Source organism: Plantactinospora veratri (assembly GCF_036421995.1).
Taxonomy (GTDB): domain Bacteria; phylum Actinomycetota; class Actinomycetes; order Mycobacteriales; family Micromonosporaceae; genus Plantactinospora; species Plantactinospora veratri.
The window spans coordinates 229,500-286,902 of the sequence record NZ_JAZGQL010000005.1 but is presented as its reverse complement, the minus strand read 5'-3'; the positions used below and the strand labels follow the sequence as shown (position 1 = coordinate 286,902).

Genomic DNA, 57,403 nt, shown 5'->3' with positions numbered 1-57,403 from the left:
TGCTGGGGCGACTGGGCGAGGGCGGCATGGGCACCGTCTACCTCGGACGGGACCGGGACGGGCGCAGGGTGGCCATCAAGCTGGTCCGGCCCGAGTTCTCGTACGACGCCGAGTTCCGTGGCCGGTTCCGCAGCGAGGTCAACCGGGCGCGCCAGGTGCCGCCGTTCTCCACCGCCGAGGTCCTCGACGCCGATCCGGACCACGACCCGCCCTACCTCGTCGTCGAGTACGTCGACGGCCCCAACCTCGCCGCCGTCGTCAAGGAGCAGGGGCCGCTGTCCCCGTCCGCGCTGCACGGCGTGGCCGTCGGCATCGCCACCGCGCTCTCCGCCATCCACGGAGCCGGGGTGATCCACCGCGATCTCAAGCCGGCCAACGTGCTGTTCGCCATGGGCGGCATCAAAGTGATCGACTTCGGCATCGCCCGCGCCTTCGAGGCGACCAGCCAGCACACCCGTACCGACCAGATAGTCGGCACGGTCGGCTACATGGCACCGGAACGCTTCGAGCCGGGCAACGGTCGGCAGGTGACCTCCGCCGCGGACATCTTCGCCTGGGGCGTGGTCGTGGCGTATGCGGCGACCGGGCGTACCCCGTTCGCCGCCGACTCCGCACCGGGCACCGCCATGCGCATCATGACGCAGCCGCCCGACCTCTCCGGGCTGACCGGACCCCTCCGTGAGCTTGTGGATCGGGCCCTCGTCAAGGATCCCGACGAGCGCCCCACGGCGCGCGCGCTGCTCGACGCGCTGCTCGACGGCAGGAGCTCGCCGGCAGATACCAGCACCGTGGCCACCTCGGCGGTGCTGAAGGCCCGCGACAGCATCCCGGTGGCGGGCGGCGGTCCCGGTCAGGCGCAGGGCGCGGCCGGACCCGCGAAGAGGCGCCGTAGCCGGCTGCTGGGTGTCGGGGCGGCCGCCGCAACCCTCGTCGTGCTACTCGGCGCGGGTGTCGCCATTCTCCACACTCCCGAATTCGGCGGCGGTGACACCGACGGCTCTCCGGTGACGCCCGCGCCGACCGGTCCGAGCCCGACGAGTGCCCCGCCTACGCCGGTGGCCTCGGACCCGGACACCCCGATCCTCCAGGGGACCCGGCGCACGCTGATCCATATCGCGGAGATCGACCGCGATCTGGCGCTGGACCTGCACTATTCCGAGGTCGAGGCGTCCGACGGTACCGGGACGAAGTCGCAGTTCGTCCTGGTGCCGATGGGGGTGGACTATCTGATCAAGTCGCTGCGCGGCGAAGGGCGGGCAGACGACTCGGAGACCTGCCTCGGCGTCAAGATCACGTTGGATGGGCCGTCGTCACTGGTCGCCGCCGCATGCCACCCGACGCAGGCGACGCTCTTCTCCCTCGACCGCACCGGCGCCAGGGACGACAAGAACAGGCCGACCTACCACATCTACAACGAGACGCACGGCTTCGTGCAGTGGAGCACCGAACGCAAGGCGGTGATCGTCGAGATGGTCGGCGACGCCACCCCCAGCTCGACCTTCAGCCTGGTCGACCGCGGCGCACTCTGACCCGGAGATCCGCAGGACGTCCATGGGATAGGTTGTGGCCCGTGAGCGACGAGCGTGAACCCGGGAAGAACGCGTCGACCGAGCCGCTGCGGGTCGGCGTACTGGGCGGCCGGGGCCGGATGGGAGTCGAGGTGTGCCGGGCGGTGGACGCCGCTGAGGACCTCGAGTTGGTGGCGACGGTCGACGAGGACGACAGCCTCGCCACGGCCTCCGACGCCGGTGCCGAGGTGGTGGTCGACTTCACCAACCCCGACGTCGTGATGGACAACCTGCGGTGGTGCGTCGAGCAGGGCATCCACGTGGTCGTCGGCACCAGCGGCTTCACGGAGCAGCGCCTCGACCAGGTGCGTGGCTGGTTGTCCGACAAGCCCGGGGTGGGCGTGGTGATCGCGCCGAACTTCGGCATCGGGGCGGTGCTGATGATGCAGTTCGCGGCCCGGGCGGCCCGCTACTTCGAGTCGGTGGAGATCATCGAGCAGCACCATCCGAAGAAGCTCGACGCGCCCAGCGGCACCGCCACGCACACCGCGCGGCTGGTCGCGCAGGCCCGGGCCGAGGCCGGTCTCGGCGCCGTGCCGGACGCCACCAAGGACGAGGTGCCGGGTGCGCGCGGTGCCGACGTCGACGGGGTACGCGTGCACGCGGTCCGGGCCACCGGCCTGGTAGCGCACCAGGAGGTGCTGTTCGGTACGGCCGGTGAGACGCTGACGATCCGGCACGACTCGTACGACCGGGCCTCCTTCATGCCCGGCGTGTTGCTGGCCGTGCGGGCGGTGCCGCACCGCCCCGGGCTGACCGTGGGCATCGACGCGCTGCTGGACTGAGGTCGGCCCGGGGGCGGGTGGGCGTGGCGGCAGTGTCCTGCCGCCGGGGCGGCGACGCGGGACGCAGCGGGGCAGGTCAGCCCTGCTCCGGCTCGGCGGCGAGCGAGACGTGCAGCCGGAGCTGCGGGACGAGCAGGTCGTCGACGTCCAGCGCCCGGGCCGCCCCGTCCGGCTCCCAGCCGGCGGCGCCGAGGAACTTCCGGGTCGCGGCGTCGCCGTCGAAGGCCCAGGCCACCGCCGTGTCGAAGCCGTCGGTACGCCACAGGTCGACGCTGGCGGCGAGCAGCCGGCTGCCGTGCCCGCGCCGGCCCCACCTCGGCTCGACCAGCAGGTCCGTCACGGCGACGACGCCGGGGCCGAGCGCCTCGGCCGGTTCCTCCGGGGCCAGCGCCTGCTCGTCGGGGGGGCCGGATGCGGCAAATCCGACCAGATACGATTGTTCGGCCTGCTCGACGGCGACCAGGACGCGGTGCCGTTCGGAGGGGGGCGCCTCGACCGCCGCACTCCACCGGCGACCGAGCCACTCCTCGTCCAGGTTGTCGAGCACGTGCTTGGGCAGCATCCTCCGGTAGGCGACCCGCCAGGTCGCGAGTTGGATGCGTGCGATCTCGCCGGCGTCTGACGGACGCGCCGGGCGGACGTACCCGAGAGCCATGAGTGGGAAGCCTACGCAGGGCAAGGGGGGCGGTAATGGCGCAGGGTGCCGGTTGGCGTACCCGGTACCAGGTGCTATTCGTGATCGCGTTGGCGGTGCTGGTCGCCGGGTTCCTCTCGGTGGCGGCGGCCCGGCACGGTTTCTTCGACCTGCGGGTCTACTACGGCGCGCTGCACCACTGGGTACGCGCCGACGGCGAGATCTACGACTGGCTCAAGCCGGACAGCAAGTACGGCTTCACCTATCCGCCCTTCGCGGCGCTGACGATGCTGCCGCTGGCGTACCTGAGCTGGCCGGCGGCGATGGTGATCAGCGTCACCCTGACCGTACTGGCCAGCGCGCTGCTGATCTGGTGGCTCGTCGACCCGATCGCCCGCCGGACGGGCTGGACCCGCTGGTTCACCCTCGCCGTGGCGCTCTGCCTGGCGGCGGCCTTCGAGCCGATGCGCGAGACGGTCAACTTCGGCCAGGTGAACATGCTGCTGCTCTTCCTGGTCGGTGCCGACCTGCTCTGGCTGGTCGCCCCGGTGACCCCGTTCGGGCGCCGGCTGCCGCAGCGCTACCGTCGCTTCGCCGGGGTGGGGGTCGGGCTGGCCACCGCGATCAAGCTGACCCCGGGCATCTTCATCGTCTATCTGCTGGTCACCGGGAGGTGGCGGGCGGCGCTGGTGGCCAGCGGCACCGCCGCCGCGGTCACCCTGCTCGCCGCCGGGGTCGCCCCGGACGCGTCCCGGGAGTTCTGGACCACGGCGCTCTGGGACACCGACCGGGTCGGGTCGCTGTCGTTCATCTCGAACCAGTCGTGGCAGGGCGTGGTGGCCCGGCTCGACCCGGACCATCCGAGCACGCTGCTCTGGCTGCTGCTGGTCGCGGCGACGGTGGGGGTGTGGATCTGGCGGGCCCGGGCGTCGGCGGCGGTCGGCGACGAGGCGACCGGGCTGGCCCTGACCGGTGTGGTGCAGAGCCTGGTCAGCCCGGTCACCTGGGTGCATCACCTGGTCTGGCTGATCCCGGCGCTGATCCTGCTGGTCGACAACGCGTACGCCGCCGCGGCCGGCAGTACGCGCCGACGCTGGCTGCTGGGGTTCGCGGTCTTCGCGTACCTGGTGCTGATCAGCCGGCTGGTCTGGATCTGGGAACGTCGATTCGACGGCCTGCTCGGCTTCCTCGGCAGCAACGTCTATGTCTGGATCAGCGTCGCGCTGCTCTTCGCGCTACCGGTCCGGGGACCGGGCCAGCTCGCCGAGTCGGGCGGCGTAGCGGAGTTCGACCAGCCCAAGCGGCGGCCGTCCCCCCGACCGTTGCAGTTCGTAGGTCGACCGCTCACCATCCGCGACTAGTCCGGCCCGTTCGTAGAACCGGCGGGCCCGCCGGTTGTCGGCGAGGACCCAGAGCCGCAGCTCGGTCCAGCCGAGCGCGGTCAGCTCGCCGACCGAGGCGGCGAGCAGTTGCCGGCCCACCCCGGTGCCCCAGTGCCCGGGCCGGACGTAGAGGCCGAGAATCTCGGCGTACCGGTGGTCGAGGCGGTCCGGGTCCTGGTCGGTGCGGTACGGCCCGACGGTGGCGAAGCCGAGCACCGTCTCGTCGTCGGCCCGGGCCACCAGGGTCCGGAACGGGTGGTCGGGTTCGGCGGTGCCGAGGTCGCGGCGGCGCTGCGCCCAGGCGGCGACGTTCAGCCGGGCCAGCACCTCGGGCGGCATGATCTCTGCGTACCCCGCCTGCCAGCTCCGGACGTGCACCTCGGCGATGGCCGGGGCGTCGTCGGGGCCCTCGGGGCTGACGGCTAGCATCAGCACTGTTTTATCCCGTTTTGCGGGCCAGGTCCAGGTCCGGCGCGTCGTGTCGGACCCGTCGGCTAGGGTCCGGGGCGATGGCCGTACCTGAATCGTTGTCGCTCTCCCAGGCCCGGCGGATCGCGCTGGCCGCCCAGGGCTTCGCCGATCCGGCGCCCGGAGCCGTGCCGACCCGTCGGCACCTGCGCCGGGTGCTCGACCGGCTCGGCCTGCTCCAGATGGACTCGGTCAACGTCCTGCAACGGGCGCACTACCTGCCGCTCTACAGCCGGCTCGGGCCCTATCCGGCCGAGCTGCTCGACCGGGCCGCCTACCGGCGTCCCCGGGACCTCTTCGAATACTGGGGGCACGAGGCCTCGCTGGTCCGGGTCGACCTGCAACCGGCGCTGCGCTGGCGGATGGCCGCCGCGCACACCGACGCCTGGGGCGGGATGCGCCGGATCGCCGTCGAGCAGCCGGCGCTGGTCGCCCGGGTCCTCGACGAGGTGCGGGCCGGCGGCCCGATGACCGCCGCCGAGATCGAGCACGACGCGCCCCGGGAGACCGGCAACTGGGGCTGGAACTGGTCGGCCGTCAAGCGGGCCTGCGAGTTCCTGTTCTGGGCCGGCGAGCTGACGGCCGCCTCCCGGAACAGCTCCTTCGCCCGGGTCTACGACGTACCCGAACGGGTGCTGCCGGCGGAGGTGCTGGCTGCGCCGACCCCGGAGCCGGCGGAGGCACACCGCAAGCTGGTCGGGATCGCCGCCCGGGCGCTCGGGGTGGCGGCCGAGCCGGAGCTGCGGGACTATTTCCGGCTGCCGGTCGCGGGCGCCCGCACCGCGCTCGCCGAGCTGGTCGAGGCGGGCGAGCTGCGGCCGGTCACGGTGCAGGGCTGGCGGCTGCCCGCCTATCTGCACCGGGAGGCCCGACTGCCCCGGTGGATCCGGGCCAGCACCCTGGTCAGCCCCTTCGACCCGCTGATCTGGGAACGGTCCCGCACCGAGCGCCTCTTCGGGTTCAGCTACCGGATCGAGATCTACGTCCCCGCGCCGCAGCGGGTGCACGGCTACTACGTGCTGCCGTTCCTGCTCGGCGACCGGTTCGTCGCCCGGGTCGACCTGAAGGCCGACCGCAAGACCGGCACGCTGCTGGTGCCGGCGGCCTGGGCCGAGCCCGGCACCGATCCCGCCGAGACCGCCGGGGCGCTCGCCGCCGAACTGCACCGGCTGGCCGGCTGGCTCGGCCTGGGCGCGGTGGCCGCCCCCGCCGGGGGAGACCTCGCCGGGCCGCTCGGCGCCGCCCTCGCCGGCATGCTCGCGGTACGGTGAGACGAGCCGGCCGGCGACCGCCGGACCGGCCGGGCGACGCGCCGTGCGTGGCGGCGAGCGACGCGACGCCCTGGCGGACGCGATTCGGCGACGGGTAGGGCGGAATGACGAGCGTTGACGAGAACCGGTCCGGCGGATCCGGCCCGAACCCGGCCGACGCCGCGACCGGCTACCCGGACTACTCGGGCTACCCGGGCTATCCGGCGCCGCCGTACCCGGCTCCCGAGCCCGACCGGCTGACCCGGTTCGTCAACCGGATCCAGGCCCGGGCACCCCGCTGGCTCGCCCCGGTGGCGGCGCTCGGCTGCCTGGCCGGCGCGGTCGGCTACACGCTCATCGCCGACCCGACCCGCAGCGCCCCCGACGCGGCACCGTCCTGCATCGCCAAGCTGCTCACCGGGCTGGACTGCCCGGGCTGCGGCGGCACCCGCGCGCTCTGGTACGTCCTGCACGGCGACCTGCCGGCGGCGGCCCGGCACCACCTGCTCTTCGTCTTCGCCCTGCCGTTCCTGCTCTACCTCTACGTCGCCTGGGCCGGTCGGCAGATCTTCGGCTGGCGACTGCCGCGTTTGGAGATCACCCCGAAGACGATCGGCATCTTCCTCGCCGCCTGGGGAGTCTTCTCGGTGCTCCGCAACCTGCCCTGGGCACCGTTCGACATCTTCTACGTCTGAGGGGCCGGCCGGTTCTACGTCTGAGGGGCCGGCCGGCTACGCCTGCGGGGCACGGGCCCGGCTCGGGGAGCCGACCCGGTGCAGCGTGCCGTCCGGGTCGACGAAGGCGAACTCGCGCAGGCCGTAGGGGGTCTCCCGCACCTCGCCCAGCCGCCCCTCGACGCCCGACTCGGCCCAGCTCGCCCGCAGCGCGTCGGCGTCGGAGACGTAGAGGTAGACGGTCGACGCCGTCCGGGCCGGGTCGTGCTCGGCCCACTCCGTGAGGTGCAGGGAGACCGGACCGCGCTCGACGAAGCCGTACCGCTCACCGCCGTCGTACGCCCGCACGGCGAAGCCCAGCCGTCGGTAGCGGTCCAGCGCGGTGTCCAGGTCCCGCACGGGCAGCACCGGGGCGACCCGGTCGAAGGTGACTTCCTCGGCCATCCGATCCTCCACGTCGTCGACTCGGATCCGTGCTGCGCTGACGGGTGTGCCGACTCGGACCGTACCGCGCCGGGCTGACACCTCCCGCCAGTCGACCGGGACCGGCGACAGCGGTCGGCGGAGACCGGCGCGGCACCCGGCAGGCCGACGGGTGCGGTGACCGGTGGACTCCCGTCGGTCACCGCACCCGTATCCGGGCTAGCCGATCCGGTACGCCCGGATCACGGTCTGGGTCACCGTGTTCCCGGCGGTGTCGGTGGCGCTGGCCCGCAGCGAGACGTACCCCGGTTCGGCCGGGTGCCGCAGCACCGCCTGCCCCGCCGTCACCTCCGCCGGAGCCCAGCTGACCCCGTCGTCGTACGACACCTCCACGGTCAGGCTCTCGTTGGCGCCGGCTCCCGACTCGGGCTGCGCCGTCACGGTCACCGGGATGGTGCCGGTCTGCCCGGCCGGCGTGCTGTTGTCGTTGTCGACCCGGGGGGAGAAGCGCACCGTGGAGATCGGCAGCCGGGCCGGCGTCTCCCCGTCGACGTGTCCGGAGCGGAACGTCCAGGTGACGCTGACCCGGGTGGAGAGCGTCGCCGGTCCGCCCCGTTCCGCCGTCATCGTCAGCCGGTAGTCGCCGGTCTCGGGCGGCAGCTCGATCGTCCCGTTCAGACCGTCGAACCCGGCCAGTTCCTTGCCGTCGCGTTCCAGGGTGATCCGGCCGGTGGCGATCGACGAGAAGCCGGCCCGGCCGACGCCGTCGCCGTAGAGCGGGGCCTGCACGGTGAGGGTGTCGCCGAGCCGGGTCACCCACTGGTGCTCGTACGGCGGTGCCGCCACCGTCGGCCCGAAGACACCGCGACTCCACTGCTCCTGGTACGACTGCCCGGCCCGGTACGTCATCGGTGGCGCCACCAGGCTGGTCAGGTACGCCTGCTCCGTCCCGGAGCCGGTCGTCTCGTCGACCGACCGGAACCACTGGGTCCGCCCGTCGGTGTTGTAGTACTCGATCCGGGTCGAGGGCAGCGGGAACGTCATCGCGTGCGCGAACCCGCCCATCACCGACTCCGGCAGCACCGCCCAGGCCAGTTTCCGGCCACTGCTGTTCGAGGACTCGTGACCGTGGTCGGCCCGGACGGTGGCCAGGTCGGCGGCGGTCACCTGTCGGCTGAAGCCGCTGCCCATCCGCCCCTCGTCGAGCCAGCAGAGCAGGTACGCGTACGAGTGGTCCGCCGCGTCCGCCGGGGCGAAGGTGGCGGTGGTCCGGGAGACGAAGCCGGCGACCGCCTGGTCCGGCCCGACCCGGCCGCTGCGCAGCCGCTCGAAGGTGGCGCCGAGGGTGCCGACCTCGACGGTGCGTCCGGCGGCCAGCACGCTGGTGGCGAGTTCGGAGAAGACCTGCCGGGCGCCGGTGTTCGGCACGGTGACCGAGAGCGGTCGACCGAGCCGGGCGTCCAGCACGATGCTCCGGTCGCCGCTGACGTCCAGCTCGGGCTGGGCGAGGACGCTGGTCAGATAGACGCCGTCGAGCGGGCTGGTGATCGCGGTGAGCGCCGAGTAGCGCCCCTTCGGCACCCGGAGGGTGGCGGTGCCGTCGCCGGTGACCGGCATCGAGATCGCGTGGGCGTTGTCCAGCCCGGCCAGCATGGTCAGGTAGCCGGTGGTCGGTTCGCCGGCCTGACCGAGGTGCGAGACCTTGACCTCGTAGCTCTCCACCTCGCGGTCGACCGCCAGCGGGGTGGGGACGCTCCCGCCACCGCTCACGGTCGCGGTGAGGTGGCCGGTGAGCTGCCCGAGCGGGCCGCCGCTGCCGGCCGTGTCGGCGGTGACGGTCGCCTCGGCGGTGCCGCCGGCCGGCACGGTGACGCTGGTCGGGGTCACCGCGAACATTCCGGTCGGCACGGCGGTGCCGTCCGGCGCGACCGCCCGTACCCCGAGTTGCAGGGTCACCGGCGCGGTGCCCGCGTTGTGGTAGCTGACCGTACGCCGGACCGGGGTGTCGTCGTCGTGCGGCCAGGCCTGCCGGCCGAAGCTCAGGCTCGGCGGGTCGGCGGTGACCCGCTGGTCGAGCGCCCGGGCGACGTCCAGCCGGCCGGCGCCCTGGGCGAAGACGCTGAGTTCGGGGTTGGGGCGGGCGGCGGCCATCAGCGCGGCCTTCACGTTGCCCGCCGGCAGGGTCGGCTGGCGCTGCACCAGGATCGCGGCGGCGCCGGCGACGTGCGGGGCGGCCATCGAGGTGCCGGACATGCTGATCCCGCTTCCCTCGGGCACGTCCGGTCCCGAGTCGCGGCTGCGGGCGGCGACGATGTCGAGGCCGGGCGCGGTCAGGTCGGGCTTGATGGCGCCGTCGCCGAGCCGGGGGCCCTGACTGGAGAAGCCGGCCAGGTCGTCGGACTTGCTGACCGCGCCGACCGCCAGCGCCGCGTCGGCGGTGGCCGGCGAGCCGATCGTACTGGTGCCCGGGATGTTGCCGGCCGCGACCACGAAGAGGGTGTCGTGCGCCTCGGTCAACTCCCCGAGGGCCTGCTCGATCGGGTCCACCACCGGGCTGTCCATGCCGGTCAGGCTCATGTTGACCACTCGGGCGCCCGACTCGGCCGCCCATTCCATCCCGGCGATGATCGCCGACTCGGGGCAGCCGCCGAGCGCGCAGACCTTGCCGTCCAGCAACCGGGCGCCGGGGGCGACACCCTTGAACCGGGCCGCACCGGTACCGGCCACCGTGGAGGCGACGTGCGTGCCGTGTCCGGCGACGTCCCGGTCGTCCTCGGCGCCGTCGGTGAAGTTGCGCTGCCCGGTCACCTGTCCGGCGAGGTCCGGGTGGGTTTCGTCGATCCCGGTGTCCAGCACCGCGACGGTCACCCCGCTGCCGTCGAAGCCGGCGGCCCAGGCGGCCGGCGCGCCGACCTGCGGGACGCTCTCGGCGAGGGCGGGCCGGCGCAGACCGTCGAGCCAGACGGTACGCACGGTCGCGGCGATGCCGCGCCGGGTCGGGTCCGTCCCGGTCAGGTCGGTCCAGAAGCGGGCCAGTTCGGCCCGGTCCACCGCGACGGCCTGCCCGGCGACGGGTGGCAGGTCGCGGACCAGTCGCGCGCCGGCCCCGATCAGCGCGCGCTGTCCCTGCACCCGGGCGTCGGCACCGGCGTACGTCACCAGCAGCGGGAGGTCTCCGCGACGGTCGTAGCCGAACTCCAGCAGGGCGGTGACGTCGAAGAGCCGTTCGTCCAGCCGGCCGCTGCGGACCAGGGCGAGGGCGTCGGTCGGAATCACGTGCAGCCGGTCGGCGACCCTGCGGGTCAGGAACTCGATGCCGACCCGGCCGGGTCCCGGCTCGACGCTCGCCTTGAAGTCGGTGGTGACGGTGACCCGGTCACCGGTGACCAGGCTCACCGTCCGGGCACCGGTACCCGCCGCAGGGTCGGATCCGGGCGCGTCCGGCGGGGCCGGTACGGCATATCCGGCGAGGCCCGGCGGTCCCGCCATCGCGGCCGTTCCCGACGGCGGTCCCGGTACGGCGAACGTGAGCAGCAGGGCGAGACCCGTTACTCCCCACGTAAGCCTTTTAACTGGATTCATGGTGTGCCTCCCCTGGATACCGGTCATACCGGCACTCCTGTGCACCGACCGAATCACATCGCCGGAGAGGCGGCAACATAGACGTCCATAGATTGAGATGGTCGTCGGGCGACTGGGACCGTCCAGAGTGGATTCCCCGGCCGTCGCCGCCCGGACCCACCCGGACCACAGGGCGGGCGGGTCCGGGCCGCCGGACCGGGCGGTCAGTCGGCGGCGAGCGCCGTGCGGAACCGGTGCAGCACCGGAGACGGGTCGTCGGCCCGCCAGGCGACTCCGGAGCTGACCTGCGGCACCGACTGGCGGATCGGCAGGTAGGCGATCCCGTCGTCACGCAGGAGCCGGGCCGACTCCTGCACCAGGGCGACGCCGACCCCGGCGGCCACCAGGGTCAACTGGGTGCCGACGCCGCCGGCCTCGTGCACCGGCCGGGGAGTGAAGCCGCCCTGCCGGCAGACCTCCAGCACCATGTCGTACCAGTGCGGGCAGAGGTCGCGGGCCAGGAAGGCGAAGGACTCCGCCGCCAGGTCGGTGAGGTCGATCTCCGGCTTGCCGGCCAGCCGGTGATCGGCCGGAACCGCCGCCAGGAACTCCTCCCGGGAGAGTTGCCGCAGCGTGATGTCCTGGCCCAGCCAGGCGCAGTCGAACGCGCCGAGGGTCACCACGAAGGCGACGTCGACGACGTCCTCGCGCAGCGGCTCGGCGATCGAGCCGATCGGCAGTTCCGTGAGGCTCAGGTCGACCTCGGGGGCTTCCCGCTGGAACCCGCCGAGGATCCGTAGGAACTGCTGGGACGAGGCGGTGGGGGTGTAGCCGATCCGCAGCCGGCCCAACTCGCCGCGCTGGGCCCGCTCGGCCACCGTCTGCGCCACCCGGGCCTGGTGCAGGGTCCGGCGGGCCTCGACCAGGAAGAGCCGGCCTGCCTCGCTGAGCGTCGTCCGGCGGCGCTGCCGGACCAGCAGGTCCGCCCCGAGGGCGGCCTCCAGCCGGAGGATCTGCTGGGAGAGCGCGGGCTGCGCGATGTGCAGTCGGGCGGCGGCCCGGCCGAAGTGCAGCTCCTCGGCGACCGCGACGAACGCCGCCAGCTGGCGCAGCTCGAAGTTCATGCACTGACGTTATCAACTCATGCCAACTGAGTCTTTGACCGTGATGAAGGTGGCTCCTAGCGTCGAGGCATGAGTGATCGCGAACTGAGCGGCAGGGTGGCGCTGGTGACCGGGGGCACCGGTGGGATCGGCGCGGCCATCGCGCGGGTACTCGCCGCGGCGGGTGCCGCCGTGACGGTGGTCGGCCGCCGCACCGACCTGGGTACGGCGGTGGCGGCGGAACTGGACGACGGGCTCTTCGTACCGGCCGACCTGAGCCGACGGCGCAGCCACGACGAGGTGCTCCGGGCCACGGTCGGGCGGTTCGGCGGGTTGGACATCCTGGTGAACAACGCCGCCGCGTACACGGCCGGCCCGACCCACGAGAGCACCGAGGAGGAGTTCGACCGGGTGGTCGGGCTCAACTACAAGTCGACGTACTTCCTGACCCAGGCCGCGCTGCCGCACCTGCTGCGCGGAGGCGCCGGCCGGATCGTCAACATCAGTTCCATCGGTACGACGAGGAGCTGGGCCGGTTCCTCGATCTACAACTCCTCGAAGGCGGCCCTGGACAACCTCACCCGCACCTGGGCGATCGAGTACGGCCCGCAGGGGCTCCGGGTCAACGGCGTCAACCCGGGCATCGTGCGGGACGGGCCGATGTCGTTCCCGGTGCAGGCGGCGGTGGACGTCGAGGCACACATCCTGCCGACGATCCCGGCCCGGCGGCTCGGCACCGCGGCCGACGTGGCGGCGGCGACGCTCTTCCTGGCCGGTCCCGGCGCCGACTACCTCAACGGGGTGACCATCGCGCTGGACGGCGGACTCACGGCGTGACGACCGGCAGCGGTGCGCCGACCGGCGGTGGCGGCGTGTCGACGGGCGGCGGTGGGATCCCGACGGTCAGCGGCGGCGCGCCGGGCGCTCGGGCGCGGCACGGGGGCGCGCTCGCGCTGCTCTGCTCGGTGCAGTTCATGGTCGTCCTGGACAGCACCGTCACCACCGTCGCACTCGACTCGATCCGGCGGGACCTGGCGCTCTCCGAGAGCACCCTCCAGTACGTCCTCTCGCTCTACGCGGTCACCTTCGGCGGGCTGCTCGTGCTCGGCGGCCGTACCGGTGACCAGCTCGGCCGCCGACGGGTCTTCGTCGCCGGCACCGGCCTGTTCGGACTGGCCTCGCTGGGCTGCGGCCTGGCCGGGTCCGCGGCGGTGCTGCTCGGCGCGCGGGCGGTGCAGGGGGTCGGGGCGGCACTGGTTTCCGCGACCGGCTTCGCGCTGCTGCTGGGACTGTTTCCGAACGGCCCCACCCGGAACCGGGCGCTCGGGGTCTGGAGCGCGCTCGGCGCGTCCGGCGCCGCCGTCGGGCTCGTCCTCGGCGGCGTGCTGACCGAGCTGGCCGGTTGGGAACTGGTCTTCCTGGTCAACGTGCCGGTCTGCGCCCTGGCGCTGCCGCTGGCCGGCCGGCTGCTGCCGGACGACCGCCCGGCTACGGGCCGGCACCGGGATCCGGGAAGCGCTGGTTCGTCGTACGGGCCGGCGGCGATTCGCCCGGGCCGGTCGGCCGGGCTCGACCTGCCGGGGGCGGTCGCGGTGACCGTCGGCCTGGGACTGCTGATCCACGGCGTGACGCTCGGCCAACGCACCGGCTTCGACACACCGGGCACGCTCGGCACCCTGGCCGGCGCGGTGGCGCTGCTCGGCGCCTTCCTGCTGGTCGAGCGCCGCGCCGCCGCCCCGCTGGTGCCCCTGCGGTTTCTCGGGGTCGGCCCGGTCGCTTCCGCGAACGTGGCGATCCTCTGCCTGATGGCGGTGGTCGGCAGCCAGGGGTTCTTCCTGGTGCTCTATCTGCAACGGGTACTCGGGCACGACCCGGTCCCCACCGGGCTGGCGATGGCCCCGGCCGCGCTGGCCGCGTTCGTCGGCAGCGCCCTGGCCGTCCGGCTGGCCGGAAGGTGGTCGGCCCGGGTACTGGTGGCCGCCGGGTTGGCGCTGGTGGCGGTCGGGCAGGTGGCGCTCTCCCGGATTCCGGTCGACGGTTCCTACCTGCGGGACCTGCTCGTCGGGCTGCTCCTCTTCGGACTCGGGCTGGGTAGCGCGTTCGTCGCGGCGACGGTGCTGGCCACCAGCGGTGTGCCGGCGGCGGATCGGGGGATCGTCGCCGGGTTGGTCAACACCGCGCAGCAGGTCGGGCTGGCCGTCGGGGTGGCCGTGCTGGTCGCGGTGGCCGTCGCGGTGACCACCGGTCAACCGGTACCGGCGGGCGCCCCGGCGTTGGTGGCGGGTTACCGGCGCGGTCTGTTGCTCGGCGCGTTCGTCGCGATCGCGGGTGCCGCGGCCGTGCTCGCCAGCGCCGGACAGCGGTCGACCGCCTCCGGCAGCGGACGCCGCCGCCCGGCGGTGCCGGCTGAGAACGGCAGCGGCTGAGAACGGCTGTGGTTCAGGACGGCAGCGGCTGAGAACCGCAGCGGCTGAGAACGGCTGTGGTTCAGGACGGCAGCGGCTGGGACGGCAGCGGCTGAGAACGGCTGTGGTTCCGGGCCGGGGTCGACGCGGTTGGGTTGCCAGGCGCCGCGCGGGCGGTCGGCAGGGACCGGGCAGCCGTCGGTCGCCGAGGCGCTCGCGGCTACCGACGGTTCTCCGGCGCCGCACGGTGCAGGCCCCGGGCATGCGCGGCGAGTTGCCGGAGAACCACGGTGTCCACGCCGAGCACGGCACCCAGATCGCGCAACTCGGCCTCGGTGGGCATCCGCCGGGCGGCGAGGGTCTCGGCGACGACGGCGGCGGTCAGCCCGGTCCGGATGGCCAGCTCGGTGACGCTGCTGCGACCGAGTTCGGCGTACGCGCAGAGATAGCCGGCCAGCGCGCGGTGCGCCAGTGCCGCGCTCGGGTCGATGTGCCGGGAGAGCTGCCCCAGCGGACTGCGTTGCCGCCGCTCCAGGGCCGCCGAGAGTTCGGCGGTCCACTCCGGATGGCTGCCGTGCTCCCGGATCAGCAGCACCTGCACCGTCAGCCGGGCGCAGTCGGCCCGCAGGTCCGCGATGTCGACCGCGATGTCCTGCCCGGGCCAGCCCCGGCCGGCACCGCGCCCGTACTGCCCCCGGGGCTGGTTGCCGTCCGGCCGGGACTCGGCGACCGGTGCGCTGTTCGGGCTGCGCCCGTGCTGGGGCGTGTTGCGTCGGACGGGCCCCGGGGCGTTCGGTCGGCGTACCGGCCGAGGGCCTGCCGGATCCCGGCGCGGGCGACGGTCGACGGAGTTGTCCGGACCGGTGCGGCTGTCCGGACTCGGGATGTCGGAATGGCTGCGATCCGGAGCCGCCCCTTGGACAGCCTGTCGGACGCTCGTTTGTCGGACAGCGGCCTGTCCGGTGGTGACCCGCCCGGCGGTGGCCTGTCCGGCGGCGGCCGCTCTGGCGGCGGCCCGGTGCAGGGCGGCGGCCTCGGCCCGGATGCGGTCCCGGGGCGTGTGCTCCGGCAGGCATCGAATGATCATTTCGGTGGTGCTCCACGGTGGCCCGTGCCGGTACCGCCCGGAGAGGTGCTCGGAGAGCGTCTGCCGGCTGAAACGGACCGGCAGGAGGCCACGGGCGGCGGCGGTACGCAGGACTTCCGCCTGCCCACCGGCCAGCACCGCCCCGCCGACCAGTCGCCGGACGTAGAGCGTGTACGCCGCCGCCTCGGGACTGGCGCAGCGGGCGCGGATCGTGTCGTCGTCGATGCCGGGAGGTCCGGGGGGCATGTCGGTCGTCCTTGCCGGATGGGCGTTACCCGACAGCCGCGGTGCCTGTCGGAAACACGGGGGTAGGGCGGCGGTGCTCTTTTCCGACAGTCGACGGTCCGGCGAGAGTACCTGCGGTTCCTCGCCGGCCCGCCCGGCTGGCGGGTGGACCGCGGTCCTCCGTACCGGCCGGTCGGCAAGCCCGGATCGGTGCGGGGGACCACCAGTCAGGAAGATCACTGATCGTGGAAGGTCGATGACAGAATGCCTCATCGAGCCCGACTGTGGGGGACCGGGTTGCTGGTCCTCGGTACCGCCCTGCTGACCGCGACCGCCCGGGCCTGGCTCCGCCGACGGCATCCGCGAGCCGGCCAACCATCCTGGCCGAGCCCTCCGACCCGGGGCGGACGGTCCGGCCGGCCATCGCCGCGGCACCGCCGTCGACCCGGCGTACCCCGGCCAGGCGTGCCCCGGCCCGGTGACCGGTGATCCGGTCGCCGGGCCGGCGGTGGTGCGGCTGGCCCCTCAGGCCGCCCGGCGTACCTCGATGTCGCCGCTCACCGTGCGTACCTCCAGGCTCAGCCCGGGGTCGCCCGCCGAGCTGGGCGCGGTCCCCGGGTCGAGGCGGTTGCGGGTGGTGCCGGAGACGGTGCTGAGGTCGAGCCAGACCCCGGTGCCGGGACGTACCCCGACACCCACGTCACCGGAGGCGGTCCCGATCCGGATCCGGCCCCGCCGGGTCGCTCCGACGCGTACGGCACCGGAGGCGGTCTTGATCTCGACGGCGTCGCCGGCCTCGGCGACGTCGACGTCCCCGGAGGCGAGCCGGGCCCGCAGCGCTCCGCCGACCTGTCGGGCGACGAGCGCGCCGGAGGCTCCCTTGACCTCCAGCCGGCCGTCCACCCGGGACACCTCGATGTCGCCGCTTGCCGTGTCGACGTCGGCGTCACCGGTGACGTGCTCGATCTCGACGTCACCGGAGGCCGAGCCGACGGTCAGTTCGGCGTAGCGGCCCCGGCAGCGGACGTCGGCCGAGGCGACCTTGATCCGGCCGGAGCTGTCGATTGGTACCCGGACCAGCACGCGTACGCTGCCGGCGCGGAGCCGGAACAGCCCGCCGGCCCGGTCGGGTACCACCACCGACAGCACGTCGCCGTCCAGCCCGACCTGGGTGCGTTCGGCCTGCTCGCGGGATTCGGCGCTGCCGTCGTACGGGTGTACCTCGACGACGGCCGACTCGCGCTCCTCGGCGAGCATCTCGAACGCGCCGGACGGCACATCGGCGACGACGGTTACCGGTGCGGTTCGGGGAAATTCGGGCATGACTCCTCCACGGTGGGTCCTGGGTGGGTGGCTGATCCGGGCCGGGGTGCCGTGGGCACCGCCCGGAGTGGTCGGGGGTGGTCAGGCCTGTGCCCAGCCGGTGATCCGGCGGCTGGACCCCCGACCGGTCCGGCCGGTCGGCGGCGGTGCGGCTCCCGGTACGGCGGCGGTGACCGCCCGCACCAGCCAGGCGTTCACCGAGATGCCCTCGGCGGTGGCCGCCCGCTCCACGGCGTCCTTCAGGGGCTCCGGCAGCCGGAGCGTGATCCGGGTGACGTCACCGGGTGGTTCGGTCGGCGGGGGCGGCGGGCCGGGCGGGGCGGCCGCCGGCTGCTGCTCCGGCGCCTCCCGGTGCACCACCAGATCCGCCTCCCGGGCGCGCAGCCGCACCTCGACCGTCGGTCCGTCGAGCTTGGCGGTGATCTCGGCGGTCGCGTCGGCGAGCACCTCCAGCAGGCAGAGCCGGGCCGAGATGTCGAGCGAGCCGGCGAGCAGTTCGGCCGCCCGGCTGATCTCCGGGCCGCCGGGTGCGGCGGCGGCGGTGAGATCGCGGCGCAGCGCGGCCAGATAGGGAGCCAGATCCATGACGTCACTATGACACCACCTGACGTCACAAACAAGTGGCACTATGACGTCACCTTGACGACGGATGCCGTCAGCGATGCACCCGACCGGGATCCGCCGGGCTTCCACGACCGCGATCCGCCGGGTTTCCGAGCCGAGGTTCCGGAGCTGCCGGACCGGCATCCGGGCTCGGGCATCGACCCGGGCGGGGGGTCGTCGGGACCACGCCGGAGGCGACTAGAGTCCGAGGAATGCCGGAGATGGTGGTCCCCCAGGTCAAGGTCATCGCGTGGACGCACTTCGAGCCACCGGAGGACGTACCGTGGTCGACCGACGCCGACGGCGGCCAGGCGCTGGCCGAGTTCGCCGGCCGGGCCTGCTACCAGTCGTGGCGCAAGCCCAACCCGGCCACCGCGACCAACGCGGGCTACCTCGCGCACATCCTGGAGAGCCAGCACCTCTCGGTGCTCGAGCACGGCACCGTGACCTTCTACTTCACCGGCGTCTCCCGCTCGTTCACCCACGAGCTGGTGCGGCACCGGCACTTCTCCTACTCCCAGCTCTCCCAGCGGTACGTGCCCGAGCGCGAGGCCGCGATGGTGGAACCCTCGGTGATCGCCGAGGACGCGGAGCTGCACAAGCGGTTCGTGGAGGCGAGCGAGGCGAGCCTGCGGGCCTACAACGACCTGCTGGAGGGGCTGGAGCGGCGCTTCGCCGACGTCGAGAACCCCACCCTGCGCCGCAAGCAGGCCCGACAGGCCGCCCGGGCGATCCTGCCGAACGCCACCGAGACCCGGATCGTGGTCACCGGCAACTACCGCGCCTGGCGGCACTTCGTGGCGATGCGGGCCACCGAGGGCGCCGACGTCGAGATCCGTGAGCTGGCGGTCGAATGCCTGCGGCAGCTCCAGCGCGTCGCACCGAACGTATTCGGCGACTTCACCATCAGCGCGCTGCCGGACGGCACCGAGATCGCCACCAGCCCGTACGCCCAGCTGTCCTGAACCCTTCCCCGCCGATCGGGCGGCGGCATTCCGATAGGTTGTTCGCATGACCCACCACCACCCTGCCAACGCCGAACGGGCGGCACCCCGCCCGTTCGGGCGCCTGCTCACCGCGATGGTGAGCCCGTTCACCGCGGACGGCTCGCTGGATCTCGACGGCGCGGCCCGGCTCGCGGCCTACCTGGTGGACGAGCAGGGCAACGACGCGCTGGTAGTGAACGGGACCACCGGCGAGTCGCCGACCACCACGGACGCGGAGAAGGAGCGGCTGGTCCGCGCGGTGGTCGAGGCGGTGGGCGACCGGGCGCAGGTCGTCGCCGGGGTCGGCACCAACGACACCCGGCACACCATCGAGCTGGCCGGTGCCGCCGAGAAGGCCGGGGCGCACGGGTTGCTGGTGGTCACCCCCTACTACAACAAGCCGCCGCAGGCCGGGCTGGTCCGGCACTTCACCGAGGTGGCCGACGCCACCACGCTGCCGGTGATGCTCTACGACATCCCGCACCGCAGCGGGGTGGCGATCGCCACCGACACCATGCTGCGACTCGCCGAGCACGATCGGATCGTCGCGGTGAAGGACGCCAAGGGCGACCTGATCGCCAGCGCGGCGGTGACCGGCCGGACCGATCTGGCCTACTACTCCGGCGAGGACGCGTTGACGCTGCCCGCCCTGGCGATCGGCGCGGTCGGCCTGGTCGGCACCTCGACCCACCTGACCGGGGCGCTCGCCAAGCAGATGATCGAGGCGTACGACCGGGGCGACACCGCCGGGGCGCTGGCCCTGCACCGGCGACTGCTGCCGCTGTTCACCGGGATCTTCCGTACCCAGGGCACCATCCTGGTCAAGGCCGCGCTGGCGACCCGGGGGCTGCCCGCCGGGCCGGTACGCCCACCGCTGGTCGAGGTCACCTCCGACGAGATGGTCCAGTTGCGGGCCGACTGCGCCGCCGCCGGGCTGGAGCTGCCATGACGGGAGTCGGGAACACCGGTGGGAAACGGGTTCGGGGCGACGGACGGGGATGCGGAGTGCGGGCATGAGCCAGCCGGGAATTGAGCTGGAGCTGCCGCCGCCGCTGCCCGAGGGCGGGCTGCGGATCGTGCCGCTGGGCGGCCTCGGTGCCATCGGGCGGAACATGACCGTCTTCGAGTACGACGGCAAGCTGCTGATCGTCGACTGCGGGGTGCTCTTCCCCGACGTCGAGCAGCCCGGTGTCGACCTGATCCTGCCGGACTTCGCGCCGATCCTGGACCGGCTCGCCGACGTACAGGCGATCGTGCTCACGCACGGGCACGAGGACCACATCGGCGCGGTGCCGTACCTGCTCGCCCACAAGCCGGACATCCCGCTGGTCGGTTCGCAGTTCACCCTCGCGCTGGTCGAGGCGAAGCTGGCCGAGCGGCGGATCGAGCCGTACACGCTGACGGTGCGGGAGGGCGGCCGGGAGCGGCTCGGCCCGTTCGAGTGCGAGTTCTTCGCGGTCAACCACTCGATCCCGGACGCGCTCGCGGTGGCGATCCGCACCCCGGCCGGGCTGGTGCTGCATACCGGCGACTTCAAGATGGACCAGCTCCCGCTGGACGGCCGGATCACCGACCTGGCCGGCTTCGCCCGGCTCGGTGCCGAAGGCGTCGACCTGCTCCTCTCCGACTCGACCAACGCCGAGATCCCCGGCTTCGTCAGCTCGGAGCGGGAGATCGGGCCGGTACTCGACTCGATCTTCGCCAAGGCGCGCGGCCGGATCATCGTGGCCTCGTTCGCCTCGCACGTGCACCGGGTCCAGCAGGTGCTGGACTCCGCCGCCGAGCACGGCCGGAAGATCGCCTTCATCGGCCGGTCGATGGTCCGCAACATGGGCATCGCCCGCGATCTCGGGCTGCTGCGCATCGAGCCCGGCCTGGTCGTCGGGCTGGACGAGGCGGCCGCGCTGCCGCCGGACCAGATCGTGCTGATGTCGACCGGTTCGCAGGGCGAGCCGATGAGCGCGCTGGGCCGGATGGCCACCGGCGACCACCGGCACATCACCGTCGCCCCGGGCGACACGGTGGTGCTGGCCAGCTCGCTGGTGCCGGGCAACGAGACCTCGGTCTACCGGGTGATCAACCGGCTCTGCCGGGCCGGCGCCACCGTCATCCACAAGGACGTGGCGAAGGTGCACGTCTCCGGGCACGCCCCGGCCGGCGAACTGCTCTACCTGCTCAACGTGGTCCGGCCGAGCAACCTGATGCCGGTGCACGGCGAGTGGCGGCACCTGCGCGCGCACGCCCGGCTCGGCATCGAGTCCGGGGTCGCCGCCGACCGGGTGGTGCTCTGCGAGGACGGCGACGTCGTGGACCTGGTCGAGGGGCACGCCCGGGTGGTCGGGCACGTCAAGAGCCGGTACGTCTACGTCGACGGCCTCGCCGTCGGTGACGTCGGCGAGTCGCTCCTCACCGAGCGGCGCATCCTCGGCGACGGCGGGTTCATCTCGGCGACCGTGGTGGTCGACTCGGTCACCGGCAAGGTGGTCGGTGGCCCCACCATCTCCGCCAAGGGCTTCTCGGACGACCCGGACGCGTTCAACCCGGTCATCCCGTTGATCACCGAGGCGCTCGGCCGGGCGGCCACCGAGGGGATCACCGATCCGCACCAGTTGCAGCAGATCGTCCGCCGTACGGTCGGCCGCTGGGTGAACGACGCGTACCGGCGCCGCCCGATGATCGTCCCGACCGTGGTCGAGGTCTGACCGATCCCCGCCTCAGGTGTTAGGAAGGGCCCCCTCTACAACGGAAAGCGATAAGAAGGGGCCCTTCCTTCTACGTATCCGGGGCGTTGTCGGTTCAGCCGATCGGCTGTGAGATTGCCCATCGCCGATCCGTTCATCGCCGGCCGGTCGCCGGCCGTACCTTCCCGCGGGCTGCCCGATGGTGAAGGAGGCGATCGATGGATCGCGGACGCGCGACGCGGAGCCGGCGAGGCACGGTCAGTCGGCGGAGTACGGCACAGCGGCGGGGAATCGCGATCGGCGTGACGGTGGCCACCGTCGCCGGTCTGGCGGCGGTGACCTGGCCGGCGCTGGCCGGAGAGGACCCGCCGCGATCGGAACCGGCGCCGGCCGGACCGTCCCGGCAGATCGTCGACGCGCTCGCCCGGGACCTGTCGCTGACTCCGGCCCAGGCGCGCGCCCGGCTGGAACGGGAGCAGTGGGCCCGGGGTACCACGCAGCGGCTGCGCTCCGAACTCGGCACCGGGTACGGCGGCACCTGGCTCGCCGCCGACGGCAACCAGTTGAACGTGGCGGTCACCGACCAGGCGGCTGCCGCCCGGGTCCGTGCCGCCGGAGCCGAACCGAAACTGGTCACCCGGAACGCCCGGCAGCTCGACACGGTCAAGGCGAGTCTCGACCGGATCGCCGACCAGGCCACTCCGGACGTCGCCGGCTGGTACGTCGACGTGTCGAACAACCGCGTCGTGGTACGCGCCCAGCCCGGTACCGAGGCCGCCGTGCGGCGGTTCGCCCAGCGCAGTGGCGCCCCGGCGAGCGCGGTCGAGGTGGTCGCCTCGGCGGAGGCGCCGGTGCCGCTGATCGACGTACGGGGCGGTGACCCGTACGTGATCGACAACCGGGCGCAGTGCTCGATCGGCTTCTCCGTCGTCGGTGGATTCGTCACGGCCGGGCACTGTGGAGCGCCGGGCGCCACCACCAGCAGCCCGGACGGGGTCGCCCAGGGCGTCGTGTCGGCCTCCTCGTTCCCGGGCGACGACTGGGGCGTGGTGGAGACGAACGACGACTGGGTCCCGCAGCCGGTGGTCAACGACTTCGACGGCGGCACGATCGCCGTGGCGGGTGGCCAGGAGGCGCCGGTCGGCAGCTCGATCTGCCGCTTCGGGGCCACCACCGGCGCCCGGTGCGGGGTCGTCGAGGCGCTGAACGCCACGGTGGTCTACCCGGAGGGTACGGTCACCGGGTTGACCCGGACGAACGTCTGCGCCGAGCCGGGTGACTCCGGCGGCTCCTGGATGTCCGGCGACCAGGCCCAGGGGGTGACCTCGGGCGGCTCCGGCGACTGCACGGTGGGCGGGATCACCTTCTTCCAGCCGCTGACCGAGATCCTGGAGGTGAACCAGCTCACCCTGGTCACCACCGCGAACGGCCCGGCCGCGCCCCCGGCGGAGCCGCCGGCCGCGACGGAGCCGCCGGCCGCGACGGAGCCGCCGGCCGCGACGGAGCCGCCGGCCGCCACAGAGCCGCCGGCCGCGACCGAGCCCCCGCCGGCCGCCACCGAACCGCCGGCCGCCACCGAACCGCCGAGCCCGCCGCCGGGTGCGGAGTGCACCGGGCACAAGGCGCGCAAGGCCGCCACCCTCGGCGCCGGGCGGCGCCAGGTGCAGCCCGCCGGTCGCTACTTCCGGGCCGGGCACGGTCGGCAGGTCGGCTGCCTGGACGGACCCTCCGGGGCCAACTTCGACCTGGTACTCCAGAAGTGGAGCCGGGGCGGCTGGCGTACCGTCGCCGTCTCCGCCGGGCCGACCGCGGACGAGCAGATCTCCTACAGCGGCAGCGCCGGCTTCTACCGCTACCGGGTGGAGTCCCGGCGCGGCTCCGGCAACTACACCCTCGGCTTCTCGGTGCGATGAGGGACGAATAGCCGATCTGCGTTGAAACAGCCGGGCACCGCGACGAGTCGAGAGCGCCGGCCGGCGGGCTGAGTATCCGTACCCGGTCCGCCGGCCGCCCGGTTGGGTAGCCTTTGCCCGGGAGGCGGCAATGGGTTACCGGTTATTGATCATCTTGGTCCTGACCTTGCACTTCGGCTTCCTGGGCTATCTGGTGCTCGGCGGGTTCCTCGCCTGGCGCTGGCCGAGGACGATCTGGCTGCATCTGAGCGCCGCCGCCTGGGGCGTGCTGGTGACCGCCGCCCAACTGGTCTGCCCGCTGACCTACCTCGAACACTGGGCCCGGCGCCGGGCCGGCGAATCCGACGTCGGGCGGGGCTTCATCGACCGCTACGTCGAGGGTGTCTTCTATCCCGAGCGGTACGCCCTGCTCGCCCAGGTGCTGGTCGCGGTGCTGATCCTGGCCTCCTGGCTCGGCCTGTCGCAGCGGCTCGGCGTGTTCGAACGGCTCGGCCGGCTCGGGCGGGTCAGGGCAGTGCGCTCACCGCGGCCGCGAAGGCGGCTCCACTGACCAGGGTCGCGTCGACCAGTACGGCGAGCTGACCGGCGGCGACGCCGTGCTCCAGGTCGGTACTGACGTCCCCGGCCAGCACCAGTTCGCCCGCACCGGGATCCTGGACGTACGCCTTGGGCAGCGGCCGGTCCTGGTTCCAGGCGTTGCAGAACTCGTACGCCTGCCCGAGGCGGTCCGCCGGCAGCCGGCGCTCGGCGGTCACCCGGGCGTGCAGGATCTCGCCCCGCTCACCCAGCCGCTCGAACTCGATCAACGCATCGCCCCACCGGCCACCGATCCTGCCCGCCGGACCGGGCACGTGCTGCTCCGCCCGGTCCCGCAGTACGTCGACGATCGCCGCCACGGTCAGCGGTCCGACCAGCACGAGCCCGTCCCCCCGCTCCCGGCACTCCGTCCGCACCTGCTCGATCACCCGCTCCGGCTCGGCCGGCGACTCCGGCGGTAGGGATACCGGGCCGGGCAGCGGGCGTTCGGCCAGCCAGGAGGCGACCCGGCCGGACTGGTGACTCGTCCCGTTGCGGGCGTCGAACCGGCCCGCCAGGTCCTCTGCGGTGGCGGTGAGTTCGGTGCCGAGCGCGGCGACGGTCAGCTCGGCGGCGTGCCGCCCGGCGTACCCGGGGCGGTGTATCGGGTGGCGCGCGAAGCCGGCCCGCCCGGCCAGCCGGCAGAGCAGCGCCCCGGCGGTGGCGAACTCCAGCGCGGACGCCTCGTCGTAGGGGCGGTCCAGCCCGGGCAGGTGCCGGGCGAGGATCTCCAGGCCGCGCTCGTGCTGACCGGCCAGCGCACAGAACCGCAGGTGGTCGGCGAGAAGCGGAAAGCCGGCCCGCTCCCGCCGGTGCCGCCGGTAGGCGCGTACGTGCGCCTCGGCGGCCTCGTCGTGGCGGCCGAGCCGCAGGTATGCCAGCTGGATCGTGCCGAGCGCCCGCTCCGGCTGGTCGGGGCAGGCCAGCCCGCCGTCGAGCACCGGCTCGACCAGTTCGACCGCCTCGGTCCACCGGCCCCAGCCGGCCAGCAGCCTCGCCTGGTCGGCCGGCTCGCAGGCGGCACAGCCGCTCCACCGGTCATGCGGCGCCGCCCGCCACCGCAGCAGCCACCGTCGCGCCGCCGACTCGGCACCGACGTGGTCGGCGATCCGGCAGCGCAGCGCGTACGCCGGCCGCCGGCTCCGTCCGGCCGCGTCGAGCCGGCGCTCCAGCTCGTCGAGGGCGGTCCCGACCCGGGCCAGCCCGGCCCGGGAGGTGCCGCAGAACGCGGTCACCGCCTGCCGGTGGTAGTCGGGCAGCAGCGCGCTGTCGGTGGCGTCGACGGTCTCCGGCGCGCGGTCGACGACGCCGAGACACCACCGTACCGGCGAGAGCATCCGCCACGGTTCGATCCGCTGATGCGTCTCGATCAGCGCGAACCGGGCCGCGAAGCCGAGCCGTTCGTCCCCGCCGGCATCGGCGTACGCGACGATCCGGTCCAGTTCCGCGACCTTGGCGGCGTCGTCCGGCCGGTCCCGGGCGTCGGCCAGGGCGGCGAACAGCTCGTCGGGGGTCACACGGCCGCCGCGCGGGGGCGGGGTGACTGCGGGTTCATCGGCGGGGTCTCGCTTTCCAGGGGTTCGGACCGGCTGTCCCGGAATCCGTGCCGGCCGCGATGATTTTACTCAGCGTCGCAGCTCCGCTACGGCAGCACACATCTGGCGGCCGGTCGAAATGCCGCAGCCGAGCAACTGGTCGAGCTGGCGGACCGTGACCCCGCACTCCAGGTCGGTGACCACCTCGCCGCAGACCCGGACGCTACCGTCGTCGTTGACCTGCACGAACGCCTTCGGCCAGAGCCGGTCCCGGTTCCAGGCGTTGCAGAACGCGTACAGCGTCGGCACGTCGTCGACGGAGAACCGGCTCGCGGCCGTCGTGCGGATCTGGAGCACCTCGCCGGCCTCGCCGAGCCGGAGGAAGTAGACCAGGTTGCCGTCCCAACTGCCGACCAGGTCACCGTCCGGATCGGTGTAGCAGGTGTAGCCCCGGCCGCCGAGCACGGTGCCGAGAAGCTCGTCGGTCAGTGGTCGCAGCCGCTCCGGCCGGCCGCCGCCGGGTCGGGCAGAGGCGTCGACGAAGTCCGGTACGGGCATGCGCGCTCCCTCCTGGACGGCTCCGGCTCCGCCCGTGATGGTAGGACCACAGTCACCGGTACCGGGACAGCCGGGCCGCGCACGGCGGGGCCGCCGGGATGTCGACGGCGGGGGACGGGCGGTGCGCTCCGGGTGTGATCCGCGAGGTAGCTGGTCAGACACGGCGTGCAAAAGCGGGGAATCCTCAGCGCGCGCGGCTAACGTGTGAACTTATGGCGGGCCGTGCCTCCTCGCAGGCGAACCGACGCCGGAGTGGGTCGACGACCCGGTCCGGCGGTAGTCGCGCGGGCAACAGCCGGGCGCGGCAGCCGGCCCGGGGCCGGGCGGCGGCGGCACGCCGGCCCACCCGGACCAGCCCGGCGGTGTACGTCGGCCGGGCGATCGGCGCGACCTGGATGGGGCTGGCGCACGGCGTCGGCTGGGCCATGCGGGCGGCGGGCCGGCAGGCGGCGACCGCCCGCGACCTGGACCCGGAGCACCGCCGGGACGGCGCCGGCCTGCTCCTGCTCGGCCTGGCGATCCTCAGCGCCGTGGCGGTCTGGTTCTCCTCCGCCGGGCCGCTGGGCGGTCGACTCGCCGACACCATCCGGCTCTTCTTCGGCGCGATCTCGATCGTGCTGCCGGTCCTGCTGCTGATCGGGTCGGTCCGGCTGATGCGGGAGCCGGCCGAGCCGGAGCACCGGGGTCGGGGACTGGTCGGCTGGACCGCGCTGATCGTCGGCACCGCGGCGCTGCTGCACATCGGACAGCATCCGGCGGACAACAAGGAGCGCGACTACGCCGGTGGTCTGATCGGGGCCGGGGTCGGCGGGCCGCTGGAGAGCGCGGTCAGCGCCTGGGTCGCCGTACCGCTGCTGGTGCTGCTGCTCCTCTTCGGCCTGCTGGTGGTGACGGCGACACCGATCAACAAGGTGCCGGAGCGGCTCGGGCTGCTCGCCGGTGCGGTGCTGGGTCGGCCGGAGTCCGAGGAGGACGCCGAGTCCGGATCGGCGCGCGGCACCGAGGGCCGTCGGCCGCGTCGCCGCCCGTCGCCGCTGCCGGAACCGGTCGACGAGGACGAGCCCGGCTACGAGATCGACACCCCGACGCACGAGAACGTGCCGCTGTCGCGCAAGGCGAAGGGCAAGGTACCGGCCGCCCGGAAGGCGCCGGAGCCACCGGAGCACTCGCCGGCACCGACCCGGGCGGAGCAGTTGGCGATCACCGGGCTGGCCGGCGACTACACGCTGCCGCCGGCCAACCTGCTGCGCCCCGGCGGTGCACCGAAGACCCGCAGCCGGGCCAACGACGAGGTGATAGCCGCGCTGACCGGCGTCTTCGACCAGTTCGACGTGGACGCGGCGGTGACCGGCTTCACCCGGGGCCCGACCGTCACCCGGTACGAGGTCGAACTCGGGCACGGCGTGAAGGTCGAGCGGATCACCCAGCTCTCCCGCAACATCGCGTACGCGGTCAAGTCCCCGGACGTGCGGATCCTCAGCCCGATCCCGGGCAAGAGCGCGGTCGGGGTGGAGATCCCGAACAGCGACCGGGAGGACGTGGCGCTCGGCGACGTGCTCCGGTCCCGGGCGGCGGCGAGTGACCACCACCCGATGCTGGTGGCGCTCGGCAAGGACATCGAGGGCGGCTTCGTGGTGGCCAACCTCGCCAAGATGCCGCACATCCTCATCGCGGGCGCCACCGGCGCCGGCAAGTCGAGCTGCCTGAACAGTCTGCTCGTCTCCATCCTGACCCGGGCGACCCCGGACGAGGTGCGGCTGCTGCTGATCGACCCGAAGCGGGTCGAGATGACGAACTACGAGGGGATCCCGCACCTGGTCACCCCGATCGTGACCAACCCGAAGAAGGCGGCGGACTCGCTGGACTGGGTGGTCCGCGAGATGGACATGCGCTACGACGACCTGGCCGCCGCCGGGGTACGCCACATCGACGACTACAACCGCAAGGTCCGGGCCGGTCAGATCAAGCCGCCGCCGGGCAGCGAGCGGGAGATCCGGCCGTACCCGTACCTGCTGGTGATCGTGGACGAGCTGGCCGACCTGATGATGGTGGCGCCGCGCGACGTGGAGGACTCGGTCGTCCGGATCACCCAGCTCGCCCGGGCCGCCGGCATCCACCTGGTACTGGCCACCCAGCGCCCGTCGGTCGACGTGGTGACCGGTCTGATCAAGGCGAACGTGCCGTCCCGGCTCGCCTTCGCCACCTCGTCGCTGGCCGACTCCCGGGTCATCCTCGACCAGCCGGGCGCGGAGAAGCTGATCGGCCGGGGCGACGGTCTCTTCCTGCCGATGGGCGCCTCCAAGCCGGTACGCATCCAGGGCGCCTGGGTCACCGAGGCCGAGATCAACGACATCGTCAAGTTCTGCAAGGACCAGCGGGAGCCGGAGTTCCGCCCCGACGTGCTCGCCCCGGCGCAGGACACCAGGAAGAAGGTCGACGAGGACATCGGCGACGACCTCGACCTGCTGGTGCAGGCGATCGAGCTGGTGGTCACCTCGCAGTTCGGCTCCACCTCGATGCTCCAGCGCAAGCTGCGGGTCGGCTTCGCCAAGGCGGGCCGGCTGATGGACCTGATGGAGACCCGGGGCATCGTCGGGCCGTCGGAGGGCTCCAAGGCCCGGGACGTGTTGGTCAAGCCGGACGAGCTGGAGGAGGCGCTGGCGGCGCTCCGGCCGGAGGACTGAGCCGGAGGCCGGAGGGCGACCCGCACCCCGGCCGCACCTGCGGGACAGGTCCTACCGTCCGGCCGTCGAGGTTGACCTGAAGCGCGGTTGACGTATGAGAATCCGGTGATGACCCAATTCATCGCCGACGCCGAGGTGGCGGCCCGGCTGGACGCCGCCACGGCGGTGGCGGCGATCCGGGACGCGCTGCTGGCGGCGTACCGGGGCCGGCTCGTCGCCCCGCCCCGGGTGGCCGCACCGCTGGCCGGTGGCCGGCTGGTCCTCACCGCCGGGCAGCTCGTCGACGAGTGGTACGGATTCGGCTCGTACGACACCTTCGGGCATGCCGAGGGCGAGCAGGTGGTGGTCCTGCACGACGCCGCGACCGGGCGGCTCCGGGCGGTCGCGGTCGGCGAGGAGCTCGGCGCTCGGCGTACCGGGGCGCTCGGCGGGGTGGCGGCGCAGGCGCTCGCCCGGCCGGACGCGGCCACGCTCGGGGTGGTCGGCGCCGGTGGCCAGGCGTGGGCGCAGGTCTGGGCCGTCGCGGCGGTACGCCGGCTGCGCGAGGTGACGGTCTACTGCCGTACCCCGGCCGGGCGGGAGAAGTTCGCCGCCCGGGTCCGGGCCGAGCTGGGCATCCCGGCCCGGGCCGTCGACACCGCCCCGGCGGCGGTGCGCGACCGCGACGTGGTGGTGCTCGCCACCACCAGCCCGGCTCCGGTGATCTCGGCCGCCGACCTGAGCCCCGGCAGCCACCTCAACACCATCGGCCACAAGCAGGTGGGCCGGGCGGAGTTCGGCCCCGACCTGCTGGACCGGGCGGATCTGCTGGTCACCGACTCGCTGGCCCAGGCCGGGGCGTACGACCCACCGATGCTCGGCACCGTCGGGGCGTACGCCGGGCGGTGGCGGGCGCTGGGCGCGGTGCTGGCCGGCGAGCAGCCCGGCCGGACCACGTCGGACCAGGTGACGGTCTTCTGCTCGGTCGGCCTGGCCGGCAGCGAGGCGTTCCTGCTCGACCGGCTGACCCGGCCGGAGGCCGAGCCGGCCGGTCCGGCGCCGCCGGGCCGGGGTGCCGGGTCGGGGTGACGCGACCGGCGCCGGGCAGCCGCCGTGCCGGGTCGGTCCGGCCCTCCCGGTAGGCTCGGATGGTGTCTGCCGCTGCCTCTTCCTCCTCGACCGCCGGCCGCCGGGTCGCGCTGTTAACCCTCGGCTGTGCCCGTAACGAGGTCGACTCGGAGGAGTTGGCCGCCCGGCTGCACGCCGACGGCTGGCAGGTGACCACCGACGGCGAGGGCGCCGACGTGGTGCTGGTGAACACCTGCGGCTTCGTGGAGAAGGCCAAGCAGGACTCGATCCAGACGCTGCTGGCCGCCGCCGACACCGGAGCCAAGGTCGTGGCGGCGGGCTGCATGGCCGAGCGGTACGGCCGGGAGCTCGCCGACGGCATGCCCGAGGCCGGCGCGGTGCTCAGCTTCGACGACTATCCCGACATCTCCGCCCGGCTCGACGAGGTGCTGGCCGGCAAGCAGTTGCCCGCGCACACTCCCCGGGACCGGCGTGAGCTGCTGCCGCTGACCCCGGTGGCCCGGCACGGCGGCTCGGTCGTGCTGCCCGGGCACGGCGAGACCGCCACCCGCCCGGCCGGCGGCACCCTGGTGGCCGACGCGCACACCCCCGCACACCTGCGCCCGGTGCTGCGACACCGGCTCGACTCCGGCCCGGTCGCCTCGCTGAAGCTGGCCAGCGGCTGCGACCGGCGCTGCGCGTTCTGCGCCATCCCGACCTTCCGGGGTGCCTTCGTCTCGCGTACCCCGGACGAGCTGCTCGCCGAGGCGGAGTGGCTGGCCCGGTCGGGCGTCCGGGAGTTGGTGCTCGTCAGCGAGAACTCCACCTCGTACGGCAAGGATCTCGGCGACCCCCGGCTGCTGGAGAAACTGCTGCCGCAGCTCGCCGCGGTGGACGGCATCGTCCGGGTCCGGGCCAGCTACCTCCAGCCGGCCGAGACCCGTCCCGGGCTGGTCGAGGTGATCGCCACCACGCCGGGGGTGGCGCCCTACTTCGACCTCTCGTTCCAGCACTCCAGCGAGGCGGTGTTGCGCCGGATGCGCCGGTTCGGCTCGACCGACCGGTTCCTCGAACTGCTGGCGTCGGTGCGCCAGTTCGCCCCCGAGGCCGGCGCCCGGAGCAACGTGATCGTCGGCTTCCCCGGCGAGACCCGGGCGGACGTGGCGGAGCTGGAGCGCTTCCTCACCGCCGCCCGGCTGGACGCGATCGGCGTCTTCGACTACAGCGACGAGGACGGCACCGAGGCCGCCGGCCTGTCCGGCAAGGTCTCGTCGGCCACGGTGAAGCGGCGGTACGACCGGCTCTCCGCGCTCGCCGACGAACTCTGCTCGCAGCGCGCCGAGGAGCGGCTCGGTGCGCTCGTCGAGGTGCTGGTCGACTCGGTGGACGACGGCGTGGTGGAGGGCCGGGCGGCCCACCAGGCGCCGGAGGTGGACGGTTCGACCACCCTGGTCGCCCCGGTCGGCGGCGGGGTCGACCTGGCCGCGTTACGCCCGGGTGACCTGGTCCGGGCCAGGGTCACCGGGACCGAGGGCGTGGACCTGATGGCCGTACCGGAGGAGATGGTCTCGGCGGCGCCGCGTGGGGCGGAGTGACCGGGGTGGTGACGACTGTCGCGCCGGGGGCGTGCCGCCGGTGCGCCGATCTCGGCGGCGGGACGCCGTCGTGACGGAGGCGGCGGATTCGGTACCGGCCACGGCGGGCTCGCCGGTGCCGGCCGGCACGGTCGGATCCGGGGTGGGCGCGGGTGCCGAGCCGGGCCGGGCGGCGGCCGTCGAGCCGGTGCTCTCGGGCCGGGTCGGCCCGGTCCCGGTGGTCAACGCGGCGAACGGGCTCACCGCGCTCCGGCTGGCGCTGGTACCGGTCTTCGTCGGGCTGGTGATCAGCTCCGAGATGGTGCACGCCGGCTGGCGGGTGGCGGCCTGCCTGACCTTCGCGGTCGCCTCGGCGACGGATCTCGTCGACGGGTGGATCGCCCGACGCTGGGCGCTGGTCACCTCGTTCGGCAAGGTGGCCGACCCGATCGCCGACAAGGCGCTGACCGGTACCGCTCTGGTCTTATTGTCCTGGTATGAGCGAATCCCCTGGTGGATCACCGTACTCATCCTGGCCCGCGAGTTCGGCATCACACTGATGCGGTTCTGGGTGATCAGGTACGGCGTGATCGCGGCCAGCCGGGGAGGCAAGGCCAAGACCGCCGTCCAGACCCTGGCCATCGTCTGGTATCTCTGGCCGGTGCCGGAGAGCGTGACCTGGGTCGGGCCGTGGATCCTCGGCGTCGCCGTGGTGGTGACCGTGGTGACCGGGCTCGACTACGTGGTCCGGGCACTGCGGCTGCGCCGCCCGGCACCCTGAGCGGACGGGCAGGGCAGGAACAGATCGGCGGGCGACACGGAGCCTCGCCGGAGACCGGAGGAGGATCGGATGGACGACCCCGCACGGGCGGCGGACAACGGGGCCGCGGCGGTCGTACACGCGCTCGTCGACCGGGGCGCCACCCTGGCGGTGGTGGAGTCGCTCACCGGTGGCCTGCTGGCCGCCACGATCGTCGACATCGCCGGTGTCAGCAGCGTGTTCCGGGGCGGCCTGGTGGCGTACGCGACCGAGTTGAAGTCGTCGCTGGTGGGCGTACCAGCCAAGCTGCTGGACGAGCGGGGCCCGGTCGACCCGGATGTGGCGGTGGCGCTGGCCGAGGGGGGCCGGGAGCGTTGCGAGGCGGACTGGTGCCTCGCCACCACCGGGGTCGCCGGGCCCGAGCCGCAGGACGGCAAGCCGGTCGGCCTCGTCTACGTGGCGGCGGCCGGACCCACCGGCACCGACGTACGCCGACTCGACCTCGACGGCAACCGGCTGCGGATCCGGATCGCCGCGGTGAGCGGTGCCCTGCACCTGCTCGCCGAGCGGCTGCACGCCGAGGCCGGGGCCGGCACCGGCGACGGCACGGACTGACGTCCCCGACGACGGTGTCGCGGACGGCGGGAAGATCGGACTGGCGGGGCGGGATGTCGTCGGCGGCCGTACCGGGTACGGTTGCGGGAAGGCTCGGGCAGTCGACGTCGCGGTCAACCGCCACCTCGCGGCCGGATCGGTTTCACCGCATCGCGGCCGGACCGACGCCGCCGCGACACGGCGAGGTCGATGTCGCCGCAGCGCGGCGAGGTGGGGATGACGGCGCCGGTCCGACGTCCGGGAGGGTCTGAGCCCGCGACACGGGAGGTGCGATGGTCCTGCTACGCCGGGTGATCGGTGACGCCCTACGGGCCCGTCGGCAGGGGCAGCACCGAACCCTGCGCGAGGTCTCCTCCGCCGCCAACGTCAGCCTGGGCTACCTCTCCGAGATCGAGCGCGGCCAGAAGGAAGCGTCGAGCGAACTGCTGGCCGCCATCTGCGACGCGCTCGGCGCCCGCCTCTCCGAACTGCTCCGCGACGTCAGCGACACCGTCGAGGTGGCCGAGGGGCTGCCCGCGGTGCTGGTGCCGGTGCAGGAGGGTCCGGTCTCCGGGCGGGACGGGGTCAGGCGTCCGGAGTCCGGTGGACCGGCCGAGGACGCTGGCCGGGCCGCCCCGACGTACCCGGAACCGGTTCGGCAGTCCGGCGCGGCCGAGCCGGCCCGCCAGCCGGTCAGCGCCGAGCCCGTACGACAGTCCGGCATTGCCGAGCCGGCCCGGCAGGCCGCCGCGGCCGAGCCGGCCCGTACCGAGCCCGCCGCGCAGTCGGCGCTGGTCGAGGCGTCCCTGGTCGGACCGGGGCTGGCCGACCGGGCGCTGCGTAGCCTCGCCGAGGGTGGCGTGCACCAGCTCGGCGCCGAGCCGGTGCGGCAGGTCGCGACCGATGGCACGGTTTCGGTGACGGTACGGCAGGAATCGCCGCTGAAGGCGACGCTGCGGACCACCCGCCGGATCCGCCCCAGCGCGGACTCCGAGCGGGATGTCGTCTGCGTCGGCTGATTCCGTCCGGGGGCCGGCGGCCCCCTGCGGGCTGTCGTCGTCCCGGCTGGCCCGGCCGTCAGGACTCCGGCGCCGGTGAAGGTGTGGCTCGCCGGGGTTTACCGCGTTACGGTGGGCCCCTGGCGGCATATCCGGTGGATATCCCCCTGAGGTCGTACGCCGGGGTGGCGCGATCCTGGGACGATGGAGATCCTGTCGCGCGGGCGCCTTCCTGGGCCGGCCGGCACGGCCACCGGATTGATGACACTGAGGGGATACCGGGAGATGGCGAACCCGTTCGTCAAGGGCTGGCGCTACATGATGGCGCTGTTCGGCGCGAAGATCGATGAGCATGCCGATCCCAAGGTGCAGATCCAGCAGGCCATCGAGGAGGCGCAGCGCCAGCACCAGGCGCTCGTCCAGCAGGCCGCTGCGGTGATCGGCAACCAGCGTCAGCTCGAGATGCGGCTGTCCCGGCAGATGTCCGAGGTCGAGCGGTTGCAGGGGATGGCCCGTCAGGCCCTGGTGCTCGCCGACCGGGCCCGGGCCGCCGGTGACGAGACCGAGGCCGCGAAATACGAGCAGAGTGCGCAGACGGTCGCCACCCAACTCGTCGCCGCCGAGCAGTCGACCGAGGATCTCAAGTCCCTGCACGACCAGGCGATCGGTGCCGCCGCCCAGGCGCGTCGGGCGGTCGAGAACAACTCGATGATCCTCCAGCAGAAGCTGGCCGAGCGGGCCAAGCTGCTCAGCCAGCTCGAACAGGCCAAGATGCAGGAGAGCGTGGCCAAGTCGCTGGAGTCGATGTCCGCGCTCGCCGCCCCGGGCAACACCCCCTCGCTGGACGAGGTGCGGGACCGGATCGAGCGGCGCTACGCCAACGCGATGGGCCGGGCCGAGCTGGCCGGCAACTCCGTCGAGGGCCGGATGCTGGAGATCCAGAAGTCCACCCTCGACCTGGCCGGCGCGTCCCGGCTGGAGCAGATCCGGTCCAGCATGGCCGGCGAGCAGTTGGCCGGCGGGGCGGCCAACCCGGCGGTGGAGCAGGCGGCTCCGGCCGCCGACCCGGCCGGGGTGGCCCGGCTGGACGAGATCCGGGCGAGCCTGGGCCGGGACAAGCAGACCGGCGGCGGCAGCGCCGCCGGCTGAGCCGGCGTGATCCGGCGAACGCGGGGTGCCGCCGGCTCCGGCCGGCGACCATAGGGGGAGCGGAGCCGCCGGCCGGACCGGCGGCCGTCGGGGAGTGAGGTCGAGATGGCGGATCTGCGAACCCGTCACCTGCGTCGGCTGCGGAGCCTGCGCCGGTCGGTGCGGCGGTGGAGCGTGCTAGCCGGCGGCCTCGGCGGCGCGGCGGCGGTCCTCACCCCCTACCAGGGGCTGGGGCTGCCGGACGCGGCCTGGGCGGCGGCGGCCGGTGGTTCGGTCATGCTCGCCGTCTGGCGCTGGGCGGACCTTCGCGAGCTGGCCGCGCAGCCGGTGCCACCGGCGCCCGAGCCGGTGAACACCGACCAGGTCCGTGCCCGGCTGGTCGCCGCGGTCGAGCGGCTGCCCGCCGGGCGTCAGGCCCTCACCGAGGTACGCCGACAGCGCGCCCGGATCGCCCTGCGCGGCTCGTTGGCGGCCGAACCGTGGGCGCGGCTGGACCGGGCCGCCACCACGATGGCCGGGCTCGCCGGCCGGCTCACCGGTCCCGCCGGCCCGGCGGTGCTGGAGGCGGCGGTGGCGGAGCAGTCCCTTCGGGATCTCGCCGAGCGACTGGCCAGTGTGGACCGGGCGGTACGGGTGGCGCCCGCCGACACCCGGCCGGAACTCGATGCCGCGCGGCGGCACCTGGCGGGGCAGCTCGACGACGGCGTCGGGGCGTACGAGCGGCTGGTCGCGGCGGCGGCGGGCTTCGTCGCCGAGGAGGGTCGCGAGTACCACGACAACTCCTCGGTGACCCGGCTCACCGAGGCCACCGACCTGCTCCGGGGCGTGGCGGGTGGCCTGGCGGACCTGCGCTCGCGTACCGGCCCGACCCAGGCGATGTCCTAGCACCGCCGTCAGGCCGGGCCGGTGGCCGTCAGGCCGGGGTACGGATCGAGACCGAACGGCTGACCACGGAGGTGCCGGCGGCGTTGCCGGCCTGGATGCGGTAGTGGTAGACGGTGTCCCGGGCCAGCCCGGTGTCGGTGAACGAGCGGGCGCTGCCCGGAACACGTAGCGTCGTCACGCCGGTGGTGAAGCCGGAGCTGGTGGCCCGGTGCAGCGTGAAGCCGCCGACCACGCTGGTCAGCGGCACCGCCCAGGTCAGCACCACGGTGGCGGCGCCGTGCCCGGACACGCCGTCGAGCCTCGCCGCCAGGTCGGTCGGTGTCGCCGGCACCGCCGGGGTGACCACGGTGGAGACGTTCGACCACGGTGACGAGGCGCCCAGATAGCCGGTCCGGACCCGGTAGTAGTAGGTGGTGTCCGGGGCGACCCGGGGGTCCGGACAGCTTCCGGTGACCGGGACGGTGACGGTGACCAGCCCGCTGGTGAAGGTCGGGTTGGTGGCCCGTTGCAGGTCCACCGTGGTGGCGAAGGAGCGGTTCACCCAGCCCCGGTTGACCCGCATCGGCGGTCCGCTCGCCACCGTGGCGACCAGCCCGGTCGGTGGCCGCAACTGCACCAGCGCGCTGGCGGTGTTCGAGTACGCCGAGTGGGCGACGCTGTTCTCGGCCCGGACCCGGTAGTAGTAGGTGCGTCCGGGGGTGACGGTCGAGTCGACGTACCGGTTGTCGCCGGCCGGGACGGTGAAGCTGCGTGGGTCACGGGTGAAGCCGGCGTCGGTGGCCCGCTGCACCAGGCAGCCGGTCGCCCGCGGCCCCGGCGTACCCGTGCCCCGGGAGTTGTCCGTCCAGGCCAGGACGATCGCCGGCAGCACGGTCGCCGAGCCGGGTTCCGGCTTCGCGGCGAGCCCGGTCGGCGCGGCCGGCGAGAACCGCAACACCAACGGCCGGGTCATCTGGGCGTCGGCGTGGCCGAGCAGTTGGCAGTGCCAGACGTACTCCCAGCCGAAGTTGTGCGGTCGGTTGGTCACCGCCGCCGGCTCGCCGGTCTCCGGGTCGACCTGGGTGTAGCCGTCGGATGTACCGGCCGGTCGGGTCGGGTCGGCCAGCCGGGTGCTGTCCGGGACGGTGAACGGCAGCGGCTCGGGCAGCGTCGCCCGGACCGCCACCACCGTCGCCTCGAACGGGTTCATCCGGACGGTCTCCTTCCAGCCGACCTCGTTCGGCTCGGGCGGCTTGACCGCCCCGTCCCGGCCGACCCGGTTGACGAGCTGAACGTTGACGTGGTGGAAGTGGATGGACTGGGTGTCCATCCCGTTGTGGGTGATCTTCCAGAGCTGGGTGTTGTCGCCGGGCGAGCCGACCGGGGCGGCCGGGTCGGAGGGGAGCAGCACCTCGGTCGGCGGGTCGATCCGGGTCAGCGGGATGGTGGTCTGGATCAGCGAGCTGGTCTTCGGCAGCTCGGTGCCGAGCAGATAGCTCAGCCGGCCGTACGCGGGGTCGAACTCGGCCACGATCGCCTTGGGGCGCAACGGCAGGGTCACCGGCGCGTCACCGCCGTACGGGGTGAAGGTGATCGAGGTGTCCTCGATCGGGGCGTACGTGTTCCGCGGCGTGGCGGTGCCGAACGCCGCGTCGTACGCCTGCTGCGGCACGATCGGCGGCGGCTGGCTCTGCCCGTACGCCCGGGGGAGCGCGCGCCGGAGCCGGTCGGTGTCGAACGGCGGAGCCGGGGTGCCGACCACCTGGATCTGCATCAGGGTCCGGGTGTTCGGGCCGTAACCGGGGCGGGTGGTCGGCGGCCCGCCGGACGAGGTCCGGTCCGGGGCGCCGGTGTAGTGGTCGTTGCGCGGGTCGAAGCCCGGCATCGGCGCCGGGGCGTCGTTGTAGAGGATCAGGTTCGACCCGGGTGGCACGGACGAGAAGTCGACGACCACGTCGGCGCGCTCGCCGGGGGCGAGCAGCAGGGCGTGCCCGGTGACGTTGAGCGCCGTCACGTCCCGCCGGTTGTACTGGTAGTTGATCGGCTGATTCGACAGCACCGCCACCGCCGGCAGCAGCCCGCCCTCGGAGCCGACCTGGATCCAGTCCGGCCCGGCCGCGTTCGGGTCCGGGACCCCGCCGCAGCGGCCGTCGGTCGGCCAGTCCGGCGGGAAGTCCGGGTTCGGCCGGGCCGCGACCATCGGCACCTCGCCGGCGTCGCCGTCGCGCAGGGTGCCGTCCGGATGCCACATCGGCGCGTTCGAGGCCGCGTAGTAGAGCTGGAGGTTGAGGCTGCGGTCGTTGCAGGCGTTGAGGATCCGGAACCGGTACGCGGCCGGTCGCAGCCGCAGGTAGGGATAGGCGGCACCGTTGACCAGCGGGGTGTCCCCGAAGGCGTCCGGCACCGCCGACGGTGCCGGGGTGCCCGGCTGGACCGGCGGCTCCCACGGCCGGGCGACCGGGTCGTAATACGGGTTCGGCGCCGCGCCGTGGGTGATGCCGGTGAACGGCGGCCAGAACCAGGGCCCGTAGTCCCACCGGCCCATCGGGTTGCTCCCCGACTCGTTGTAGGGGTTCTGGTTCGGCATGTAGACGTGCGGAAACCAGAGGCTGCCGGTGCCGCCCCAGCGGGCCACGTCCCAGGTCGGGTCCTGGGCGGCGAGCTGCGCCTCGTCCGGTACGAAGGTCTTGTCCTGGAGCACCAGCACGATCTCCTCGGCCGGCAGCACGCCGTCGTCGACGAGTTGCCGCTGCACCGGGTCGTCCAGCCGGTAGAGGCCGAGCTGTCCGGAATAGACGGTGAGCCGGGCGATCCCCTCCGCCTGGTCGTGGAACCAGAGCAGCCGGCCGCTCTGCTGGTTGGGGTAGTAGGCGGTGCTCGCCCCGGCACCGGGTGCGGGCATGTCCGGCACGCTGGCATGGCCGGCGCCGCGCGGGTACGAGGTCGGCTCGCCGGCCGGGGTCGTCCACTGGGTCGGCCCGCCGTTGCTGATCCACGGGGTACGCCCGCCGTGCAGGTGGACGGCGGAGCGGTTCTGCGGATGGTGTTCGGTGCCGCCGAGCGGACCCGTACCGGCGCCGGGCAGGGTCGGGTCCACCGGCAGGAACAGCGCACCGGCCTCGCCGACCGGCAGCCGGTTGACGTACTTGACCCGGACCGGACGGTCCCGCTGGGCCAGGATCAGCGGCCCGAGATGGTACGGCCGGACCGGCGGGCCCACCGTGTTGTGCCCGGTGGCGTCGGTCCCGTTGTTGAGCTGCCGGTACCCGCGCAGCCGGGTCGGAGGCAGGTCGGGGTGCAGCCGCTGGTGGAACTCCTGCACCGCGATCTCGTAGTAGTCGCAGCCCGGGTAGGTGGTGGTGTCCGGCACCGCGACCGGAATCAGGTTGCCCAGCTCGTCGGGGGTGTCGCCGGCCCGGGGCAGCGAGGTGACGAACTTCCGGATCCCGGTGCCGGGGACCACCCGCCCGCCGGGGTCGCAGACCGGCAGCGGACTGTACGCGAAGTTGGGTACGAAGCCGAAGTAGTCCGGTGCGGCGGTCGGGTCCGAGGTGACCGCCGGCAGCGGATCGGCGCTGGTCCGGGCGGCCGGCACCACCGTACCCGCCGCCCGGCCGGTGCCGGCCGCTGCGCTCTCCCCGCCCTGTCGCCTGGCCTGCTCCGCCCGGGCCGCCCGGCTTGCCGCGAACCTCTTGAACATGACCGCACCCCTTCCCCGGGAAGATCAGCTCTTGGGACCGCTCCGTCCGTCAGTGCCCGACGAGCCGGGGCCGGTCCGCGCCGACCGGCCCGGTGGGCTGCTGACGATCCGTAAGCAGTCAACCGCTTACCGCCAGTGTTGGATACGGTCGCCAGGCTGGTGAAAGCGTCTCGACTTCGGATTGGCACATCCGGCCCCGCCGGGTTCCCAAGTGACAGTCGGTACGCCCGGCGGCCTGGCCCGGGTGCAGCCGCCGGTCGACGCCCGGCGGCGGTCGCCCGCGTGCGGGCGACCCTCAGCGTGAGGGCTGCCCGGGACCGGCGCCGGGGCGGCGGCCCGGTTCGGGCTGGCAGGCCGGGCACCAGTAGGTGACCCGGTCGTCCTGCTCCCGCTTCCGGATCGTCGAGCCGCAGCGGCGGCACGGCTCGGCCCGCCGGCCGTAGACGTAACTGGTCCGGCCCCGGTGCAGCGACCCGGTCGTGCTCTGCGTCCACCGCCCCCGGTTCGCCATCAGCAGCCGGTGCGCCAGGGCCACCATGCCGGGCAGGTCCGGAACCTCCCGGACCGGCGTCCACGGGGACACGCCGCGCAGGAACAGCAGCTCGGACTTGTAGAGGTTGCCGATCCCGGCGAGGTTCGTCTGGTCGAGCAGAGCCTCGGCGATGCTCCGGCCCGGCTGGGCGGCGAGCCGGCGTACCGCCTCGGCCGGGTCCCAGTCCGGGCCGAGCAGGTCCGGCCCGAGGTGCCCGACCAGCGACCGCTCCTCGGCGGTGGGGACCAGGGCGAGATCGTGCAGATGGTAGCCGACCGCCACCGCCGCGGCGGTACGCAGCACCACCCGGATGGTGTGCGCGGGGCGGGCCGCCCAGCGCTCCCCCGGGGCGTACGTCCGCCAGGCTCCGTCCATCCGCAGGTGGGAGTGGAGGGTGAGCTGCGCCTCGTCGTCCGGGGTACGCAGCCGCAGCAGCAGGTGCTTGCCCCGGGCGGCGGACTCCAGCACGGTCGCGCCGGTCAGGTCGATGGTGGCCAGTCGGGGCACCCGGAAGTCGGTGGCGGTCAGCCGGTCGCCGGCCAGGGCACGGTGCAGTGCGCGGGCGGTGTTCCACACGGTGTCGCCTTCGGGCACCCGTCCATCCTCCCCCAGCCGTACCGCCGCCGTCGGGTACGCGCCGATCCGGCAACGGTCGTGACCTGCTCGGACGCGTACCGGCCGATCCGCCGCCGGGTGTGGGCCGGTCGGTCACGACCCGGGTCGCCGCCGGTCGTGGCGTCGTGGCGTCGTCCGGCACCGCCGAGGGTGGTGGAGGCTCCTGCGGCGGGTGTGGCTGCGGGGCCGATGGTCGCGGGTCGCCCTCGGGTGGACGGCGGGGCGGGGGCGTGGCCCGGGTGCTACCGCCGCCCACCCGGGGTCAGGGCAACTCCTCGGGGCGGGGCTGGCGGACCGCGTCCTGGTAGCGCGGGTGGCTCGCGCCGTAGATGGCGTAGTTGAGCCGGGCGTCTGACAGGCTCAGGTCACCGTTGGGGCCGCCCCGGGCGGTGCCGGCATTCTGGTCGGTGGAACCGTCGTCGGTCCAGAAGCAGACCGGACAGGTGCCGCCGCCGGTCCGGTGTGCGCAGCACGGGCAGGCGGCGACATCGATCGTGTGTTTCCCCACACGGGTAAGCATTTCACAGCCGCCCGGCGCGGGCACAGTAGACAGTTTCGCCGACGCCGCGTGCCCGGTACGGCGCGGATCGGGGCCGGTAGGCCGGCCGGCGCGGCCCGTCAGTCGAGCCGCAGCACGTCACCCGGGGCGACGCCGAGGAGGTCGTCGGCGCGGCCGCCGTTGACCGCCACCGCCAGGTGGCCGGCCGAGTCCGGATAGACGACGGGTTCGCCGGTCGGGGCGTCGCCGAAGGTGGCGCCCCGGACCGCCCGCCGGGGGCCGATCCGGACCACCGGACCGAGCCGGCGCAGTGCGGAGCCGGGGGCGGCGAGCTGGACGTTGCCGAAGTGGTCGACGGCGAGCACCTCGGCCTCCAGCCAGCCGTCACCCTCCACCAGCACCGGTTCGGCCAACCGCACCAGGGTCGCCGGGTCGACGGTGGGGCCGGCGTCGGCCAGCGGTGCGCCGAGCGCGAACCGGGCGGCGGCCGGGGCGAAGATGTCCCGGCCGTGGAAGGTGCGGGACGGCTCGGGGAACCACTCCGCGCTGGTCAGCTCCACCGCCTCGGTGATCCCGCCGAGCACGGCCGCGGCCCGGGGGAGCAGCCCGTTGTCCGGGCCGACCAGCAGACCGCCGGGGGTACCCAGGGCGACGCCGCGCCGCGCGGTCCCGACGCCCGGATCGACCACCGCCACGTGTACGGCCGGCGGCAGGTGTCCCACGGTCTGGGCCAGTACGGTGGCGCCGCGGGCGACGTCGCCGGCCGGGATCAGATGGCTGACGTCGATCACCCGGACGGCCGGCGCGATCCGGGCGACCACCCCGTGACAGGCCGCCACGAACCCGTCGGAGAGGCCGTAGTCGGTGGTCAGGCTGAGCCATGCGTAACCGGGCACAGCCGGAAGACTAGCCCGGCCGGCCTCGACGGCCGAGGCGGAACTCAGGCCGGTGCGTCGGACCCGGCCGGGAACAGCCGGAGTTCGAGGCGGAGTTCGTCGTGCAGCGGGATGCCGTCGGCGCCGATCGTCGGGATGCTCGGCTTGCGCAGCCGGGCCCGGTCGACCGCGCCCGGATCGACGGCGACGATCCGCAGGCCGCGCCGCTGATAGAAGCGGAGCGCCCGGAGATTGTCGTTGCTGGTGATCAGCCAGAGCCGGTCCGCGCCCTGCGCCCGGGCGGTCTCCGCCGCACCGTCGAGCAGCGCGGTGCCGACCCCGTCGCCGGTCCGGTCGGCCACGATGCTGACCACCTCCAGCCCGGTACCGTCCAGGTGCCAGGCCAGGGCTCCGCGGAGTCCGGCCACGCCGTCGACCGCGACCAGGGTGGGCAGCTCGCGCAGGTCGTAGCGGACGTCGTGGCCGATCACGTACGGTCCGCCCCACTCCCGGTCGTGCAGCGCGTCGATCGCGGCCCGGTCGGCCGGCCCGGCCGGGCGTACCCGCAGTTGCGACACCTGTCCGCTCCTCCCCCGGGGCGCCTGGCAAGGTAACTGTATGCGCCTGTGTATCTTCACCGAACCGCAGCAGGGGGCGAGCTACCGGGATCTGCTCCGGATCGCCCGGCACACCGAGGAGTGCGGCTTCGACGGCTTCTTCCGCTCCGACCACTACCTGACGATGGGCGGCAGCGGGCTGCCGGGGCCGACCGACGCCTGGCTGAGCCTGGCCGCCCTGGCGGTGCAGACCTCGCGGATCCGGCTCGGCACGCTGGTCACCTCGGCGACGTTCCGGCTGCCGGGGCCGCTGGCGATCGGCGTCGCGCAGGTGGACGAGATGAGCGGCGGCCGGGTCGAGTTGGGCCTCGGCACCGGCTGGTTCGAGGAGGAACACCAGGCGTACGGCATCCCGTTCCCCTCGCCCGCCGAGCGGTTCGACCGGCTCACCGAGCAACTGGAGGTGGTCACCGGGCTCTGGGACACCCCGCTCGGGGACACCTTCGACTACTCCGGGAAGTACTACCGGCTCGCGGGTTCACCGGCGCTGCCGAAGCCGGTGCAGTCGCCGCGGGTACCGGTGATCGTCGGTGGCAAGGGGCTGCGGCGTACCCCGATGCTGGCCGCCCGGTTCGCCGACGAGTTCAACGTACCGTTCAGCTCCGCCGACCAGGTGGCCCGCAGCTACGCGGCGGTGGCCGGGGCCGCCGAGCGGACCGGTCGGGCGGAGTCCGGGCGGGCCCCGCTGGTGCTCTCGGCCGCGCTCTCCGTGCTCTGTGGGCGGTCGGACGCCGAGGTGCGCCGCCGGGCCGAGGCGATCGGTCGCGACCCGGTCGAGATGCGCGACTCGTACGGCGTCGCCGGCACGCCGGAGCAGGTCGTCGAGCAGATCCGGGCGTACGCCGCGCACGGCGCCAGCCGGGTCTTCCTCCAGGTGCTCGACATCGCCGACCTGGACCACCTCGACCTGATCGCCGCCGAGGTGGCGCCCCGGCTCTGAGTCGAGCCGGCGGCCGGGCCGGCGGCCGGGCCGGCAGCCTCGACCGCCTCCGGTGTCGCGGCCGTGGTCAGGCCGCGTCGTCCGCCTTGCCGAGTCGCCAGTAGCCCATGAAGGCGACCGACTCGCGGTCCAGACCGCGCTCGGAGACGAGGTACCGGCGCAGCGTCCGGATCACACCGGCCTCGCCGGCCAGCCAGGCGTAGTGCCCGCCGTCCGACAGGCCGACCGGTACCTCCCAGAGTTCGTCGTCGACGGTCTCGTCCGAAGCGTCGGGCTGGTCCGGTCGGTCCGCCGGGAGGAGCCGTTCGGCGGCGGCCCGGACCGCCGGGAGCAGCACGCTGCCGTGCGCCGCGCCCGAGCGGGGCAGCCAGCGCACGGTCACCAGCGGCGGTGCCGACATTTCGAGCACGTCCGCCGGGTACGGCACCTCCAGCAGTACCTCGCCCCGGCTCTGCGCGGGCAACCGTTCGACGATCGCGGCGATCGCCGGTACCGCCGTCTCGTCCCCGACCAGCAGCAGGGTGCGGGAGGCCAGCGCGGGCTGGAACTCCCGGCCGCCGTGGTCGCCGAGGTAGCCGTGGTCCGGCCCCATGATGACGATCCGGTCGCCCGGCGCGGCGCCGAATGCCCAGCGGGCCGCCGGGCCGTGCGCACCGTACGGGCCGCCTTCGGGGTGCAGCACGATGTCGACGTCGACCTCGCGGGCCTCCCGGCGTACGGCCCGGGTGGTGTAGGTGCGGAACGGGTTGCGCAGTTCGGTGGGGAGGGCCCGCCAGTGCTGGTACCAGTCGGTGCCCTGCGGCAGGTGGCGGAAGCCGTGCTCCGGGACCGGGAAGACGAGTTTGATCCGCTGGTCGTAGCCCGGGTCGGCGAAGGTGTCGAAGTCGTCGCCGGTGAAGGTCACCCGGAGGAAGGACGGGCTCAGCCGGTGCAGCCGGACGACCTCGGCCGGAAAGAGTCGCCACGGGGCGACGAGCGACGGGGCGGTGGAAAGCTCGGTCATCTGGCCAACCTCTCGGTACACGACGCCGGCAGGTACGGCGAGCGGCGTGCCGTTAGGTTAGCCTAACCTCCGCAAGATGTCAGTGGGGTGGGTCCACCGCGTCCGGCCGCTGACGACCGGTCAGCCGCGCAGCCGCAGCCCGCGCGGTGTGGTCCGGAAGCCGGCGGCGGTGAGCGCGTCACGCAGCGGCGAGGCGTGCACCGAGGCGCCGTCCGCGCGTTCCACCGCCAGGGCGCCGAGCGCGCCGGAGCCGACCGCCGAGCCGAGCGCCTGGGCGGCGGCGGCCAGCGCCTCGTGGTCGTCGCTGAACGAGAGCAGGGTCCGGCCGCCGCGCTCGACGTAGAGCACCAGCGCCCCGTCGACCAGCACCACCAGGGCACCCGCCTTACGCCCGGCCCGGTGCCCGGTCGCGGTAGAGGTAGCGCCGGTCGCCGTGGCGCCGCTCGCCGAACCGCCGGTGCCGCCGCCGGGCTCGACCGTGCCGTCGCCGGAGTCGACCACCCGGGCCGGCCAGGGCAGCGCGGCCCCGTACGGGTTCGCCGGGTCGGTGGCGGCCAGCACCCGGGCGCCACCGACCCTACGGCGCAACTCCTCCGGCTCGGCCAGCGCCCGCAGCCGGTCCACCGCACCGGGCACCGCGAACTGCGCCGCCCCGAGCCCCTCGACGAAGTAGCCACGGCGGGCCGCCCCGCGCTCCTCCAACGCGGAGAGCACCGGATAGACCGCGGCGAAGCCGCCGGCCACCCCCTCGGCGACCACCGCTCCCCGGGTCACCACCCCGTGCCGCTCCAACAGCACGTCGGCGAGTGCGGCGGCCCGACGGGTCGGGTCGACATCCCGCCCGGGGAGCCGGGACCAGCGCCCGGCGACCGTCGGCGGTCCACCCCGGGCCGGCAGTGCCGGGCGGCCCGGCCGCCGGTAGCGGGTCCGGGGCGCACCGGTACGCGGCCGGTGCGCACCCCCGCCACCGAGTACGGCGCGCAGCGGCGCGAGGGTGTCGTTGGTCAGCCAACCGGCCCAGACCAGTTCCCACACCACCCCGACCAGCGCCGCGTCGTCGACCGGACCGGCAGCGGAGCCGGCGACCCGCTCGTCGACGGCGACCCGTTCGGCCAGCGAGCGGAAGAACAGCGCCTGCCCCTCGCCGAGTGCGCCCAGCACCGCCTCGTGCAGCGGGGTCAGCGCCAGCGCCTCGTCCGGCGGTGGCAGCAGCAGGGCGGCGCTGTCGGCGTAGGCCAGGGTCACCCAGCCGTCGCCCCGGCCGATCGCTCCGGAGCCGGCCCACACCACCTCGCCGCTGGCACAGAGCTCGTCGAGATAGCCGGGGGCGTAGTCGGCTACCCGGGCGGGCAGGACCAGGCTCTCCAGCGCGGACGCCGGCACGGCCGTCCCCTGCAACTGTTCCACCACGGCGGCGACCGCCTCGACCCCCCGGGCCGCCGCGCCGACCTGCTGCCAGCGGGGCAGGAAGGTGGCCAGCGCCCGGGCCGGCACCGGCTCGATCTCCCGGCGCAGCGCGGCCAGGGAACGGCGGCGCAGCAGGCGCAGCACCTCGGCGTCGCACCACTCCGGCCCGGCACCGGTCGGCGAGAACTCGCCGGAGACCACCCGCCCGTCGGCACCGAGCCGGCGCAGCGTCTGCTCCACCACGAAGACCCCGAGCCCGAACCGGGCCGCACAGGTGCCCGCGGCGAAGGGTCCGTGCGTCCGGGCGTACCGGGCGACGAGATCGCCGAGCGGGTCGGCCACCGGTTCGAGATACGCCTGCGCCACCCCGACCGGCAGCGCCACGCCGAGCGCGTCCCGGTATCGACCGGCGTCCTCGACGCCGATCCAGCGCTCCTGCCCGGCGACCCGGACCCGGAGGATCCGCCGCGCCTGCGCCAGCCCGGTCAGCCACTCCGGCGAGACTCCGCGTTCGGTCAGCTCGGCGTCGGAGAGGTCACCGAGCAGCCGGAGCAACTCGACGGCGTCCTCGGCGTCCCGGGGGCGGCGCTGCTCGGTCAGCCAGCGCAACTGCCGCTCGGTCTCCGCCACCACCGTCGGATCGAGCAGCTCCCGCAGGTCCACCCGGCCGAGCAGTTCGCCGAGCAGGGCCGAGTCGAGCGCCAGCGCGGCGGCCCGCCGTTCGGCCAGCGGGGCGTCGCCCTCGTAGAGGAAGGCGCCGACATAGCCGAAGAGCAGTGAGCGGGCGAACGGTGACGGCCGGGGTGTCTCCACCTCGACCAGCCGTACCTTGCGGGCGGCCACCTCCCGCATCAGCGCCACCAGGCCGGGCAGGTCGAAGACGTCCTGTAGGCACTCCCGGGCCGCCTCCAGCGTGATCGGGAAGTCGGCGTACTCCCGGGCGACGTCGAGCAGTTGGGCGGCGCGCTGGCGCTGCTGCCAGAGCGGCTGGCGGCGGCGCGGGTCGCGGCGGGGCAGCAGCAGGGCGCGGGCGGCACACTCCCGGAACCGGGCGGCGAAGAGGGCGGATCCGCCGACCGACTCCTCCACCAGGGCGGCGATCTCGTCGGGGTCGAAGGCGACCAGCTCGGCGCCGGGCGGATCGTCGGCGGTGTCGGGCAGCCGGACCACGATCCCGTCGTCGGAGGGGACCACCTGGGCGTCGACGCCGTAGCGTTCGGTGAGCCGGCGGGCGATGGCCAGTGCCCAGGGGCCGTTGACCCGGGCGCCGAGCACGCAGTGCACCGCCAGCCGCCAGTCGCCCAGCTCGTCGCGGAAGCGCTCCACCAGTACCGTCCGGTCGTCCGGCACCGAGCGGGTCGCGGCCTGCTGCTCGCGCAGGTACGCCACCAGGTTGCCGGCGGCCCAGTCGTCCAGCCCGCCGGAGCGCAGCGCGGCCCGGGCCGCCTCGTCGTCGGCCCGGACCAGGCCGCGCAGCCGGTTGCCGAGCGCCCGGCCCAGCTCGACCGGGCGGCCGAGCTGGTCGCCCTTCCAGAACGGCATCCGGGCCGCCTGCCCGGGCGCGGGGGAGACCAGCACCCGGTCCGGGGTGATGTCCTCGATCCGCCAGGACGACGAACCGAGCAGGAAGACGTCGCCGACCCGGGACTCGTAGACCATCTCCTCGTCCAGCTCACCCACTCGGGCGGCCCGCTCGGCACCGGCCAGGAAGACGCCGAAGAGCCCCCGGTCGGGGATGGTGCCGCCGCTGGTCACCGCGAGCCGCTGCGCCCCCGGGCGGCCGGTGAGCAGGTCGGCGGCCCGGTCCCAGACCAGCCGGGGACGCAGCTCGGCGAAGGCGGTGGACGGATAGCGCCCGGAGAGCATGTCGAGTACGGCGTGCAGGGCCGAGTCGGGCAGCTCGGCGAAGGGCGCGGCGCGGCGGATCAGGGCGGTGAGGTCGGCGACCCGCCACTCGTCGAGCGCGACCATCGCGACGATCTGCTGGGCGAGCACGTCCAGCGGGTTGCGCGGGTAGTTCAGCTCCTCGATGGCGCCGTCGGTCATCCGTTCCGCCACCACCGCGCAGGAGAGCAGGTCACCCCGGTGCTTGGGGAAGACCACGCCTCGGGAGACCGCGCCGACCTGGTGCCCGGCCCGGCCGACCCGTTGCAGACCGGCGGCGACGCTCGGCGGGGCCTCGATCTGCACCACCAGGTCGACGGCGCCCATGTCGATGCCGAGTTCCAGGCTGGAGGTGGCGACCACCGCCGGCAACTGGCCGGACTTGAGCGCCTCCTCGATGTGCCGGCGCTCCTCCCGGGAGACGCTGCCGTGGTGGGCCCGGGCGATCACCGGCGCCGCCCCGCTCGCCGCACCGGACTGCGCCATGATCTCGGCCGGCAGCCGGGGCGGCGCCCCCGGCCGGTCGGCACCGACCCGCCCGGCGGAACGCTGACGGCCGGCCGCGCCCCCGACGGTGCCGGTCGGATCGGAAGACCACCCGGCCCGGTCGGCGGCCAGGCCGGCTCCGTCGGCGGCCAGTTCCGCCTCGTCGGCGGCGAGTTCGTTGAGGCGGGCACAGAGCCGCTCGGCGCCGCGCCGCGAGTTGGTGAAGACGATGGTCGACCGGTGCGAGCGGACCAGGTCGTAGACCCGTTCCTCGACCGCCGGCCAGATCGACGCCCGGCGCGGGGTGCCGAACTCGTCCTCCGGCGCCTCCTGCTCGTCCAGCCGGGTCATGTCCTCGACCGGCACCTGCACGCTGACCTCGATGGTCTTGGCGGTCTCCGGCTGCACCACCGTCACGGGCCGGGCGCCGCCGAGGAACCGCGCGGTGGCGTCGATCGGGCGTACGGTCGCGGAGAGCCCGATCCGCTGCGCGGGGGCGGGCAGCAGGGCGTCGAGCCGCTCCAGGGAGAGCGCCAGGTGGGCACCGCGCTTGGTGCCGGCGACCGCGTGCACCTCGTCCACGATCACGGTCTGCACGCCGCGCAGCGAATCCCGGGCGGCGGAGGTGAGCAGCAGGAAGAGCGACTCCGGCGTGGTGATCAGGATGTCCGGCGGGGTACGCGCGAAAGCCCGCCGCTCGTCGGCCGGGGTGTCGCCGGTCCGCATCCCGACGGTGATCTCGGGCGGCGGGAGGCCCAGCCGGGCCGCCGCCTGCCGGATGCCGGTGAGCGGGGTGCGCAGGTTGCGTTCGACGTCGACGGCGAGCGCCTTGAGCGGGCTGACGTAGAGCACCCGGCAGCGCTGCCGGGGGTCGTCCGGAGCCGGCTCGCGGGTCAGCCGGTCCAGCGACCAGAGGAACGCGGCCAGGGTCTTGCCGGAACCGGTCGGGGCGACCACCAGGGCGTTGTGGCCGGCGCCGATCGCCCGCCACGCTCCGGCCTGGGCGTCGGTGGGTGCGGCGAAGGCGGCACCGAACCACTCCCGGGTCGCCGCGCCGAAGGTCGCCAGCACATCGTTCACCGACCCATCGTGCCCGGTCGGTCCGACAGGTTCACCGGAACGGTTGTCCGCATGCCCGGTTGATCGTTGTTTTCGCCTGAGATGAGGGCTAAGTCTCACTTAACTGCTTGCGAATGATGTGCAACCTACAGTAACTTCTCCGAAACCCAAGCTCGGCGCCAAGGGGGTACGGATGACCGGCGATCCGCGCGACGTCCCCGCCACCACGGACGTGTTGACCCGCCGGGTCGAGACCTACCTGACCGTGGCGCGGGCCGGTCTGCGCGGCGCCGACCTCGAACTCGCCGAGCGGCTCGTCGACTGCCTCCGCCAGTTGGTCGCCGCCACCGCCACCGCCAGCGCGGCGGACCGGGCCCGGGTCCGAGCCGCGGTGCACGCCCTGGTGCTGCGCCGCGAGGCGCACGGCCGGGTGCTGCCCCGGCGCTCCCTCGCCGCCGCCCAGCAGGTGATCAACCAGGTGGTCCGGCAGCTCGGCCGGGCCGACCTGGTGGTGCCCGCCACGCCGGACGCGCCGGACGACACCGCCGCCCGCGCCCTCCTCGCCCGCAACACCGGACCGGCCCTGCTCGATCCGGCCCCGGCGCCGGGCGTCGACTCGCCGTGCACCGTCGGCTGACGCCCCGGACCACACCCGCCCCGCGCGCCGGGTAGCCGGCACGCCGCCCCGCATGATCGCCGAACCCCGGCCCCACTCGGGTGGTTTCGGGCGATTCCCCGTGTCGAGCCGGGCTCTGGCGTGTGATCTGTCTGAGTCCGCGTCCTCGCCGCCGGACGTGCCGACACCCACCTGGAGTACGCATGCTGATGCTGCTGGCGCTGCACCTGGTGGCTGCGGCGCTGGCGCCCGCGTTGGTGCGCCGGTGGGGACGGGCGGCCTTCCTGCCGCTGGCGGTCGCCCCGGCCAGCGCGTTCGGCTGGGCGCTCGGGTACGCCGACACCGTCCGGGACGGCGAGGCTGTCGTCGAGGCGTACCCGTGGGTGCCGGAACTCGGTCTCGAACTGGCGCTGCGGGTCACCACCCTGTCCTGGCTGCTGATGCTGCTGGTCGGCGGGATCGGCGCGCTGGTGCTGGTCTACTGCGTCCGCTACTTCGACGCCGACGAGCCCGGGCTCGGCCGGTTCGCCGCCGTCTTCGTCGGCTTCGCCGGAGCCATGCTCGGGGTGGTGGTCGCCGACGACCTGCTGCTGCTCTACATCTGCTGGGAGCTGACCAGTGTCTTCTCCTACCTGCTGATCGCGCATCACCCCGAGCAGCAGGCCAGCCGGCGGGCGGCGAACCAGGCGCTGCTGGTGACCACCCTGGGCGGCCTGGTCATGCTGGTCGGCTTCGTCATGCTCGGCCAGCACGCCGGCACGTACCGGTGGTCGGAGATAGCCGCCCGGCCGCCGCCGCCCGGCGGGTACCTCGGGATCGCGGTGGTGCTGATCCTGGTCGGTGCGCTGAGCAAGTCGGCGATCTTCCCGGCCAGCTTCTGGCTGCCGGCCGCGATGGCCGCACCGACCCCGGTCAGCGCCTACCTGCACGCCGCCGCGATGGTGAAGGCCGGGGTCTACCTGGTGGCGCTCTTCGCCCCGGCGTACGCGCAGGTCGGCCCGTGGCGTCCGGTGATCTACGTGACCGGGATCTTCACCATGCTGGCCGGCGGCTGGGCCGCACTGCGCCAGGTGGACCTGAAACTGCTGCTGGCGTACGGCACGGTCAGCCAACTCGGGCTGCTGGTCGTCCTCGCCGGTGCCGGCACCCCGGACGCCGCGCTCGCCGCCGTCGCGATGCTGCTCGGGCACGCCCTGTTCAAGGCGACCCTCTTCCTGGTGGTCGGGATCGTCGACCGGCGGGCCGGAACCCGGGACCTGACCGTGCTCTCCGGGCTGTGGCGGCGGATGCCGCTGGTCTGCGCGACTGCCGTGCTCGGCGCCGCCTCGATGGCCGGGATACCGCCGCTGATGGGGTTCGTCGCCAAGGAGAAGGTGCTGGCGGCGTTCACCGGTGACCCGCTGCTGCTCGCCGCTCTGCTGCTCGGCGCCGTCCTGACCACCGCGTACAGCGCCCGGTTCGTCTGGGGGGCGTTCCTCGGCCGCTCCGCCGGGGAGGCGACGCCGACCCGCCCGGTCGAGACCGTCATGCTCGCCCCGGCGGCACTGCTCGCGGTCGCCGGGCTGGTACTGGGACTGTCAGCCGGGCCGGTCGGCGAGATGCTCGCCGGTTATCCCCGGCTGTTCGGGTCGATAGAGCACCCGCTCAGCTTCGTGCCGCCGCCGGGGCTCGTCATGGGACTGTCGATCCTGGTCGTGCTCACCGGCCTGCTGGTCTTCGCGCTCGGTACCCGGCTGGGCGCGGTGCAGGCCCGGCTGCGCGCCCCGTTCGACGGGGACACCGCCTACCAGGTGTTGAGCCGGGGCTTCGACCGGTTGGCCGTGCTGGTCACCGGTGCGACGCAGCGGGGCTCGCTGCCGCAGTACCTCGGGGTGATCCTGTTCGCCCTGGTCCTGGTGCTGGGTGGCGCGCTGCTGCGCGGTCCGTGGCCGGACCGGGTCGGGGCCTCGGGCAATCCGCTCCAGGCCGTCGTCGGGGTGGTGCTCGGGGTCGCCGCGGTGCTCACCGTCCGGGCCCGGCGCCGGCTCACCGCGGTGATCCTGGCCGGCGTCACCGGTTACTGCACGGCCATGTTGTTCGTGCTTCAGGGTGCGCCCGACCTGGGGTTGGCTCAGTTCCTGGCGGAGACCGTCACCATCGTGATCTTCGTTTTGGTGCTGCGCCGGCTGCCGGCCCGGTTCTCGGTGCGACCGCTGCGGCGCAGCCGGTGGGGCCGACTCGCCCTCGGGGCGGCGGTCGGGGCCGTGGTCACCGCGACGGCGGTGGCCGCGACCGGGGCACGGCGGGCGCCGCCGATCGCGGCCGAGTTCCCCGGGCCGGCCCTCTCCTTCGGGTACGGCCGCAACGTCGTCAACGTGACCCTGGTGGACATCCGGGCCTGGGACACCATGGGCGAGATCGCCGTACTGGTGGTGGCGGCGACCGGGGTGGCGAGCCTGATCTTCCAGCGCCGACGCGGCCCGGACCGGCCCCGGCGGGACGACGTCAGGCCGCCGCCCGGAGCCGAGCGGGTCTGGCTGCGGGCCGGGCCGACGCTGCGGACCCACCACCGATCGATCGTCTTCGAGGTGGTCGTCCGGCTGATCTTCCACACGGTGGTGCTCTTCTCGCTCTTCCTGCTCTTCGCCGGCCACAACGCCCCCGGCGGCGGCTTCGCCGGTGGGCTGGTGGCCGGGCTGGCTCTCGCGGTCCGCTACCTCGCCGGTGGCCGGCACGAACTCGACCAGGCGGCCCCGGTCGACGCCGGCGTCGTCCTCGGGGTCGGCCTCTTCGTGTCGGTCGGCACGGGCCTGCTCGCGATGACCACCGGCGGGGAGGTGCTGCGCAGCAGCCTGCTGGAACCGGAACTGCCGCTCGTCGGCGACCTGCACCTGGTCACCTCGATCTTCTTCGACATCGGCGTCTACCTGGTCGTGGTCGGCCTCGTGCTGGACATCCTGCGCAGCCTCGGCGCCGAGGTGGACCGGCAGATCGAGGTGGAGGACGAGCCGGGCACCGGGCTGCGTACGGACCGGCCGGCGGGGCCGGCGCAGGCGGCGGGCGCGGGGCGGCGGGCGGCGGGTACGGACGGCCGACGATGACCCCGAACCTGGTGCTGGCGCTGGTCGTCGGGGTGCTGGTCGGCAGCGGGGTGGTCCTGCTCCTGGAGCGCAGCCTCAGCCAGGTGCTGATCGGCACCATCCTGCTCACCAACGGCACCAACCTGCTGCTCCTGCTCGGCGGCCGGTCCGGTGGGGCACCGATCCTGGGGGTCACCCCGGAGGCGGAGATGAGCGACCCGCTGGCTCAGGCGATGGTGCTGACCGCCATCGTGATCACACTGGGCCTGACCGCGTTCCTGATGGCGATGGCGTACCGGAGCTGGCAGTTGACCGGGCACGACGAGGTACGTGACGACCCGGAGGACCGCCGGATCGTGCGCCGTGCCGAGCGGCGTGAACTCGCCGGCCCGGACGAAAACGTCAGCGAGGGACCGTGGCACCCGGCCGGCCGGGTGACGGGTACCGATCCGGAGCAGGTCGATCCGGAGCCGCCGCCGCGCCGGCTCGACGACGGGGCGGACCAGGCATGACCCACCTGGTACCGCTGCCGGTGGTCGTACCGCTGCTCGGCGCCGCGCTGACCCTGGTGGTGGGCCGCCGGCCGATCGCGCAGCGGGCGATCAGTGTCACCGCCCTGGTGGTCACCCTGGCGGTCGCGGTCCTGCTGCTCTGGCGTGCACACTGGCACGGCCCGCTGGTGGTGCACGTCGGCGGCTGGCCCGCCCCGCTCGGCATCGTCCTGGTCGCCGACCAGTTGGCCGCGCTGATGCTGGTGGTCTCGGCGGCGGTGACGCTCTGCGTGCTGCTCTATTCGATCGGGGAGGACCGGGCGGATCCCGGCGAGCACGCCCCGGTGGTCATCTACCACCCGACCTACCTGGTGATGACGGCCGGGGTGACCAACGCCTTCCTCTCCGGCGACCTGTTCACCCTCTTCGTCGGCTTCGAGATCCTGCTCTCGGCCAGCTACGTGCTGCTCACCCTCGGCGGCACCGAGGAACGCATCCGGGCCGGCACCACCTACGTCGTGGTCGGCCTGGTGTCGTCGTTGATCTTCCTCACCGCGATCGGCCTGGTGTACTCCTCCACCGGCACCCTGAACCTCGCCCAGCTGGTGGGCCGGCTCGACGCGCTCTCGGCCGACCTGCGGCTGGCGCTGCACGGCGTACTGCTGCTCGCCTTCGCCATCAAAGCGGCGGTCTTCCCGCTGGCGGCCTGGCTGCCGGACAGCTATCCGACCGCACCGGCCCCGGTCACCGCGGTCTTCGCCGGCCTGCTCACCAAGGTCGGCATCTACGCGATCATCCGGACCGAGACGCTGCTCTTCCCCGACGGCCGCGCCGCCGACCTGCTGCTGGTGCTGGCCCTGCTGACCATGCTGGTCGGCATCCTGGGCGCGGTCGCGCAGTCCGACATCAAGCGACTGCTGTCGTTCACCCTGGTCAGCCACATCGGATACCTGCTCTTCGGGGTGGCGCTCACCTCGGGACCCGGGCTGGCCGCCGCGATCTTCTACGTGGTGCACCACATCACCGTGCAGACCACGCTCTTCCTGGCGGCCGGGCTCGTCGAGCGGCGGGCCGGCAGCACCAACCTGGACCGGATCGGCGGGCTGGCCCGGGTCGCGCCGCTGCTCGGCGGGCTGTTCCTGGTGCCGGCGCTGAACCTCTCCGGCATCCCGCCGTTCTCGGGGTTCCTCGGCAAGCTGGGGCTCTTCCAGGCCGGGGTGTCGGCGGGCGGGGTGCTGCCCTGGCTGCTGGTGGTCGCCGGCACCCTGACCAGCCTGCTCACCCTCTACGCCACGACGAAGGTGTGGAGCCTGGCGTTCTGGCGCGCGCCCCGGCTGGTCGATTCCGAGCCGGTCCGGCTGCCCCGGCTGATGGTGGGCGCCACCACCGTACTGGTGCTGCTCGGGGTGGGGCTGACCGTCGCCGCCGGGCCGCTCTTCGGGGTCAGCGCCGAGGCAGCCGACGACCTGCGGGAACGTGCCCCGTACGTACGCGCGGTCTTCCCCGGCGGTCCGCCGTGACCGGCCACGCCCGGGCGCTGCGGCGCCGACTTCCGGACCGGCGGCGGTGGCGGGACCACCTGATCACGGTCGGCTGGCTGGTCGCGGTCTGGAGCCTGCTCTGGGGCGAGTTCACCGTCGGCAACCTGCTCGCCGGAGTGCTGGCGGCCGTGGTGATCCTGGTCTTCCTGCCGCTGCCCCGGGTGACCTTCGGGGGGCGGCTCCGGCCGCTGGCGCTGGCCGCGTTCGTCGGGCGCTTCGTCGTCGAACTCGTGGTCGCCAGCGTGCAGGTCGGCTGGGTCACGCTGCGCCCCGGGCGGCCCCGGAACGCGATCATCGCCGTCCGGCTGCGGGTGCGTACCGACCTCAACCTGGCGCTGACCGCCGAGGTGCTGTCGCTGGTCCCCGGCACGCTGATCGTGGAGGCCGACCGGGAGACCGGGACGCTCTACGTGCACGTACTGGACGTACGCGGCGCCGAGGATCTCGCCCGGAGCCGGGAACGGATCCTGACCCTGGAGGCCCGCCTCGTCCGCGCCGTCGGCTCCGCGACGGAACTGCGGCTGCTCTCGCCGAGCAGTGGAAACGTCGAACCGGGAGGACCACCGTGATCGTCGCAGTCGTTGTCGTCGCCGTCCTGCTCTCGACCGCGGCGGGGCTGGCCCTGGTCCGCGTCGTACGCGGCCCGGCGCTGCTGGACCGGGTGGTCGCCGCCGAGGTGCTGATCTCGATCATCGTCGGTGCGCTCGGCACCGAGGCGGCCGTCAACCGGCACGCCACCACGCTGCCGATCCTGATCGCACTGAGCATGCTGGGCTTCGTCGGCTCGGTGGCCCTGGTGCGGTTCGCCGCCGGGGAGGAGGCGTGAGTGCGGAGGTGTTGCTCGACGTACTGGTCGGGATCTTCCTGGTCACCGGGGGGCTGCTGAGTCTGGTCGCCGGGATCGGGCTGATCCGCTTCCCGGACGTGCTCAGCCGGATGCATTCGGCGACCAAGCCGCAGGTGCTCGGCGTACTGCTGATCCTGCTGGCGCAGGCGGTGAGCCTGCGCAACGGTGCCGATCTGGCCACGCTGGTGCTGATCGGCGGTTTCCAGCTCACCACCGCCCCGCTCGCGGCGCAGATGATCAGCCGGGCCGCGTACCGCACCGGGCGGGTCCACCGGGAGTCGCTCGACGTCGACGAACTGGCCGACCGGGACGGCGCCGGCTCCGGCCGTGCCGAGTGAGCGGCCCCGGCGCGGGCCGGCCGTCGGTCGCGACGACCGGCGCTGGCCCGTCGTCGGCGTCGGGGCGGCTCCGCCCGTCGTTCGGCGACGTCGCCGGGCGGCGCGGCGCCGGCCGGGTTACCGTTGCGGCATGTCCCGGGAGACGTGGACCGTGATCCTGGTGCTGGGTGGCATCCTGGCCGTCGCCACGCTGGCCGGAGCCGTCGTGCTCGTGCTCAGGGTGCTGCGTACCCGCAAGCTGCTCGGCGAGCTGGGTGCCGGCGGCAAGGTGGCGTTCTACGGGGCACTGATCTACACGGTGCTGCCGGTCGACCTGCTACCCGATCCGATCTACCTCGACGACATGGGCGTCCTGGCCGGCGCGTTGCTCTACCTGACCCGGCTGGTGCACCAGCGCCGGGCGGGCCGCGCGGGGTCGGTGGATCCCGGCCTCGGTGCGGACGTGCGACCGTTGCCGCCCCGGGCCGGGCGTGATCGGACCCGTACCCGACCCTGACCCTCGGGAGCTGGGCCCTGCTGAGCCGACCGCGACCGTCGACGGGTTTCCGGCGGCCATCCGGTCAGGACTCGGCGGGGAAGGCCATCGTGCCGGTCAACCCGACGGTGCCGGGCAGCCGGGTGTCCTGGCGCAGGAACTGCACCACGACCGGGACCGGTGACCGGACGACGCAGCCGAACCGCCGGCCCAGCACGATCGCCTCGGGATCGACCAGGTCGTTGAGGCGTACGTGCCGGATCCGGCGGGCGCCGACCTCGACCGGGTACGGGCCGACCGGTTCCCGGTCCTCGTAGTAGACGGTGATCTCCAGATCGGCCGGCTCGTCACCGGTGTTCAGCACCGACAACTGGTCGAAGCTGGTGAACTCCGGTTCCTCGCCGCTGCTCGGGAACGGGATCCGGCCGCCGGGGACCACCCAGACCCGCCCGCCGAGCCCGGCCATCAGCCGTCCCTCAGCAGCCGGGCGAGGTCGGGGGTCAGGAACACCTCGTCCGGGTCGAGCCGGCGGCGCAGGTCCTGGAACCTGTCCCACTGTGCATAGACGCCACGCAGTTGCGGCGCTGCCAGCGAGTGCTTCTTGCCCCAGTGCGGGCGGCCGTCGTGCTGCCGGAACACCGCCTCGACGTCGGCGAAGTACTCGTCGTGCGGCAGGGAGTTGTTCTGTAGGCAGGCGATCGTCGTGGTGGCCCGGCCGTACGCGGGGCTGAGCCAGATGTCGTCGGCGGCGACCGTACGCACCAGAACCCGCCAGGCCACCCCGGTGCGGTGCCGGTCCAGGATCCGGCGCCGGATCTCGGTGAAGCAGGCGTGGAAGGCCTCCGACGGTACGGCGTACTCGATCTCCTCGAAACGCAGTTCCCGGTGCCGCGGGATGGTCCGGTGGCTCGGGCCGGACTCGGTGACCCGGGGCGCGCCGACCGGGTGGAGTTCCGGCTCCTCGCCGCGCCGGTTGAGGGTGCGGATCTGGGTGGTGTCGGTGCGCGGA

Annotated in this window: 46 protein-coding genes and 2 pseudogenes (2 of these 48 only partly in view); 29 read left to right on the top strand and 19 right to left on the bottom strand. The window is 73.9% G+C overall.

Features of this window, described 5'->3' with window-relative positions:
• A protein-coding gene (locus V1634_RS07460; RefSeq protein WP_331206999.1) for a serine/threonine-protein kinase crosses the window boundary here: on the top strand, window positions 1–1,529 show its 3' portion. Its footprint begins 52 nt before the window's first position; only the last 1,529 of its 1,581 coding nucleotides appear in the window; its start codon lies beyond the left edge, outside the window; it ends in the stop codon at window positions 1,527–1,529.
• 32 nt (window positions 1,530–1,561) lie between these two features.
• On the top strand, window positions 1,562–2,353 hold the full coding sequence (gene dapB, locus V1634_RS07455) for a 4-hydroxy-tetrahydrodipicolinate reductase (RefSeq protein WP_407951734.1): 792 nt from the start codon (window positions 1,562–1,564) through the stop codon (window positions 2,351–2,353).
• Between the two features lie 76 nt (window positions 2,354–2,429).
• On the opposite strand, the gene V1634_RS07450 is transcribed toward dapB, so the two are convergent.
• Window positions 2,430–3,008, bottom strand: coding sequence for a GNAT family N-acetyltransferase (locus V1634_RS07450; RefSeq protein WP_331206997.1), 579 nt, complete (start codon window positions 3,006–3,008; stop codon window positions 2,430–2,432).
• Between the two features lie 35 nt (window positions 3,009–3,043).
• Here V1634_RS07450 and V1634_RS07445 point away from each other — a divergent pair, with 35 nt between their 5' ends.
• A complete protein-coding gene (locus V1634_RS07445) occupies window positions 3,044–4,348 on the top strand; it encodes a glycosyltransferase 87 family protein (RefSeq protein WP_331206996.1) in 1,305 nt (434 codons plus the stop codon).
• Between the two features lie 9 nt (window positions 4,349–4,357).
• Here V1634_RS07445 and V1634_RS07440 read toward each other — a convergent pair.
• Window positions 4,358–4,798 (bottom strand): annotated as a pseudogene (locus tag V1634_RS07440) (N-acetyltransferase family protein); the annotation flags it as partial.
• Window positions 4,799–4,878: 80 nt separating this feature from the next.
• Here V1634_RS07440 and V1634_RS07435 point away from each other — a divergent pair.
• Both V1634_RS07435 and V1634_RS07430 read left to right on the top strand, forming a co-directional pair.
• Window positions 4,879–6,108 (top strand): winged helix-turn-helix domain-containing protein, encoded by a 1,230-nt coding sequence (locus V1634_RS07435; RefSeq protein WP_331206995.1) that lies wholly within the window; start codon window positions 4,879–4,881, stop codon window positions 6,106–6,108.
• 104 nt (window positions 6,109–6,212) lie between these two features.
• Window positions 6,213–6,782, top strand: a complete 570-nt coding sequence (locus tag V1634_RS07430) for a DUF2752 domain-containing protein (protein ID WP_331206994.1) — start codon at window positions 6,213–6,215, stop codon at window positions 6,780–6,782.
• Between the two features lie 36 nt (window positions 6,783–6,818).
• On the opposite strand, the gene V1634_RS07425 is transcribed toward V1634_RS07430, so the two are convergent.
• The 3 genes from V1634_RS07425 to V1634_RS07415 form a co-directional block, all read right to left on the bottom strand.
• Complete coding sequence (locus V1634_RS07425; protein WP_331206993.1) at window positions 6,819–7,205, bottom strand: bleomycin resistance protein; 387 nt, start codon at window positions 7,203–7,205, stop codon at window positions 6,819–6,821.
• A 198-nt stretch (window positions 7,206–7,403) separates the two neighbouring features.
• Window positions 7,404–10,673 carry a S8 family serine peptidase gene (locus V1634_RS07420; RefSeq protein WP_331206992.1) on the bottom strand — a complete coding sequence of 1,090 codons (3,270 nt, stop codon included), beginning with the start codon at window positions 10,671–10,673 and terminating at the stop codon, window positions 7,404–7,406.
• A gap of 296 nt (window positions 10,674–10,969) precedes the next feature.
• Window positions 10,970–11,869, bottom strand: coding sequence for a LysR substrate-binding domain-containing protein (locus tag V1634_RS07415; protein ID WP_331206991.1), 900 nt, complete (start codon window positions 11,867–11,869; stop codon window positions 10,970–10,972).
• A 69-nt stretch (window positions 11,870–11,938) separates the two neighbouring features.
• Between V1634_RS07415 and V1634_RS07410 the strand changes: the two genes are divergently transcribed.
• A complete protein-coding gene (locus tag V1634_RS07410; RefSeq protein ID WP_331206990.1) occupies window positions 11,939–12,685 on the top strand; it encodes an SDR family NAD(P)-dependent oxidoreductase in 747 nt (248 codons plus the stop codon).
• Window positions 12,682–14,274 (top strand): MFS transporter, encoded by a 1,593-nt coding sequence (locus V1634_RS07405; protein ID WP_331206989.1) that lies wholly within the window; start codon window positions 12,682–12,684, stop codon window positions 14,272–14,274. Before V1634_RS07410 ends, V1634_RS07405 begins: the two co-directional genes overlap by 4 nt.
• 199 nt (window positions 14,275–14,473) lie before the next feature.
• Here the strand turns inward: V1634_RS07405 and V1634_RS07400 are convergent, their stop codons facing one another.
• The 3 genes from V1634_RS07400 to V1634_RS07390 form a co-directional block, all read right to left on the bottom strand.
• The gene (locus V1634_RS07400; RefSeq protein ID WP_331206988.1) at window positions 14,474–15,586 is read right to left on the bottom strand and encodes a hypothetical protein; all 1,113 of its coding nucleotides are present in this window, start codon (window positions 15,584–15,586) and stop codon (window positions 14,474–14,476) included.
• A 504-nt stretch (window positions 15,587–16,090) separates the two neighbouring features.
• Window positions 16,091–16,888: a DUF4097 family beta strand repeat-containing protein gene (locus V1634_RS07395; RefSeq protein ID WP_331206987.1), complete on the bottom strand. Its 798-nt coding sequence runs from the start codon at window positions 16,886–16,888 to the stop codon at window positions 16,091–16,093.
• An 81-nt stretch (window positions 16,889–16,969) separates the two neighbouring features.
• On the bottom strand, window positions 16,970–17,473 hold the full coding sequence (locus tag V1634_RS07390) for a toxin-antitoxin system HicB family antitoxin (RefSeq protein ID WP_331206986.1): 504 nt from the start codon (window positions 17,471–17,473) through the stop codon (window positions 16,970–16,972).
• Between the two features lie 239 nt (window positions 17,474–17,712).
• Here V1634_RS07390 and thyX point away from each other — a divergent pair, with 239 nt between their 5' ends.
• The 5 genes from thyX to V1634_RS07365 all read left to right on the top strand — a co-directional run bounded on the left by thyX (window position 17,713) and on the right by V1634_RS07365 (window position 23,621).
• A complete protein-coding gene (gene thyX / locus V1634_RS07385) occupies window positions 17,713–18,456 on the top strand; it encodes an FAD-dependent thymidylate synthase (protein WP_331207356.1) in 744 nt (247 codons plus the stop codon).
• 46 nt (window positions 18,457–18,502) lie between these two features.
• On the top strand, window positions 18,503–19,426 hold the full coding sequence (gene dapA / locus V1634_RS07380) for a 4-hydroxy-tetrahydrodipicolinate synthase (RefSeq protein WP_331206985.1): 924 nt from the start codon (window positions 18,503–18,505) through the stop codon (window positions 19,424–19,426).
• Window positions 19,427–19,490: 64 nt separating this feature from the next.
• A complete protein-coding gene (locus V1634_RS07375) occupies window positions 19,491–21,179 on the top strand; it encodes a ribonuclease J (RefSeq protein WP_331206984.1) in 1,689 nt (562 codons plus the stop codon).
• Window positions 21,180–21,376: 197 nt separating this feature from the next.
• Window positions 21,377–23,071 carry a S1 family peptidase gene (locus V1634_RS07370; RefSeq protein ID WP_331206983.1) on the top strand — a complete coding sequence of 565 codons (1,695 nt, stop codon included), beginning with the start codon at window positions 21,377–21,379 and terminating at the stop codon, window positions 23,069–23,071.
• Between the two features lie 130 nt (window positions 23,072–23,201).
• Window positions 23,202–23,621, top strand: coding sequence for a DUF2784 domain-containing protein (locus V1634_RS07365; protein WP_331206982.1), 420 nt, complete (start codon window positions 23,202–23,204; stop codon window positions 23,619–23,621).
• Here V1634_RS07365 and V1634_RS07360 read toward each other — a convergent pair.
• Both V1634_RS07360 and V1634_RS07355 read right to left on the bottom strand, forming a co-directional pair.
• Window positions 23,578–25,164 carry a YbjN domain-containing protein gene (locus tag V1634_RS07360; RefSeq protein ID WP_331206981.1) on the bottom strand — a complete coding sequence of 529 codons (1,587 nt, stop codon included), beginning with the start codon at window positions 25,162–25,164 and terminating at the stop codon, window positions 23,578–23,580. The two genes, V1634_RS07365 and V1634_RS07360, sit on opposite strands and share 44 nt — an antisense overlap.
• 108 nt (window positions 25,165–25,272) lie before the next feature.
• Window positions 25,273–25,740, bottom strand: a complete 468-nt coding sequence (locus V1634_RS07355) for a type III secretion system chaperone family protein (protein WP_331206980.1) — start codon at window positions 25,738–25,740, stop codon at window positions 25,273–25,275.
• Between the two features lie 212 nt (window positions 25,741–25,952).
• On the opposite strand from V1634_RS07355, the gene V1634_RS07350 reads away from it, so the two are divergent.
• The 8 genes from V1634_RS07350 to pspM all read left to right on the top strand — a co-directional run bounded on the left by V1634_RS07350 (window position 25,953) and on the right by pspM (window position 35,431).
• Window positions 25,953–28,424: a DNA translocase FtsK gene (locus V1634_RS07350; protein WP_331206979.1), complete on the top strand. Its 2,472-nt coding sequence runs from the start codon at window positions 25,953–25,955 to the stop codon at window positions 28,422–28,424.
• Between the two features lie 108 nt (window positions 28,425–28,532).
• A complete protein-coding gene (locus V1634_RS07345) occupies window positions 28,533–29,492 on the top strand; it encodes an ornithine cyclodeaminase family protein (protein ID WP_331206978.1) in 960 nt (319 codons plus the stop codon).
• Window positions 29,493–29,551: 59 nt separating this feature from the next.
• A complete protein-coding gene (rimO, locus tag V1634_RS07340; protein ID WP_331206977.1) occupies window positions 29,552–31,066 on the top strand; it encodes a 30S ribosomal protein S12 methylthiotransferase RimO in 1,515 nt (504 codons plus the stop codon).
• A 187-nt stretch (window positions 31,067–31,253) separates the two neighbouring features.
• Complete coding sequence (gene pgsA / locus V1634_RS07335; protein WP_331207355.1) at window positions 31,254–31,826, top strand: CDP-diacylglycerol--glycerol-3-phosphate 3-phosphatidyltransferase; 573 nt, start codon at window positions 31,254–31,256, stop codon at window positions 31,824–31,826.
• A gap of 69 nt (window positions 31,827–31,895) precedes the next feature.
• The gene (locus V1634_RS07330; protein WP_331206976.1) at window positions 31,896–32,420 is read left to right on the top strand and encodes a CinA family protein; all 525 of its coding nucleotides are present in this window, start codon (window positions 31,896–31,898) and stop codon (window positions 32,418–32,420) included.
• Window positions 32,421–32,692: 272 nt separating this feature from the next.
• Window positions 32,693–33,418 carry a helix-turn-helix domain-containing protein gene (locus V1634_RS35425; protein WP_407951733.1) on the top strand — a complete coding sequence of 242 codons (726 nt, stop codon included), beginning with the start codon at window positions 32,693–32,695 and terminating at the stop codon, window positions 33,416–33,418.
• A 264-nt stretch (window positions 33,419–33,682) separates the two neighbouring features.
• The gene (locus V1634_RS07320) at window positions 33,683–34,546 is read left to right on the top strand and encodes a PspA/IM30 family protein (protein ID WP_331206975.1); all 864 of its coding nucleotides are present in this window, start codon (window positions 33,683–33,685) and stop codon (window positions 34,544–34,546) included.
• A gap of 105 nt (window positions 34,547–34,651) precedes the next feature.
• Window positions 34,652–35,431 carry a phage shock envelope stress response protein PspM gene (gene pspM, locus V1634_RS07315; protein ID WP_331206974.1) on the top strand — a complete coding sequence of 260 codons (780 nt, stop codon included), beginning with the start codon at window positions 34,652–34,654 and terminating at the stop codon, window positions 35,429–35,431.
• Between the two features lie 28 nt (window positions 35,432–35,459).
• On the opposite strand, the gene V1634_RS07310 is transcribed toward pspM, so the two are convergent.
• From V1634_RS07310 to V1634_RS07290, 5 genes are all read right to left on the bottom strand, one after another.
• A complete protein-coding gene (locus tag V1634_RS07310; RefSeq protein WP_331206973.1) occupies window positions 35,460–39,110 on the bottom strand; it encodes a multicopper oxidase domain-containing protein in 3,651 nt (1,216 codons plus the stop codon).
• Window positions 39,111–39,405: 295 nt separating this feature from the next.
• A complete protein-coding gene (locus V1634_RS07305; protein WP_331206972.1) occupies window positions 39,406–40,236 on the bottom strand; it encodes a DNA-formamidopyrimidine glycosylase family protein in 831 nt (276 codons plus the stop codon).
• A 283-nt stretch (window positions 40,237–40,519) separates the two neighbouring features.
• A complete protein-coding gene (locus V1634_RS07300; protein WP_234359515.1) occupies window positions 40,520–40,765 on the bottom strand; it encodes a CPCC family cysteine-rich protein in 246 nt (81 codons plus the stop codon).
• 110 nt (window positions 40,766–40,875) lie between these two features.
• Complete coding sequence (locus V1634_RS07295; protein WP_331206970.1) at window positions 40,876–41,652, bottom strand: SAM hydrolase/SAM-dependent halogenase family protein; 777 nt, start codon at window positions 41,650–41,652, stop codon at window positions 40,876–40,878.
• Between the two features lie 44 nt (window positions 41,653–41,696).
• Window positions 41,697–42,209 carry a GNAT family N-acetyltransferase gene (locus V1634_RS07290; RefSeq protein ID WP_331206969.1) on the bottom strand — a complete coding sequence of 171 codons (513 nt, stop codon included), beginning with the start codon at window positions 42,207–42,209 and terminating at the stop codon, window positions 41,697–41,699.
• A 40-nt stretch (window positions 42,210–42,249) separates the two neighbouring features.
• On the opposite strand from V1634_RS07290, the gene V1634_RS07285 reads away from it, so the two are divergent.
• Complete coding sequence (locus V1634_RS07285) at window positions 42,250–43,188, top strand: LLM class F420-dependent oxidoreductase (protein ID WP_331206968.1); 939 nt, start codon at window positions 42,250–42,252, stop codon at window positions 43,186–43,188.
• Between the two features lie 67 nt (window positions 43,189–43,255).
• Here V1634_RS07285 and V1634_RS07280 read toward each other — a convergent pair whose 3' ends face one another.
• The gene (locus tag V1634_RS07280; RefSeq protein WP_331206967.1) at window positions 43,256–44,191 is read right to left on the bottom strand and encodes a siderophore-interacting protein; all 936 of its coding nucleotides are present in this window, start codon (window positions 44,189–44,191) and stop codon (window positions 43,256–43,258) included.
• A gap of 120 nt (window positions 44,192–44,311) precedes the next feature.
• Window positions 44,312–49,048, bottom strand: a complete 4,737-nt coding sequence (locus V1634_RS07275; protein ID WP_407951732.1) for an Lhr family helicase — start codon at window positions 49,046–49,048, stop codon at window positions 44,312–44,314.
• Between the two features lie 172 nt (window positions 49,049–49,220).
• Here V1634_RS07275 and V1634_RS07270 point away from each other — a divergent pair.
• The 8 genes and pseudogenes from V1634_RS07270 to V1634_RS07235 form a co-directional block, all read left to right on the top strand.
• Window positions 49,221–49,556: pseudogene (locus V1634_RS07270) on the top strand (hypothetical protein); the annotation flags it as partial.
• Between the two features lie 290 nt (window positions 49,557–49,846).
• Window positions 49,847–52,723, top strand: coding sequence for a Na+/H+ antiporter subunit A (locus V1634_RS07265; protein WP_331206966.1), 2,877 nt, complete (start codon window positions 49,847–49,849; stop codon window positions 52,721–52,723).
• Window positions 52,720–53,214, top strand: coding sequence for a Na(+)/H(+) antiporter subunit C (locus V1634_RS07260; RefSeq protein ID WP_331206965.1), 495 nt, complete (start codon window positions 52,720–52,722; stop codon window positions 53,212–53,214). The genes V1634_RS07265 and V1634_RS07260 overlap by 4 nt, the downstream gene beginning before the upstream one ends.
• Window positions 53,211–54,713, top strand: a complete 1,503-nt coding sequence (locus tag V1634_RS07255) for a Na+/H+ antiporter subunit D (RefSeq protein ID WP_331206964.1) — start codon at window positions 53,211–53,213, stop codon at window positions 54,711–54,713. Before V1634_RS07260 ends, V1634_RS07255 begins: the two co-directional genes overlap by 4 nt.
• Window positions 54,710–55,303, top strand: a complete 594-nt coding sequence (locus V1634_RS07250) for a Na+/H+ antiporter subunit E (RefSeq protein ID WP_331206963.1) — start codon at window positions 54,710–54,712, stop codon at window positions 55,301–55,303. The genes V1634_RS07255 and V1634_RS07250 overlap by 4 nt, the downstream gene beginning before the upstream one ends.
• Complete coding sequence (locus tag V1634_RS07245; protein WP_331206962.1) at window positions 55,300–55,560, top strand: monovalent cation/H+ antiporter complex subunit F; 261 nt, start codon at window positions 55,300–55,302, stop codon at window positions 55,558–55,560. Before V1634_RS07250 ends, V1634_RS07245 begins: the two co-directional genes overlap by 4 nt.
• Window positions 55,557–55,919 (top strand): monovalent cation/H(+) antiporter subunit G, encoded by a 363-nt coding sequence (gene mnhG, locus V1634_RS07240; protein ID WP_331206961.1) that lies wholly within the window; start codon window positions 55,557–55,559, stop codon window positions 55,917–55,919. The genes V1634_RS07245 and mnhG overlap by 4 nt, the downstream gene beginning before the upstream one ends.
• Before the next feature lie 130 nt (window positions 55,920–56,049).
• On the top strand, window positions 56,050–56,415 hold the full coding sequence (locus V1634_RS07235) for a YkvA family protein (protein ID WP_331206960.1): 366 nt from the start codon (window positions 56,050–56,052) through the stop codon (window positions 56,413–56,415).
• A 64-nt stretch (window positions 56,416–56,479) separates the two neighbouring features.
• On the opposite strand, the gene V1634_RS07230 is transcribed toward V1634_RS07235, so the two are convergent.
• On the bottom strand, window positions 56,480–56,860 hold the full coding sequence (locus V1634_RS07230; protein ID WP_331206959.1) for a sensory rhodopsin transducer: 381 nt from the start codon (window positions 56,858–56,860) through the stop codon (window positions 56,480–56,482).
• On the bottom strand, window positions 56,860–57,403 hold the final stretch of the coding sequence (locus V1634_RS07225; RefSeq protein ID WP_407951731.1) for a D-arabinono-1,4-lactone oxidase. The gene runs 650 nt beyond the window's last position; 544 of the gene's 1,194 nt are visible here — the last part of the coding sequence; the start codon falls outside the window, past its right edge; it ends in the stop codon at window positions 56,860–56,862. The genes V1634_RS07230 and V1634_RS07225 overlap by 1 nt, the downstream gene beginning before the upstream one ends.

Bases quoted from the DNA above. Each gene is read 5' to 3' on its own strand.
- V1634_RS07450 (WP_331206997.1), bottom strand. From the start codon at position 3,008: ATGGCTCTCGGGTACGTCCGCCCGGCGCGTCCGTCAGACGCCGGCGAG.
- V1634_RS07445 (WP_331206996.1), top strand. From the start codon at position 3,044: ATGGCGCAGGGTGCCGGTTGGCGTACCCGGTACCAGGTGCTATTCGTG.
- V1634_RS07435 (WP_331206995.1), top strand. From the start codon at position 4,879: ATGGCCGTACCTGAATCGTTGTCGCTCTCCCAGGCCCGGCGGATCGCG.
- V1634_RS07430 (WP_331206994.1), top strand. From the start codon at position 6,213: ATGACGAGCGTTGACGAGAACCGGTCCGGCGGATCCGGCCCGAACCCG.
- V1634_RS07425 (WP_331206993.1), bottom strand. From the start codon at position 7,205: ATGGCCGAGGAAGTCACCTTCGACCGGGTCGCCCCGGTGCTGCCCGTG.
- V1634_RS07420 (WP_331206992.1), bottom strand. From the start codon at position 10,673: ATGGCGGGACCGCCGGGCCTCGCCGGATATGCCGTACCGGCCCCGCCG.
- V1634_RS07415 (WP_331206991.1), bottom strand. From the start codon at position 11,869: ATGAACTTCGAGCTGCGCCAGCTGGCGGCGTTCGTCGCGGTCGCCGAG.
- V1634_RS07410 (WP_331206990.1), top strand. From the start codon at position 11,939: ATGAGTGATCGCGAACTGAGCGGCAGGGTGGCGCTGGTGACCGGGGGC.
- V1634_RS07400 (WP_331206988.1), bottom strand. From the start codon at position 15,586: ATGCCCCCCGGACCTCCCGGCATCGACGACGACACGATCCGCGCCCGC.
- V1634_RS07395 (WP_331206987.1), bottom strand. From the start codon at position 16,888: ATGCCCGAATTTCCCCGAACCGCACCGGTAACCGTCGTCGCCGATGTG.
- V1634_RS07390 (WP_331206986.1), bottom strand. From the start codon at position 17,473: ATGGATCTGGCTCCCTATCTGGCCGCGCTGCGCCGCGATCTCACCGCC.
- thyX (WP_331207356.1), top strand. From the start codon at position 17,713: ATGGTGGTCCCCCAGGTCAAGGTCATCGCGTGGACGCACTTCGAGCCA.
- dapA (WP_331206985.1), top strand. From the start codon at position 18,503: ATGACCCACCACCACCCTGCCAACGCCGAACGGGCGGCACCCCGCCCG.
- V1634_RS07375 (WP_331206984.1), top strand. From the start codon at position 19,491: ATGAGCCAGCCGGGAATTGAGCTGGAGCTGCCGCCGCCGCTGCCCGAG.
- V1634_RS07370 (WP_331206983.1), top strand. From the start codon at position 21,377: ATGGATCGCGGACGCGCGACGCGGAGCCGGCGAGGCACGGTCAGTCGG.
- V1634_RS07365 (WP_331206982.1), top strand. From the start codon at position 23,202: ATGGGTTACCGGTTATTGATCATCTTGGTCCTGACCTTGCACTTCGGC.
- V1634_RS07355 (WP_331206980.1), bottom strand. From the start codon at position 25,740: ATGCCCGTACCGGACTTCGTCGACGCCTCTGCCCGACCCGGCGGCGGC.
- V1634_RS07350 (WP_331206979.1), top strand. From the start codon at position 25,953: ATGGCGGGCCGTGCCTCCTCGCAGGCGAACCGACGCCGGAGTGGGTCG.
- V1634_RS07345 (WP_331206978.1), top strand. From the start codon at position 28,533: ATGACCCAATTCATCGCCGACGCCGAGGTGGCGGCCCGGCTGGACGCC.
- rimO (WP_331206977.1), top strand. From the start codon at position 29,552: ATGGTGTCTGCCGCTGCCTCTTCCTCCTCGACCGCCGGCCGCCGGGTC.
- V1634_RS07330 (WP_331206976.1), top strand. From the start codon at position 31,896: ATGGACGACCCCGCACGGGCGGCGGACAACGGGGCCGCGGCGGTCGTA.
- V1634_RS35425 (WP_407951733.1), top strand. From the start codon at position 32,693: ATGGTCCTGCTACGCCGGGTGATCGGTGACGCCCTACGGGCCCGTCGG.
- V1634_RS07320 (WP_331206975.1), top strand. From the start codon at position 33,683: ATGGCGAACCCGTTCGTCAAGGGCTGGCGCTACATGATGGCGCTGTTC.
- pspM (WP_331206974.1), top strand. From the start codon at position 34,652: ATGGCGGATCTGCGAACCCGTCACCTGCGTCGGCTGCGGAGCCTGCGC.
- V1634_RS07310 (WP_331206973.1), bottom strand. From the start codon at position 39,110: ATGTTCAAGAGGTTCGCGGCAAGCCGGGCGGCCCGGGCGGAGCAGGCC.
- V1634_RS07285 (WP_331206968.1), top strand. From the start codon at position 42,250: ATGCGCCTGTGTATCTTCACCGAACCGCAGCAGGGGGCGAGCTACCGG.
- V1634_RS07280 (WP_331206967.1), bottom strand. From the start codon at position 44,191: ATGACCGAGCTTTCCACCGCCCCGTCGCTCGTCGCCCCGTGGCGACTC.
- V1634_RS07265 (WP_331206966.1), top strand. From the start codon at position 49,847: ATGCTGATGCTGCTGGCGCTGCACCTGGTGGCTGCGGCGCTGGCGCCC.
- V1634_RS07260 (WP_331206965.1), top strand. From the start codon at position 52,720: ATGACCCCGAACCTGGTGCTGGCGCTGGTCGTCGGGGTGCTGGTCGGC.
- V1634_RS07255 (WP_331206964.1), top strand. From the start codon at position 53,211: ATGACCCACCTGGTACCGCTGCCGGTGGTCGTACCGCTGCTCGGCGCC.
- V1634_RS07235 (WP_331206960.1), top strand. From the start codon at position 56,050: ATGTCCCGGGAGACGTGGACCGTGATCCTGGTGCTGGGTGGCATCCTG.
- V1634_RS07230 (WP_331206959.1), bottom strand. From the start codon at position 56,860: ATGGCCGGGCTCGGCGGGCGGGTCTGGGTGGTCCCCGGCGGCCGGATC.